Annotated in this window: 46 protein-coding genes and 2 tRNA genes (1 of these 48 only partly in view); 29 read left to right on the top strand and 19 right to left on the bottom strand. The window is 72.4% G+C overall.

The genetic code is table 11. The annotated features are described in order from the left end of the window. The first annotated feature begins 180 nt into the window (after window positions 1-180). Both ACFYQQ_RS18610 and ACFYQQ_RS18605 read left to right on the top strand, forming a co-directional pair. Window positions 181-945: an SDR family NAD(P)-dependent oxidoreductase gene (locus tag ACFYQQ_RS18610; RefSeq protein WP_355784299.1), complete on the top strand. Its 765-nt coding sequence runs from the start codon at window positions 181-183 to the stop codon at window positions 943-945. A 142-nt stretch (window positions 946-1,087) separates the two neighbouring features. Further along, window positions 1,088-1,786: an SDR family oxidoreductase gene (locus ACFYQQ_RS18605; RefSeq protein ID WP_355784302.1), complete on the top strand. Its 699-nt coding sequence runs from the start codon at window positions 1,088-1,090 to the stop codon at window positions 1,784-1,786. A gap of 93 nt (window positions 1,787-1,879) precedes the next feature. On the opposite strand, the gene ACFYQQ_RS18600 is transcribed toward ACFYQQ_RS18605, so the two are convergent. From ACFYQQ_RS18600 to ACFYQQ_RS18585, 4 genes are all read right to left on the bottom strand, one after another. Next, the gene (locus ACFYQQ_RS18600; RefSeq protein ID WP_355784305.1) at window positions 1,880-2,401 is read right to left on the bottom strand and encodes a histone deacetylase; all 522 of its coding nucleotides are present in this window, start codon (window positions 2,399-2,401) and stop codon (window positions 1,880-1,882) included. A 324-nt stretch (window positions 2,402-2,725) separates the two neighbouring features. Further along, window positions 2,726-3,214: a hypothetical protein gene (locus tag ACFYQQ_RS18595; protein ID WP_355784307.1), complete on the bottom strand. Its 489-nt coding sequence runs from the start codon at window positions 3,212-3,214 to the stop codon at window positions 2,726-2,728. A gap of 134 nt (window positions 3,215-3,348) precedes the next feature. Beyond that, window positions 3,349-3,435: transfer RNA gene (locus ACFYQQ_RS18590), tRNA-Ser, on the bottom strand. A 100-nt stretch (window positions 3,436-3,535) separates the two neighbouring features. Then, on the bottom strand, window positions 3,536-5,101 hold the full coding sequence (locus tag ACFYQQ_RS18585) for a S1C family serine protease (protein WP_388904849.1): 1,566 nt from the start codon (window positions 5,099-5,101) through the stop codon (window positions 3,536-3,538). A gap of 257 nt (window positions 5,102-5,358) precedes the next feature. On the opposite strand from ACFYQQ_RS18585, the gene ACFYQQ_RS18580 reads away from it, so the two are divergent. The 3 genes from ACFYQQ_RS18580 to ACFYQQ_RS18570 all read left to right on the top strand — a co-directional run bounded on the left by ACFYQQ_RS18580 (window position 5,359) and on the right by ACFYQQ_RS18570 (window position 8,123). Next, window positions 5,359-6,168, top strand: coding sequence for a glycerophosphodiester phosphodiesterase (locus ACFYQQ_RS18580; protein ID WP_355786645.1), 810 nt, complete (start codon window positions 5,359-5,361; stop codon window positions 6,166-6,168). A 183-nt stretch (window positions 6,169-6,351) separates the two neighbouring features. Then, window positions 6,352-6,894: an ATP-binding protein gene (locus tag ACFYQQ_RS18575; RefSeq protein ID WP_388904848.1), complete on the top strand. Its 543-nt coding sequence runs from the start codon at window positions 6,352-6,354 to the stop codon at window positions 6,892-6,894. A 239-nt stretch (window positions 6,895-7,133) separates the two neighbouring features. Next, window positions 7,134-8,123, top strand: coding sequence for a DUF5926 family protein (locus ACFYQQ_RS18570; RefSeq protein WP_355786639.1), 990 nt, complete (start codon window positions 7,134-7,136; stop codon window positions 8,121-8,123). Between the two features lie 263 nt (window positions 8,124-8,386). On the opposite strand, the gene ACFYQQ_RS18565 is transcribed toward ACFYQQ_RS18570, so the two are convergent. Together ACFYQQ_RS18565 and ACFYQQ_RS18560 are read right to left on the bottom strand one after the other, a co-directional pair. After that, entirely contained in the window at window positions 8,387-8,947 is a 561-nt protein-coding gene (locus tag ACFYQQ_RS18565; RefSeq protein ID WP_356238116.1) for a hypothetical protein, read from the bottom strand. Between the two features lie 56 nt (window positions 8,948-9,003). Then, window positions 9,004-9,669: a bifunctional DNA primase/polymerase gene (locus tag ACFYQQ_RS18560; protein ID WP_355789502.1), complete on the bottom strand. Its 666-nt coding sequence runs from the start codon at window positions 9,667-9,669 to the stop codon at window positions 9,004-9,006. 472 nt (window positions 9,670-10,141) lie between these two features. Between ACFYQQ_RS18560 and ACFYQQ_RS18555 the strand changes: the two genes are divergently transcribed. From ACFYQQ_RS18555 to fxsT, 8 genes are all read left to right on the top strand, one after another. Beyond that, the gene (locus tag ACFYQQ_RS18555; protein ID WP_355789499.1) at window positions 10,142-11,653 is read left to right on the top strand and encodes a PP2C family protein-serine/threonine phosphatase; all 1,512 of its coding nucleotides are present in this window, start codon (window positions 10,142-10,144) and stop codon (window positions 11,651-11,653) included. Between the two features lie 138 nt (window positions 11,654-11,791). After that, window positions 11,792-13,279 carry an aminopeptidase P family protein gene (locus ACFYQQ_RS18550; RefSeq protein WP_388904847.1) on the top strand — a complete coding sequence of 496 codons (1,488 nt, stop codon included), beginning with the start codon at window positions 11,792-11,794 and terminating at the stop codon, window positions 13,277-13,279. A gap of 97 nt (window positions 13,280-13,376) precedes the next feature. Then, window positions 13,377-14,768: a PLP-dependent aminotransferase family protein gene (locus ACFYQQ_RS18545; RefSeq protein ID WP_356163646.1), complete on the top strand. Its 1,392-nt coding sequence runs from the start codon at window positions 13,377-13,379 to the stop codon at window positions 14,766-14,768. 87 nt (window positions 14,769-14,855) lie between these two features. After that, window positions 14,856-16,178 carry an MFS transporter gene (locus ACFYQQ_RS18540; protein WP_355790199.1) on the top strand — a complete coding sequence of 441 codons (1,323 nt, stop codon included), beginning with the start codon at window positions 14,856-14,858 and terminating at the stop codon, window positions 16,176-16,178. Window positions 16,179-16,955: 777 nt separating this feature from the next. Next, window positions 16,956-17,153 carry an FxSxx-COOH cyclophane-containing RiPP peptide gene (gene fxsA / locus ACFYQQ_RS18535; protein ID WP_355790202.1) on the top strand — a complete coding sequence of 66 codons (198 nt, stop codon included), beginning with the start codon at window positions 16,956-16,958 and terminating at the stop codon, window positions 17,151-17,153. A 23-nt stretch (window positions 17,154-17,176) separates the two neighbouring features. Next, window positions 17,177-19,573 carry an FxsB family cyclophane-forming radical SAM/SPASM peptide maturase gene (locus ACFYQQ_RS18530; protein ID WP_388904846.1) on the top strand — a complete coding sequence of 799 codons (2,397 nt, stop codon included), beginning with the start codon at window positions 17,177-17,179 and terminating at the stop codon, window positions 19,571-19,573. 179 nt (window positions 19,574-19,752) lie between these two features. Next, window positions 19,753-21,006 carry a TIR-like protein FxsC gene (locus ACFYQQ_RS18525; RefSeq protein WP_355787428.1) on the top strand — a complete coding sequence of 418 codons (1,254 nt, stop codon included), beginning with the start codon at window positions 19,753-19,755 and terminating at the stop codon, window positions 21,004-21,006. A 77-nt stretch (window positions 21,007-21,083) separates the two neighbouring features. Continuing rightward, on the top strand, window positions 21,084-25,052 hold the full coding sequence (gene fxsT / locus ACFYQQ_RS18520) for an FxSxx-COOH system tetratricopeptide repeat protein (RefSeq protein WP_388904845.1): 3,969 nt from the start codon (window positions 21,084-21,086) through the stop codon (window positions 25,050-25,052). Window positions 25,053-25,121: 69 nt separating this feature from the next. Here fxsT and ACFYQQ_RS18515 read toward each other — a convergent pair whose 3' ends face one another. Together ACFYQQ_RS18515 and ACFYQQ_RS18510 are read right to left on the bottom strand one after the other, a co-directional pair. Further along, window positions 25,122-25,982 (bottom strand): alpha/beta hydrolase, encoded by an 861-nt coding sequence (locus tag ACFYQQ_RS18515; RefSeq protein WP_355794375.1) that lies wholly within the window; start codon window positions 25,980-25,982, stop codon window positions 25,122-25,124. Between the two features lie 391 nt (window positions 25,983-26,373). Next, window positions 26,374-26,868: an ATP-binding protein gene (locus ACFYQQ_RS18510; protein WP_355794374.1), complete on the bottom strand. Its 495-nt coding sequence runs from the start codon at window positions 26,866-26,868 to the stop codon at window positions 26,374-26,376. A 248-nt stretch (window positions 26,869-27,116) separates the two neighbouring features. Here ACFYQQ_RS18510 and ACFYQQ_RS18505 point away from each other — a divergent pair, with 248 nt between their 5' ends. The 9 genes from ACFYQQ_RS18505 to ACFYQQ_RS18465 all read left to right on the top strand — a co-directional run bounded on the left by ACFYQQ_RS18505 (window position 27,117) and on the right by ACFYQQ_RS18465 (window position 37,455). Next, on the top strand, window positions 27,117-27,980 hold the full coding sequence (locus ACFYQQ_RS18505) for a hypothetical protein (protein ID WP_356163648.1): 864 nt from the start codon (window positions 27,117-27,119) through the stop codon (window positions 27,978-27,980). A 228-nt stretch (window positions 27,981-28,208) separates the two neighbouring features. Further along, window positions 28,209-28,943, top strand: a complete 735-nt coding sequence (locus ACFYQQ_RS18500; RefSeq protein ID WP_355791059.1) for a YcnI family protein — start codon at window positions 28,209-28,211, stop codon at window positions 28,941-28,943. Between the two features lie 105 nt (window positions 28,944-29,048). Next, entirely contained in the window at window positions 29,049-29,699 is a 651-nt protein-coding gene (locus ACFYQQ_RS18495) for an SCO family protein (RefSeq protein WP_355791062.1), read from the top strand. 38 nt (window positions 29,700-29,737) lie between these two features. Continuing rightward, window positions 29,738-30,166 carry a copper chaperone PCu(A)C gene (locus ACFYQQ_RS18490; RefSeq protein WP_355791068.1) on the top strand — a complete coding sequence of 143 codons (429 nt, stop codon included), beginning with the start codon at window positions 29,738-29,740 and terminating at the stop codon, window positions 30,164-30,166. Window positions 30,167-30,180: 14 nt separating this feature from the next. After that, complete coding sequence (locus tag ACFYQQ_RS18485) at window positions 30,181-32,352, top strand: copper resistance CopC/CopD family protein (RefSeq protein WP_388904844.1); 2,172 nt, start codon at window positions 30,181-30,183, stop codon at window positions 32,350-32,352. A gap of 6 nt (window positions 32,353-32,358) precedes the next feature. Beyond that, window positions 32,359-33,693 (top strand): iron uptake transporter deferrochelatase/peroxidase subunit, encoded by a 1,335-nt coding sequence (gene efeB / locus ACFYQQ_RS18480; protein WP_388904843.1) that lies wholly within the window; start codon window positions 32,359-32,361, stop codon window positions 33,691-33,693. A 114-nt stretch (window positions 33,694-33,807) separates the two neighbouring features. Beyond that, complete coding sequence (gene pheA / locus ACFYQQ_RS18475; protein WP_355788761.1) at window positions 33,808-34,740, top strand: prephenate dehydratase; 933 nt, start codon at window positions 33,808-33,810, stop codon at window positions 34,738-34,740. Window positions 34,741-35,365: 625 nt separating this feature from the next. Next, the gene (gene serS, locus ACFYQQ_RS18470; protein WP_355788758.1) at window positions 35,366-36,643 is read left to right on the top strand and encodes a serine--tRNA ligase; all 1,278 of its coding nucleotides are present in this window, start codon (window positions 35,366-35,368) and stop codon (window positions 36,641-36,643) included. Further along, on the top strand, window positions 36,640-37,455 hold the full coding sequence (locus ACFYQQ_RS18465; protein WP_355788755.1) for an HAD family hydrolase: 816 nt from the start codon (window positions 36,640-36,642) through the stop codon (window positions 37,453-37,455). Before serS ends, ACFYQQ_RS18465 begins: the two co-directional genes overlap by 4 nt. Window positions 37,456-37,532: 77 nt before the next feature. Here ACFYQQ_RS18465 and ACFYQQ_RS18460 read toward each other — a convergent pair. The 6 genes from ACFYQQ_RS18460 to ACFYQQ_RS18435 all read right to left on the bottom strand — a co-directional run bounded on the left by ACFYQQ_RS18460 (window position 37,533) and on the right by ACFYQQ_RS18435 (window position 41,791). After that, window positions 37,533-37,618 (bottom strand) — tRNA-Ser (locus ACFYQQ_RS18460). A 310-nt stretch (window positions 37,619-37,928) separates the two neighbouring features. After that, entirely contained in the window at window positions 37,929-38,165 is a 237-nt protein-coding gene (locus tag ACFYQQ_RS18455) for a hypothetical protein (protein WP_356163651.1), read from the bottom strand. A gap of 107 nt (window positions 38,166-38,272) precedes the next feature. After that, complete coding sequence (locus tag ACFYQQ_RS18450) at window positions 38,273-38,992, bottom strand: ABC transporter permease (RefSeq protein ID WP_356163652.1); 720 nt, start codon at window positions 38,990-38,992, stop codon at window positions 38,273-38,275. A 9-nt stretch (window positions 38,993-39,001) separates the two neighbouring features. After that, complete coding sequence (locus ACFYQQ_RS18445; RefSeq protein ID WP_355781329.1) at window positions 39,002-39,913, bottom strand: ABC transporter ATP-binding protein; 912 nt, start codon at window positions 39,911-39,913, stop codon at window positions 39,002-39,004. After that, window positions 39,910-40,815, bottom strand: coding sequence for an ABC transporter permease (locus ACFYQQ_RS18440; protein ID WP_355781327.1), 906 nt, complete (start codon window positions 40,813-40,815; stop codon window positions 39,910-39,912). The genes ACFYQQ_RS18445 and ACFYQQ_RS18440 overlap by 4 nt, the downstream gene beginning before the upstream one ends. Then, window positions 40,805-41,791, bottom strand: a complete 987-nt coding sequence (locus tag ACFYQQ_RS18435; RefSeq protein ID WP_355781358.1) for an ABC transporter ATP-binding protein — start codon at window positions 41,789-41,791, stop codon at window positions 40,805-40,807. Before ACFYQQ_RS18435 ends, ACFYQQ_RS18440 begins: the two co-directional genes overlap by 11 nt. Window positions 41,792-42,056: 265 nt before the next feature. On the opposite strand from ACFYQQ_RS18435, the gene ACFYQQ_RS18430 reads away from it, so the two are divergent. The 7 genes from ACFYQQ_RS18430 to ACFYQQ_RS18400 all read left to right on the top strand — a co-directional run bounded on the left by ACFYQQ_RS18430 (window position 42,057) and on the right by ACFYQQ_RS18400 (window position 48,659). Next, entirely contained in the window at window positions 42,057-42,911 is an 855-nt protein-coding gene (locus tag ACFYQQ_RS18430; protein WP_355781324.1) for a M24 family metallopeptidase, read from the top strand. 26 nt (window positions 42,912-42,937) lie between these two features. Continuing rightward, a complete protein-coding gene (locus ACFYQQ_RS18425; protein ID WP_388904842.1) occupies window positions 42,938-44,701 on the top strand; it encodes an SDR family oxidoreductase in 1,764 nt (587 codons plus the stop codon). Next, window positions 44,698-44,928, top strand: a complete 231-nt coding sequence (locus ACFYQQ_RS18420) for a hypothetical protein (RefSeq protein WP_356163656.1) — start codon at window positions 44,698-44,700, stop codon at window positions 44,926-44,928. Before ACFYQQ_RS18425 ends, ACFYQQ_RS18420 begins: the two co-directional genes overlap by 4 nt. 69 nt (window positions 44,929-44,997) lie before the next feature. Further along, window positions 44,998-45,942: a MerR family transcriptional regulator gene (locus ACFYQQ_RS18415; protein ID WP_356238110.1), complete on the top strand. Its 945-nt coding sequence runs from the start codon at window positions 44,998-45,000 to the stop codon at window positions 45,940-45,942. 122 nt (window positions 45,943-46,064) lie between these two features. After that, window positions 46,065-46,625 (top strand): RNA 2'-phosphotransferase, encoded by a 561-nt coding sequence (locus ACFYQQ_RS18410; RefSeq protein ID WP_356238109.1) that lies wholly within the window; start codon window positions 46,065-46,067, stop codon window positions 46,623-46,625. 63 nt (window positions 46,626-46,688) lie between these two features. After that, on the top strand, window positions 46,689-47,600 hold the full coding sequence (locus ACFYQQ_RS18405; RefSeq protein WP_388904841.1) for an LLM class flavin-dependent oxidoreductase: 912 nt from the start codon (window positions 46,689-46,691) through the stop codon (window positions 47,598-47,600). A 171-nt stretch (window positions 47,601-47,771) separates the two neighbouring features. Beyond that, the gene (locus tag ACFYQQ_RS18400) at window positions 47,772-48,659 is read left to right on the top strand and encodes a Cof-type HAD-IIB family hydrolase (RefSeq protein ID WP_355779298.1); all 888 of its coding nucleotides are present in this window, start codon (window positions 47,772-47,774) and stop codon (window positions 48,657-48,659) included. A 76-nt stretch (window positions 48,660-48,735) separates the two neighbouring features. Here the strand turns inward: ACFYQQ_RS18400 and ACFYQQ_RS18395 are convergent, their stop codons facing one another. The 5 genes from ACFYQQ_RS18395 to ACFYQQ_RS18375 all read right to left on the bottom strand — a co-directional run. Next, on the bottom strand, window positions 48,736-49,782 hold the full coding sequence (locus ACFYQQ_RS18395) for a M23 family metallopeptidase (RefSeq protein ID WP_388904840.1): 1,047 nt from the start codon (window positions 49,780-49,782) through the stop codon (window positions 48,736-48,738). Between the two features lie 176 nt (window positions 49,783-49,958). Further along, on the bottom strand, window positions 49,959-51,677 hold the full coding sequence (locus tag ACFYQQ_RS18390; protein ID WP_355783646.1) for a GAF domain-containing protein: 1,719 nt from the start codon (window positions 51,675-51,677) through the stop codon (window positions 49,959-49,961). Window positions 51,678-51,768: 91 nt separating this feature from the next. Beyond that, window positions 51,769-55,491 (bottom strand): thiol reductant ABC exporter subunit CydD, encoded by a 3,723-nt coding sequence (gene cydD / locus ACFYQQ_RS18385; RefSeq protein ID WP_355783648.1) that lies wholly within the window; start codon window positions 55,489-55,491, stop codon window positions 51,769-51,771. A 101-nt stretch (window positions 55,492-55,592) separates the two neighbouring features. Next, window positions 55,593-56,597: a cytochrome d ubiquinol oxidase subunit II gene (gene cydB / locus ACFYQQ_RS18380; RefSeq protein ID WP_355783651.1), complete on the bottom strand. Its 1,005-nt coding sequence runs from the start codon at window positions 56,595-56,597 to the stop codon at window positions 55,593-55,595. A 20-nt stretch (window positions 56,598-56,617) separates the two neighbouring features. Further along, window positions 56,618-57,671: the 3' portion of a cytochrome ubiquinol oxidase subunit I gene (locus ACFYQQ_RS18375; RefSeq protein ID WP_355783653.1), read on the bottom strand. It continues 452 nt past the right edge of the window; the window shows 1,054 of its 1,506 coding nt (coding positions 453-1,506); its start codon lies beyond the right edge, outside the window; the stop codon is at window positions 56,618-56,620.

Raw genomic sequence — 57,671 nt, 5'->3', positions numbered from 1 at the left:
CTTTCCTACCGGTTCCGACGGGTGAGCACGCTCACGCCGATATAGCTTGACGCTTGTCAGACGGCGTCGCATTCTTGACGCGTCAAGTAAATCCGGAGTCGACCCCGGTGGCGCCGGACCCTGTGCCGGGCGTCCACCACCGAGGCGGCCACCGGATCACTCACGGACGGGAGCAGTCCCATGGCAACACTCGACGAGAAGGTCGTGCTGATCACCGGTACCGGCGGGGGCATGGGCCGGGTCGCGGCGCAGATCTTCGCACGGGAGGGCGCACGCGTCGTAGGAGCCGACATCCACGCCCCCGCGAACGAGGAGACGGTCGGACTCGTACGGGGTGCGGGCGGGCAGATGACCGGCATCGCACCGGTCGACCTGACCGACCCGCAGCAGGTCGAACGGCTGGTGGAGGACGCCGTGGCCGCGTACGGCGGGCTCGACGTCGTCTACAACAACGCCGCCTCGCTGCGGTTCGGGCGCATGCCGGACTTCTCCGTCGAGGACTGGCGGGCGACCGTGACGGGCGAACTCGACATCCCCTTCCTCGTGTCGAAGTACGCGTGGCCGCACCTGGTCCGGCGCGGCGGCGGCGTCATTCTCAACGTCGCGTCCATGGCCGGGATGATCGCCGGGCACAACCCCCCGATGGTCGGCCACACCGCTGCGAACGCCGGTGTCATCGGCATGACGCGCCAGCTCGCGCTCGAAGGCGCGCCCCACGGCATCCGGTCGGTGGCGATCAGCCCCGGTCCCGTCCTGACCCCCGCCAGCGCGCGCGACCTCGGCGACGACCGGGCGGCCCGGGACGCGATCACCGCCAAGACGCTCCTCAAGCGCTTCGCCGAGCCGGAGGAGATCGTGGAGCTGGCCGCGTTCCTCGCCTCCGACCGGGCGGCGTACATCACGGGCGCGAACTACGCGGTCGACGGCGGCGCGAGTGCCTGGTGACCCCTCCGGGACGCGGCGCACCGCGCCCCGTCCCGCCGTCCGGCGCCCACGTGCCGACGTGCACGGGCGGCCATAGCCTGGTGGTCCGAGGGTGCCCGACGGCCCACGCCGGGCGCCCCCTTCCGCCCCGAGGAGGGTGATCATGGAGATCAAGGGTTCGGTGGCCCTGGTCACGGGAGCCAACCGCGGCATCGGGCTGGCGTTCGGCCGGGCGCTGCTCGCGCATGGTGCCGCCAAGGTCTACGGCGGTGTCCGGGACCCTGAGAGCCTCCGGGACTCGGGGCTGGTGCCGCTGCGGCTGGACGTCACCGACGAGGAACAGGTCGCGGAGGCCGCGCGCACCGCCGGCGACGTGAGCATCGTCGTCAACAACGCCGGGGTCACCGGTGGCCCGTCCCTCCTGGAGGGCTCGTTCGAGGGCGCGCGGCGCGAGATGGAGGTCAACTACTTCGGCACCTGGGCGGTAACGCGGGCGTTCGCTCCCGTACTGGCCGCGAACGGCGGCGGAGCGGTCGTCAACATGCTGTCCGTCGCGTCCTGGGTGGCCAACCGCCGCTTCCCGAGCTACGCGGCCTCCAAGTCCGCCCAGTGGTCCCTGACGAACGCCTTCCGGCTGGCGCTGCGGGAACAGGGCACGCTGGTGGTCGGGGTGCACGCGGGGTACGTCGACACCGACCTGGCGGCGGAGGTCGACTCGCCGAAGATCCTCGCGGAGGACGTGGCCGAGATGACGATGGAGGCGTTGCGCGCCGACGAGCCCGAGGTGCTGGTCGACGAGGTCACCCGCAACGTCCGCTCCGCCCTCTCAGGCGAACTGACAGTCCTGTACGCCAACCGCTGAGGGCCCCGGGTGCGGGGGCGGGCCGGCCTCACGCACGGGCTCCGAGGTCACCCACCGCCGAGGCCCCGATCACGCACCTTCACGGTGCCCGGGTCACGCGCCTGGAAGCGGTTCCTCGAAGCGGTTCGCCTCCAGCAGGTCCCTGACCGCGTCCACGGACCAGCGGCCCGACGCGCCGGAACACCCCGCGACGTACGCGGCGACGGTCTCCGCGTCCCAGGCCCGCGTCGCGAGCAGCCCGGTGGCCAGACAGCGCACGTAGCTCGCGGACGGCGGATGCGGCGCGACCTCGCCGAGCTTCCACGGTGCCGTGAAGGTCAGCAGGGGGAGCCCGTCGACGCTGCCGACACGCACGAGCGTCTCGTAGCGCCCGTCCCCGAGAGCCGCCCGGCCGTGGGCCAGCACCTCCGTGAGATCGACGTCCGCGCCGGGGGCCCGGTACATCTCCTGGGCGGCGATGTCGGAGAACTGCTCCACGGTGACGAGATGCGCCCGGGCGAGGACCCGGCCGCGCGCGAGCGGGTCGTAGAACGCCCGGCCGCCGCCCCACACGGGCGACGCGGTGGCGAAGTACACCGCGCCGGCGAGTTCCACGGCGACGGACCGCGCCGGCATCCTGCGGTCCCTGCACCCGGGGTACGTCCGGCTCGCCCCGGCAGGCCGCCCGCCACGGACGTAGCAGGCCAGCCGGCCGAGGTGCATGTTGGAGCCGTACGACGTGTACCAGACCCGGTCCGGCGGAAACCCGCCCGAACCGCCGCCGTACGGCAACCGCCGACTCCGTGAGATGACGCCTCCCGACCCCGAACACCAAGACCGATCACAACGCTCTTGACGTCGTTCCCCACCACCCCCCGGACGACACACTCACCGACGGTCGTCGGGTATGCGCGGGGGGCTACGGACCGAGCGGTGTCGCCCGGTATACGGCCGGACTGGTCAGACCAGCATCGACCACAACCGGTCGATGACACGCAGGACCTCGTCTCGGTTCTTGCCCTTCTTGACCCAGGTCGGCAGCCGCGCGACAAGCGTCAGCTTCTTGCCTGGCGCATCCCACGGGGCCCGCTCACGCAACGGAGCCTGGACGAAGTTCCGGATCACCGCCAGGTGTTCGGGGTTGTAGGCCCAGATCCGCCCGTGCCGCGTCTCCGTCTGCAACCACAAGGGCAGCCCGAAGTAGGGATCCGTCGCCTCACCCCGGCCACGAAAGAGTCGGAATCCTCCCCCGCCAACCTCGCGGGACAGCCCGCACGCCCTGCATACGAGACGGCGACGCGCGAACAGCGAGGGAACGGTGTGCATGGGCGCGGCTACAGCCGGGGTGACATGTGCGATCCCGGCGCACTTCGGACAGCGCACGAGCACATGCTCGACGAAGTCGTACTTCGTGTGCCGAGCATCCCGAAACCGCTGTGGCGAGAGCATGACGCCAGTGTCCACTGCCCGCACACACTGGCCAGAAGTGGGCACCGGCGAATCAGGGTGAGACAGGGCCACGCAGAAGGGGTGCCGCTCCAAAGAGTGGCACCCCTTCTGACCTGCAACCTTCTGAGCTGCTGCGGTGGGTGTGGGATTTGAACCCACGGTGACATCGCTGCCACGACGGTTTTCAAGACCGTTCCCTTAGGCCGCTCGGGCAACCCACCCCGCGCGGGCGGCGATCACCGGACGCGCGGGGACAAGACTAACGGGTCGCGTGGCGCCTCCGTGGCCCGGAGGCGCCGTGGGTCCGGGGCGCTCTGCCGGTCAGCTGTCGCCCTGGCGCGAGCCCAGAGTGACGTCCGCCGTGCGGGTCTTGCCGTCGCGCGTGTACGTGAGCTCGACGGTGTCGCCGGGCTTGTGGGTCCAGATCTCGCCGATCAGGGTCGGGCCGCTGTCGATCACCAGGTCGTCCAGCTTGGTGATGACGTCGCCGGGCTTCAGTCCCGCCTTGTCCGCGGGGCCGCCGGCCTCGACGGCGTCGGAGTTGCTGACGCCCTTCTCGGAGATCTTCGCGCCGTCCGTGCCCTCCTCCAGGGAGACGGAGGCGCCGATCTTCGCGTACACCGGCTTGCCGGTCTTGATCAGCTGCTGGGCGACGTACTTGGCCTGGTTGACCGGGATCGCGAAGCCCAGGCCGATCGAGCCGGACTGGCTCTGGCCGCCGAGGCCGCCGCCGCTCGTGGACTGGATCGCGGAGTTGATGCCGATGACCGAGCCCTTGGCGTCCAGCAGCGGGCCGCCGGAGTTGCCCGGGTTGATGGAGGCGTCGGTCTGCAGGGCGCTCATGTAGGAGGCCTTGCTGCTGGCGCTGCCGTCGCTGGAGGCCACCGGGCGGTTCTTGGCGCTGATGATGCCCGTCGTCACCGTGTTCGACAGGCCGAAGGGCGCGCCGATCGCGATGGTCGAGTCGCCGACGGCGACCTTGTCGGAGTCGCCGAGGGGCAGCGGCTTGAGGTCCGACGGCGCGTTCTTGAGCTTGATGACGGCGACGTCGTACCCCTGCGCGTGCCCGACCACCTCGGCGTTGTACTTCTTGCCGTTCGGGAAGGTGGCGCTCAGCTTGCCGCCGTCGACGGCCTCGGCCACGACGTGGTTGTTGGTCAGGATGTGGCCCTGCTTGTCGAAGACGAAGCCGGTGCCGGTGCCGCCCTCTCCGCTGCTGCTCTCCGCCTCGATGGTGACCGTGCTCGGCAGCGCGGCGGTGGCCACGCCCGCGACCGTCCCCGCGTCGCGCTTGAAGTCGCCGCCGCCGCCGGAGGCGGACACGGTCGTCGAGTCCGTGGCGCCGTCGTCGTCCTTGGCGAGCGAGTAGCCGAGGCCGCCGCCGACACCGCCCGCGAGCAGCGCGGCCACGAGCACCGCGGCGACCAGGCCGCCGCGTCCGGACTTGCGCCCCGGCGCGGCCTGCTGCTGATACGAGGAGCCCCAGCCGCCGGACCCCGAACCGCCGTCGGCATACGAGGGAGTGGCGGGCGGGGGCGGGGGCCAGCCGGCCTCGGCCGCGGACGGGGTGCCGGTCGCCCCCTGGCCCTGTCCGCCGAATCCCTGGTTCTGCCCGTGCTCGCCGTAGCCCTGCGCCGGCCCGGCGTGCCCCGCCCCGGAGGTCCCCGGAGCCCCGGCACCCGCGGAGGCGTACGGCGCGTTCGCCGCGGCGGCCGCCTGGCCGTGCTCCGACGCACCGGGCTGCCCGTGCGGCACCGGCGGGAGCGGAGTCGTCGGCGCGCCTCCCTCGGGCGCAGGGCTCTGCGCGGAAGCAGCGGGAGTGTCCACCGGCACAGGAGGTGCAGACGGGGCCGGGGGTACCGCAGTGCCCTCGTTCTCGGTGCTCACAGCTCTTCTCCTCGGTCCACGGCTGTTGTTCTCGGTCGCACTCGGTCACGCTCGCTCACGCTTGTAGACGACCCGGCGCGATTCAGCTGTGCATGTGCTTTTGTATGCCGTCAGCTTTTCCCACCGGCCGTCAGAGCACCATAAGCGGTGCCTGTGCGTCCGGGGCCATCCTTTATATCGGACGGTTAAGACAAAACGAATGTATTCCTGACGTCTCCGCCTGCACGTCCACCCCTCGGCGGTGGCACCATGACGCGGTGACCCTCGCACGACAGCACCCGATCCAGGTCGTCGCTCACCGGGGCGCCTCCGAAGAGGCACCCGAGCACACGCTGGCCGCGTACAGGAAGGCGATCGAGGACGGTGCCGACGCCCTCGAGTGCGACGTGCGGCTGACCGCGGACGGTCACCTCGTCTGCGTCCACGACCGCCGCGTGAACCGCACGTCCAACGGACGCGGCGCCGTCTCCGCGCTGGAGCTCGCCGACCTCGCGGCCCTGGACTTCGGCTCCTGGAAGAACGGCGACGAGGCCCCGGACTGGGAGCACGGCCCCGGCGACCCGGAGGCCACCTCCGTCCTCACCCTGGAGCGGCTGCTCGAACTCGTTGCCGACGCGGGCCGCCGGGTGGAACTGGCCATCGAGACCAAGCACCCCACCCGCTGGGCGGGACAGGTCGAGGAGCGCCTCCTCGTTCTCCTGAAGCGCTTCGGCCTCGACGCACCCGAGACCGCCGCCGAGTCCCCGGTGCGCGTCATGAGCTTCTCCGCGCGCTCCCTGCAACGCGTCCGGGCCGCCTCCCCGAACGTGCCGACGGTCTATCTGCTGCAGTTCGTCTCGCCCCGGCTGCGCGACGGACGGCTGCCCGCCGGTGTCCGGATCGCGGGCCCCTCGATGCGGATCGTGCGCGGCAACCCCGGCTACGTCGAGCGGCTGAAGAAGAACGGCCACCAGGTGCACGTGTGGACCGTGAACGAGGCCGAGGACGTCGACCTCTGCGCCGACCTGGGCGTCGACGCCATCATCACCAACCGTCCGCGCGCCGTCCTGGACCGGCTGGGCCGCTGACGAAACCGCCCGGCACCCCGGTTACCCGCCACCGACAACCAGCCATTCGTCACAGGGAGTGCACCGGCGCGTTCGTTCCGTATTCGATCGTTACGAGTGCGTCAGCAGACGTGTGTTGGCCGGTTTCCGGTCCAGTCCAAGAGGGCATTCACACCGTGGCGTGGGGCAAAGGAGGTCTCGGGGGTGGCGTTGGTGGTGGCACAGGAGGTGCCCACGTCGTCGAGCATGGCCGTACCCCATGGCCCTGCGGGCGTGGGACAAGCGAGACACCGGATGCGGGACCAGCTGCGGTCCGGTGGAGTGGCGGAACCGGTCATCGACGATGCCGTACTGATCCTTTCCGAACTACTGAGCAACGCGTGCCGTCACGGCCGTCCGCTGGGCGACGCCATGGCGGGTGACGGTGACGTCCGCGCGGCCTGGCGCGTCGATCCGGCGGGGCGGCTCACGGTCGAGGTCACGGACGGCGGTGGTCCGACCCGCCCGGTTCCGGCCACGCCCTCGGTCACCGCACGCGGCGGCCGCGGGCTGAACATCATCACGGCGCTCGCCAAGGACTGGGGCGTCCGCGACGACACCCGCGGAGAGGTCACCGTGTGGGTCGTCGTCCAGGACGACGTCCTGAGCGCGCACCGGCGTGACGATTTCGCTACGCGCGTCGCGTCACCGCACGTGTCGTGCGTCCCCGAACTCGACTTCGCGGACGTGTTCGACGACCTGGACTGAGGAACCGCCCCGGGGCCCGGAGCAGGACGCCGGGTCCCGCGGGAGACCGGGTCCGGCCGAGGCCGCGCCCCGGCCGGAAGTCGCGCTCCGGGCACGGGGCGCCCGTGGACCGGCACCCCGTGGACGACGCACCGGCTCCGTGCCGACCCGGTGCGTTGTCCACAGGGTCCCGTCCCTCGTCGTACGAACGGCTAGGCTCGCGCCCGTACGAGACGAGCCGTAACCGGGAGACACCCACGATGGCCAAGAAGCGACCCCAGACGAAGGCCAGGCAGCCGCAGCTGAAGGACGGGGCCCGCGCCGCAGGCGCTGAGGGATCCGTCCCGGTGGTCGGCGCGCGCGAGCCCTGCCCCTGCGGCAGCGGCCGGCGGTACAAGGCCTGTCACGGCCGGGCGGCCGCGCACGCGGTCACCGAGCTGGTGCAGCGCCCCTTCGAGGGCCTGCCCGGCGAGGGCGACTGGGTCGCGCTGCGCGAGCTGGTGCCGGCGGCGACCGTCGAGCTGACCCTCAAGGAGGGCCTGCCCGAGGGCGTCCCCTCGGTCACGCTCGCCACCGTGCTGCCGATGGCGTGGCCCGCGCTGCGCCGCGACGACGGCTCGGTCCTGCTCGGCCTTCAGAACGACACGGCCTCCGGCGACATCAGCCGCGACCTCGCCGACACCCTGCGGCGCGCCCTGACGGCTCCGCCCGGTACGCCGGTCGAGGGCCGCCGTGCCCCCGCCGACGGCCCGCGCCTGCAGGACGTGCTCGACCCCGAGGGCGCCTTCGAGCCGGTCGTGCACTCGGGCTTCGAGTTCTGGGTCCCGGACGCGGAGAACGCGACGCCGGAGGTGACCGCCTCCCTGGAGCGGGCCAACGCGGCCGCCATCCCGACCGTCAAGCTCTCCGGCGTCGACGCGGCGTACTGGTGCGAGACCCCGGACAAGAACCACCTGCGCTGGGTCATGCCGCACCCCGAGGAGCAACTTCTGGACGCGCTGGCGCGGCTGCACGCGGCGGGCGGATCGGGTCTCGGCGAGGGCACGCGTCTCGTCGGCTCCTTCCGGGCGCACGGCCTGACGGTGCCGGTCTGGGACCTGCCGAGCGAGGTCACGGCCGACGACATCGAGAAGCCCGCGGCCGAGTTCGCGGAGCGTCTGGCGGCCGCCCTGGCGACGGACGCGCCGCTCACCGCGGACGAGCGCCGGGCACGCGGCGGTCTCACCAACCGACAGGTCACGCTCAGCTGACACACCGCGGCACGCTGACCGACCGGTCAGCTCGTCAGGTCCGCCGGGAGGGGTGACTCCTGTCACAACTCCCGGTCCTGGCACGGAAATCGGTGTCTGAATAGCCGAGTTCGAATTTGCGAACCGCCGATCTCTTGTTACCGTTCCCGTAGCCCGGTTGCTGGTGCATCCCCCGTCGCCAGCAACCGGGTCTTTTCATGGCCCGGTTCCGGCATCCCGCGCCGGCCCGTCGGCGCCCCGCTCCGCACTTGTCGCCAACGGCCTTACGGCCGGGCCGAGTTGCTCCCGGAGCGCAGCAGCAGCGGCCCTCGTCCCGCACTCCTCGCGAACTCCGCCACCGCCGAGTACGACGCCGGCTCGTCCGCCGAGCGCTCCCTGGGCGTCTCACACGTCTCCGGCTCGTCCCCGGCGTCCACGGCGCAGTGGATCTGCACGGTGCGGCCACCGGGCGCGAGGAGGGTCAGGACGGCGCTCAGCGCCTCGCCGGTCGCGTTGCGGTAGTAGGTGCGCGCCCAGGTCTCCTGTCCCTGCCGCAGGACACAGGTCTGCGCCTCGATGCCGTCGGGGGAGGAGAGTTCCGGACCGCAGGAGGCCGCGGTGGCGAGACCGAGGCCGAGCAGCAGCGGCGAGCGCGAGGGTGCGGGGGCCGCCCGCTTCGCGTCGTCGCGGACGGGGGCGCGGACGGCCGCGGGACCGCCGTCACCGACGGGTCCCGCGGATGCCACGGCGAGCGGAAGGGCGATCACGGCCGCCACGAAGCCGACGAGTGCGAGCAGGCGGACTCTTCGGGTGTCCGGGGGCCGTCCGCCGGAGTGACGCAGCATACGAGGGAACATAACGGCCCGGAGGGGACGCCCGGTTCGCCGCGCGCCCGACACCCCTACAACTCGGGCGCGCTCACACCCGTACGAGTGAGAGCCTCCACGACCGCGTCCACGACGGCTTCCACGTCGGGTACCCAGGGCGCGGCCGAGCCCGGCAGCGGAGCCCGCTCCCAGCGCACCTTCCCCTGGCCGGTCTCGGAGGGCGGCAGCGCGATGTAGCCGCCGTCCCCGTGGAAGCGCAGGGAGCCCGGGACGTGGTCCTTGGCGTACAGCAGCTCGCCGAGCTGCTCCAGGGAGTACGGCGCGACGAGGATCGCCCAGCGCGAGGGGGAGGCGACGACCGGGCCGAGGCGCATGCCCATGAGGTCGAGTGCCGCGAGCGCGCGGGCGGCCGCCAGAGAGGGCAGGCTCACCGCGCAGGGGGCCGCGCCGCCGGTGGCCAGCACGATCGGTGCGGAGGGCCGGTTGCCCCACCACCAGCGCACCATGCGCGCGTCGGTGGTGGCCGCGAGGAGGCCGGGGTCGAAGGGATGGGCACCTGGCACCGTGCACTCCGGGTCGGGACATCCGCAGCCGGCCCGCCCCCGCGGGTCCGGTGCCACTCCCGGGAGTACGGGCCACTGCCATTCGGTCGCGAAGGTCAGGGCCGCGCTGAGCATCTCAGGGCTCCGGTTGTTCCGCCTGGACAGGAGCCTGCGTCGCCTTCCGAGGATCTCGCGCATGAGCGCTCGTTCCTTTCCGTTGCACGCCTGGCAACACCGAGGATCACATCACACCATGTGTCGATCTCTTCACTGTGCGTACCTGCTGGCGCATCACACCCCTGCGCGAGGCAAGGGGAACCCCTATGGGCCGAACGTTGGCTGCATCCACACCCATACCGCGTCTGGCAAAAGCATGGGCATGGCGTGGGGTGGCGGCGCCTGGCGTTTTACCGTCGCGCATATGTCCAGCCGCCTCCGCCACGGGAGGATGGGGCACGGTCGTCGGTGGTTAAGACGCCCGGGTCCGCTGCCAGGTTCCGAGTGGATCCGATCCACCCCTGACCTTCACCGAGTACGTACCCATCACGACCGCTGTGACGCTCCGTCGAGCAAGGCCAGTCGACCTCAATAACCCGTTACCCGATGCAGTTTTAAGCCAACTTCGCTTTTCCGCAAGTGTCTCACGGACACCAGGAATCCCAGCAGGACAATGCTGGACATCCCCTCACGAGTGCGTGTACATGTGGAGACACTGCTAGCGGCGCAGAATGACATGGGGGTTTGCGATGCTATCGAGCAAAACGCACCGGTCGGAAAGCCGGATGCCATGAACGCCCCTCACCTTCCGAAAGTGGCCGGAATCGATTCCACGGTTCCCGCGCCCGCACACACTGTCGCGCCCGCGCCCGCCCCCACGGAGGCCCCTCCCGTCCCGCCCCCCACCGGCCCAGGAGCCGTCCTCCAGGACCGCCTCGCCGGCTGGGTCTCCGACCTCACCACCCTGCACGAACTCACCGAGCGGCTCGCGCGCACCGCGTCGCTCGACGAAGCCCTCCAGGAACTCCTGCGCGCCGGGGCCACCCTCGTAGGCGCCCGCCGCGGCCTGGTCGTCCTCGAACCGCGCGACGGGCTCGGCCCGGACACCACCATCGGCCTCGGCCTGGCCCGCGCCGACCTCGGGCACATCGAGACCGTCCCGCGCAGCAGCATGGCGTACGGCAGGATCCTGGACGGACTGCCCGGCGGCGAGGGCGAGATCGCCCAGCCCGACCTCTTCGGCGAGGACGGGCTCGACCCGCGCCACCGCGAGGTCGCCGCCCGCCTCGGCTACGCCGCCAGCTACGCCCTGCCGCTGTCCACCGAGGCCGGTGAGCGGCTGGGCGCCGCCGTATGGCTCTACGACGAGCCCGCCGAACCGGTCGAGCGGCAGCGCCACCTCATCGGCCTGTACGCCCGCTACGCCACCGAGCACCTGGCCCGGCTGGTGGAACTGGAGCGCACACGCGCGTGCATGACGACGATCTCCGAGGAGCTGCTCCCGCCGCGGCTGCCCCGGGTCGCCGGGGTCCAGCTCGCCGCCCGCCACCGCACCGGACCGCGCGGCGGGGGCGACTGGTACGACGCCCTGCCCCTGCCGGACGCGGCGCTCGGCCTCGCCGTCGGCTCGGTCACCGGCGCGGGCCCCAGCGCGGTCGCCGCCATGGGGCGCCTGAGAGCCTCGCTGCGGGCCTACGCCGTGATGGAGGGCGAGGATCCCGTCGCCGTCCTGTCCGACCTGGAGCTGCTGCTGCGGCTCACCGAGCCCGCCCGCTCCGCCACCGCCCTCTTCGCCTACTGCGAGCCCGCGCTGCGCAAGATCACGCTGGCCGGGGCGGGGCACAGCCCGCCGCTGGTCATCGGCGACCGGCGCACGGAGTTCGTCGAGACGTCCGTGTCGGCGCCGCTCGGGATGCTCGCCTGCTGGGAGGCGCCGAGCGTCGAGATGTACGCCCGGCCAGGCGAGACGGTGCTCCTCTACACGGATGGCCTGCTGCACCGCACCGGCGACCCCATGGACCGCGCCTTCGCCCGGCTGCACGCCGCCGCCGCCGGCGTCCCGAGGGCGCTGCGCGGCGACCCGGGCGCGGTCGCCGACCACGTCCTGCGGACCGTGCTGCCGGACGGTCTCGACGAGGCCGACAGCGACGAGGACGTCGTCCTGCTGGCCGCCCGCTTCGAGTGAGCCTGCCGGGACCTCCGCGGACGGCACGCGCGCACCACCGTGCGTGACCCCGCGGGTAACAGGTCCTATGGCCCTGGGCCCCCTTCCGTACGACCGTACGATGGGGGGTGGTCCAGAGTCGTAACGAGGAGGCAGACCGTGTCGGAGGCGCTCACACCGGAGACCCCGGAAGCCGTGCTTGACGATGCCGCTGACGAAGCGGGCGAAGAAGAGCCGATCAAGCAGCGGAAGAACGGCCTGTACCCGGGCGTGTCCGACGAGCTCGCCGAGAACATGAAGTCCGGCTGGGCCGACACGGAGCTGCGCGGGCTGGAGCCGATCGCGCAGGCCGCGTACACGGCGGCCCGCCGTGCCGCGCTGTCGGCGCGCTTCCCGGGCGAGCGCCTGGTGGTGCCCGCGGGCAACCTGAAGACCCGCTCGAACGACACGGAGTACGCCTTCCGCGCCTCCACCGAGTACGCCTACCTCACCGGCAACCTGACCGAGGACGGCGTCCTGGTGATGGAGCCGGCCACGGACGGGCACCGGGCGACCCTCTACCTGCTGCCCCGCTCCGACCGCGAGAACGGCGAGTTCTGGCTCTCCGGCCAGGGCGAGCTGTGGGTCGGCCGGCGGCACTCGCTGACCGAGGCCGAGCAGCTGTACGGCATCCCGGCGTCCGACGTCCGCGAGCTGCCCGAGCGGCTCCGCGAGGCCACCGGACCGGTCCGGGTCGTCCGCGGCCACGACGCCGGCATCGAGGCGGCGCTGAGCGACAAGGTGACCGCCGAGCGCGACGAGGAGCTGCGGGTCTTCCTCTCCGAGGCCCGCCTGGTCAAGGACGAGTTCGAGGCCGGCGAGCTGCAGAAGGCCGTCGACTCGACGGTGCGCGGCTTCGAGGACGTCGTACGGGTCCTGGACAAGGCCGAGGCCACCAGCGAGCGGTACATCGAGGGCACCTTCTTCCTGCGCGCGCGGGTCGAGGGCAACGACATCGGCTACGGCTCCATCTGCGCCGCCGGCGCGCACGCCTGCACGCTGCACTGGGTGCGCAACGACGGCCCGGTGCGCTCCGGCGACCTGCTGCTGCTGGACGCGGGCGTCGAGACGCACACGCTCTACACCGCCGACGTCACGCGCACGCTGCCGGTCAGCGGCCGCTACAGCGAGATCCAGAAGAAGATCTACGACGCCGTGTACGAGGCGCAGGAGGCCGGTATCGCGGCCGTCCGCCCGGGTGCCAAGTACCGCGACTTCCACGACGCCTCGCAGCGCGTGCTGACCGAGAAGCTCGTCGAGTGGGGGCTCGTCGAGGGGCCGGTCGAGCGGGTCCTGGAGCTGGGCCTCCAGCGCCGCTGGACGCTGCACGGCACCGGTCACATGCTCGGCATGGACGTGCACGACTGCGCCGCGGCCCGCACCGAGACCTACGTGGACGGCACGCTGGAGCCGGGCATGTGCCTGACCGTCGAGCCGGGCCTGTACTTCCAGGCGGACGACCTCACCGTCCCCGAGGAGTACCGCGGCATCGGCGTGCGGATCGAGGACGACATCCTGGTCACCGAGGACGGCAACCGGAACCTGTCGGCCGCGCTGCCGCGCCGCTCCGACGAGGTCGAGGCGTGGATGGCGGCACTCAAGGCCTGAGCCAGGGGTTCGCACGGCCTGTACGGGAAGACGGCCGGGTACCGGGAAGGTGCCCGGCCGTTCGTATGTCTACGTGTGTCCAGGGGGGCGGCTTTTCGTGGAGGACTTCTGGTCCGGCGTCGGTGTGGACCTGCATCTGGAGCCGGACGCGGCGGGGGGACGCCGGGCCGGACTGGAGCGGGCGCTGCGGGATGCCGTGCGCGAGGGACGGCTCGCCCCCGGCACCCGGCTGCCCGCGACACGGCGGCTCGCCGCCGAGCTGGGCATGTCGCGCGGGACCGCCAAGGCCGCCTACGACCAGCTGGTCGCCGAGGGCTACCTGCGCGCCCGGCAGGGTTCGGGCACCGAGGTGGCGGCGCTGCCCACGGACGGCATGGCGCCCGCCGCGGACGACCCGCACACGCGTGCGCCCCGGTTCGACCTGCGGCCGGGCAGCCCCGACGTCGGCACGTTCCCGGCGGCGGCCTGGCTGCGGGCGCTGCGGCGGGCGATCGCGACGGCGCCCTCCATGGCGTACGACTACGGGGATCCGCGCGGCCGCATCGAGCTGCGCACGGCGCTCTCCGAGTACCTGGGCCGGGCCCGGGGCGTGATCGCGCCGCCCGAGCGGATCGTGATCACGTCCGGGTACGTGCAGGGGCTCGCGCTCCTGACGCGGGTCCTGGACGGCGGCGTGGTCGCCATGGAGGACCCGGGGCTGCCCTTCCACCGGGACGTGGTCCGGCGGGCCGGCGGGCGGGTCGTGCCGCTGCCGGTCGACGAACGGGGCCTCTGCGCGGCCGAGTTGGGCGACGAGGACGCCGTGGTCGTGACGCCCGCGCACCAGTACCCGACCGGCGTGACCCTGCATCCCGAGCGGCGGCGGGCGCTCACCGACTGGGCACGCGCGCACGGCCGGCTCGTCGTCGAGGACGACTACGACGGGGAGTTCCGCTACGACCGGCAGCCGGTGGGCGCGCTCCAGGGCATGGCGCCCGGGCATGTGGTGTACCTGGGCACGGCGTCCAAGACGCTCGGTCCCGCGCTGCGCCTGGGCTGGATGGTGCTGCCGCCGCACCTGGTCGACGCGGTGGCCGACGCCAAGCTGCACAGCGACCACCACACCGAGTCCATCGGGCAGTTGGCGCTCGCGGAGATGGTGACGGCTCACGCGTACGACCGGCATGTGCGGGCCTGCCGGCTGCGCTACCGGCGGCGCCGGGACCAGCTCGTCTCGCTGCTGGGGGCGCACCGGAGGGTGCGCGGGATCGCGGCCGGGCTGCACGCCCTGGTGGAGGTGCCGGACGAGGCGGAGGTCCTGGACCGCGCGGCCCGCGAAGGGCTCGCGGTCGGGCGTCTCGGGGACCACTGGCACACGCCGGGTGAGGGGCGGCCGCAGGGACTGGTCGTCGGCTACGGGACGCCCCGGGAGCGGGTCTACCCGGAGGCGCTGGAGGCGCTCGGGCGGGTGCTGGGCGGGCTGCGGCGCGGGCGCGCGTCCACGAGGTGAGGGAGAGCGGCGCCGCCTGATTGGACCAGTGACAGGGCGTCGGAATGGGCCTGTCGAGCGGTCCGGCGGGCCCATAGCGTCGAGACCATGACGAACTCCGCCGCCCGGTCCCCGCATCCGGCGCACGGCCCCGGCAAGGGCCGTCGCCTCGTCCCGCCGCCCGGCCCCCGGCGGGTGCTAGCCGCCGCGCAGTTGAGCAACTCGGTGGGGGACGGCGCTTATTACGTCACCTCGGCGCTGTACTTCACGCACGTCGTCGGACTGCCGGCCGGGCGGGTGGGCCTCGGGCTGACCGTCGCCTGGGGAGTGGGCTCGCTCGTCGGCGTCCCCCTGGGGCGGCTGGCCGACCGGCGCGGGGCGCGCGGCACGGCGGTGCTGCTGGCGCTCGCGACCGCGGCGGCGGTGGCGTCCTTCCTCGTCGTCCGGGGCTTCCTGCCCTTCCTCGTCGCGGCGTGCGTCTACACCTCCGCGCAGTCCGGGCTCGCCGCGGCGCGGCAGGCGCTGCTGGCCGGGCTGGTGCCCGCCGGGGAGCGGACCGGGCTGCTCGCCCACCTCCAGTCGACGCTGAACGCCGGTCTGGCGGTGGGCGCCGGTCTCGGCGGGCTCGCGCTGCACGCCGGGACCCGGGGCGCGTACCTCGCGGTCTTCGCCCTGGACGCGGTGAGCTTCCTGCTGTGCGCGGCGGTGCTGCTGCGGCTGCCGCCGGTGCCGCCCGCCGGTACCGGGCATGTGCGCGGCCCCGGGGTCCTGCGGGACCGCCCGTACGCGCTGGTCACCCTGCTCAACACCGTGCTCCTGCTGCGGATGCCGCTGCTCAGCCTCGGTGTCCCGCTGTGGATCACCGAGCGGACCGACGCGCCCGCCTGGCTGGTCTCCGCGCTGTTCGTGCTGAACACCGGGGCGGTGATGGTCTTCCAGGTCCGGATGTCCCGCGCGGTCACCGGCGTCGCGTCCGCCACCCGCGCGATCCGGCGCTCGGGGTTCGTGATGCTGGCGTCGTGCGCGGTGTTCGCCCTCTCCGCGGGGGCGGCGCCGTGGGTCGCGGCGGCGGTGCTGGTGGCGGGCGCGATCCTCCAAGTGGCCGCCGAGATGCAGCAGTCCGCGGGTTCCTGGCAGCTGGCCTTCGACCTGGCACCGGCCGGCCGCACGGGCGAGTACCAGGGGTTCTTCGGCACGGGCGTCACGGTGGCCCGCACCCTGGGCCCACTGGTCCTGACGGCACTGCTCGTGGGGTGGGGGACACCGGGCTGGCTACTGCTCGGCGGGGTGACGCTGGCGGCGTCGTACGCGATGGGGCCCGCTGCCCGGCGGGCGGAGGAGCGCCGGGTCCCCGGAGTCGGGTCGGTGCCGTCCGCGGGCGCCGGAAGCGGCGTCCGCCGGGGACAGGCGGCCGGGATGCGGGCGGGCTGAGGGGCCCGGGGCAGCCGGAACGGCACCGGCACGCGGGCGTCCGTGCGGCGGCCGTCCCGGAGCCGGGGGGCGGAAGCGCTGGAGACGGACGCGCGAACCGCTGGAGCCCGGCCGGAGCTTCGAGGTGCGAACCGCCGGAGCCCGGGACGGGAACCGCCGGAGTCCGGGGAACGGGAACCAAAGGGGCGTCGGGTACGTCCAGAACACCGGGTGCGCGGATCGGCTTCGTCACCCGGAGTGACGGATTCGGGGCGGAAATCGGCCAGGTCCTCAACGGCGCGTCCAGAGCCACTGGAGGCGTGCCGGGGACACCGGCGGTCACCGGGGGCGCGCTCGTGTGCGTCCACGCGGGGGCGGGGCGCCGTCATGCGCTCCCGGGCCCCGGACGTAGAAACAAACCGCCTTTTGCCGTACATGTCCGCAGCGGCCATTACCAAATCTCGGTAAAGTTTCACCGATTATCGCCGGGCGCGCACGGCCGGTTGGCGATCCTCATGACCTGCCAATTGACGGCGTACCCGCGCTCTGACCTCGGTGCCGCCAAAGACGTGTATCGCGGACACCCACCTGGAGTGTGAAGCGTGTCACGTTTGGCTGACTCCCCGCTTTGCTGGTAGTCGTCTGCTCGTGATCAGTGGCCGACGGGACACCTGAGACCGCCCGTCGGCCGTGATGCGTTCTGGCCCGATCTCAACAGGCGGTTTTCCCGTGGGCACGTTTAGTTAGACCTAAGGCTTCACCCCCGTCCGTGCTTACGCACAAGAACATGAGGTCCGCATGAACGCATCCCACGACTCCGCGGTCGAAGAGCCAGGGAAGACGGCCGCCGTCGGCCCGGAACGGATCTCACTGGTACGCCTGGCTGCGCAGAGTAACGGCGCCGCCTCTCCCGCTCTCACCCGTGTCGTGTCGAACGGCGTCGAGCGGCGCGGCCCCGGCCGGGTGGCGGTCGCGGCCTTCAACTCCTCCGTCTGAGCCCGAGGGCAGTCACCACACGTATGTCAGCCATGGGCCGACCACCGCTCCCCTTACGCCAGTTCGTGCTCAAGATGCACAGTCGCTGCGACCTCGCCTGCGATCACTGCTACGTCTTCGAGCACGCGGACCAGAGCTGGCAGGGTCGGCCCATGGTGGCGTCCGACGAGGTCCTGAAGGCCACGGCGGAACGTATCGCCGAACACGCCGCCGCCCACCGCCTGGACACCGTCCACGTGGTGCTCCACGGAGGCGAACCCCTGCTGGCCGGGCGGGCCAGGCTGCGCACCGCGGCCGAGGAGCTGACCCGGGCCCTGGACGGGGTGTGCGCCCTAGACCTGCGGATCCACACCAACGGCGTCACCCTCGACGAGCGGTTCTGCACACTGTTCGCGGAGTTCGGGATCAAGGTCGGCATCTCGCTGGACGGCGACAAGGCGGCGAACGACCTCCACCGCCGTTACCGCGACGGACGCAGCAGCCACGACAAGGTCGTGCGCGCCGTCTCCCTGCTCAACCGCCCCCGCTACCGCCACCTCTTCGCGGGCCTGCTGTGCACCGTGGACGTCCGCAACGAGCCGGTCGCCGTGTACGAGGCGCTCGCCGAACTCACCCCGCCCCGCGTGGACTTCCTCCTCCCGCACGCCACCTGGGACGAGCCGCCGCTCACCCCCGGCGGACCCGGCCTCGGTGAAACCCCTTACGCGGACTGGCTGCTGGCCGTCTACGACCGCTGGACCGCCGACGGCCGCCCCATGGACGTACGCCTCTTCGACTCCGTCCTCAGCACCCTGCACGGCGGCCTCAGCCTCACCGAGTCGCTCGGCCTCGCGCCCTCCGACCTCGCCGTGATCGAGACCGACGGCACGTTCGAACAGGCCGACTCGCTCAAGACCGCGTACGACGGGGCACCCGCCACCGGTCTCGACGTGCACACCCACACCCTCGACGAGGTGGCCGCCCATCCCGGGGTGGTGGCCCGCCAGCAGGGGCTGGAGGGGCTGTGCGACCAGTGCCGCGCCTGCCCGGTCGTGCGGTCCTGCGGCGGCGGGCTCTACGCCCACCGGTACCGGTCCGGCAGCGGGTTCATGAACCCCTCCGTCTACTGCGCCGACCTGCTGCGCCTCATCACCGACATCCGGGACCGGGACATGGACGAGCAACTACCGCTCAGCGACAGCCAGTTCACCGACCTCGCCGCGGGCTTCGGCACCGCCGGGACCGTCGATCTGCTGGCCCGTCACCAACTCGCCGTCAACCGCGAGCTGTTGGCGGCCGTCTGGCGACAGAGCCCGCACGACTCCCTCGGCGAGAGGGCCTGGGAGACGCTGGCCACGCTGGACACCGCGGCACAGGAGTCGGTGGACACGGTCCTCGCCCACCCCTACGTACGCCCCTGGGCCGTCGAGGTGCTGCGGGGCGACGCGGGCGACGGCGGCACCGCGGCCATGCGCGGCGTCGCGGAGATCGCCGCCGCCGCCGCGGTGCGCGCCGGACGCCCGGCCCGCGTCACCGTCCCCGTGCACGACGGCGTGCTGCGCCTGCCGACCCTGGGGACCCTGGCGGTCGAGGACGCCACCGAGGCGGGGGTGCGCGTGTCCGGCGACGGCTTCACCGTCACCGCCGCCGGACGGGACCTGGTCCTCCCCTCGAAGGGCACCGGACCCGAGGGCTGGCACGGCAGCCGGCGCCACGAGCTGGACGGCTGGGCGGTCACCGTCGAGGACACGGACCCGCTGCGGGACTGCCACGGCCACCCCGCGCGGACCCGGCTCACCGAGGACGAGGCGGAGGCCTGGCGCACCAACCTCCTCGACGCCTGGGACTGGATCCGCCGCGAACTGCCCGCCTACGCACCGGGGATCGCCTCCGGCCTGCGGGTGATCACGCCGCTGCGGCCCTCCCCCGACGGCTCCGACATCAGCTCCGCGGCGCGCGACGCCTTCGGCGCGGTGGCCATCGCCCTCCCCGCCGGACCGGAACGGCTGGCCCTGCTGCTCGTCCACGAGTTCCAGCACGTGAAGCTCGGGGCGCTGCTCGACCTGACGGACCTCTACGACCCGACCTGCGAGCGCCTGTTCTACGCGCCGTGGCGCCCCGACCCACGTCCGCTGGAGGGGCTGCTGCAGGGCACGTACGCCCATCTCGCGGTGATCGACTTCTGGCGCGCGCAGTGGCGGAGCACCACGGGCGAGCGGTCCCGGGCCGCGGAGACGCACTTCGCCCGGTGGCGGGACCAGACGGCGGAGGCCGTCGAGACACTGGCCGGCTCCGGTGCGCTCACCCCGCTGGGGGAGCGGTTCGTCGCCGGCATGCGGGAGACCGTACGGCGGCTGCTCGCGGACGAGATCGGCGAGGAGGCCCTGCTGGCGGCGCGCAGGGCGGCCGAGGAGCACCAAGCCGTGTGGGCGCCGCGCTAGAGGAGCACGCCGGGTCGCCCTCGGGTCCCTTCCCGGTCTCCCCCGGACGTCCCGCGGGCCGTGACGGAGGCCCGGGCGGAGGGGCCGGAGCGGAAAGCCGGACGTGTTTGTCCTGTTCCACACAGGACTTGTGACTTCCTACACTGGGGTTCCTGTCACGGGATGTCGGGGGGTCATACGTGCAAGCAGACACGGGGAGGGGTCGGGGCGGGAATCCGTTCTTCTTCCTCAGTTACGCGCACACCCCGAAGCACGGCACGGGTGACGCCGACCCCGACGCCTGGGTCAAGAAGCTGTACGACGGTCTGTGCGAGCACATACTCCAGCTGACCGACCTGCCGACGGGGGCCAAGGTCGGCTTCCTCGACCAGGGCATGGCGGTCGGCACCCGGTGGACCGACGAACTGTCGGAGAACCTCGCCCGCTGCAAGGTGTTCGTGCCGCTGTACTCGCCGCGCTACTTCATGAGCGAGCAGTGCGGCCGGGAGTGGTGGGCCTTCTGCCAGCGGCAGATCAGCCGGCGGGTGCGCGGGGCCCCCGCCCGGGAGAGCGCGATCATCCCCGCGTTATGGGTGCCCGTGGAACCCGCCCAGATGCCCCAGGTCGCCAGTGAACTGCAGTTCAACCACGGCGCCTTCGGCCAGGAGTACGCGGAGGAGGGGTTCTACGGGCTGACCAAACTCCGGTATCTCCAGGACGCGTACGAGCGGGCCGTGTACCGGATGGCGCAGCGCATCGTGAAGATGGCCAAGGAGACCGAACTGGAGGAGGGGCAGGTCTACAAGGACTACGAGTCGCTGCCCAGCGCGTTCGGGTCCCTGGGGCACCCGCCGCAGTTCGACATCTCGGTCCTCGCCTGCACCCGCTCCGACTTACCGCAGGGCTGCAAGCCCGACTACTACGGGGACCTCCCGCACGACTGGAACCCCTACCACCCCGAGTCCGCCCAGCCCCTCGGCGACCACGCGGCCGACCTCGTACGGGCCATGGACTACAAGGTCACCATCGGGAACTTCGAGTACGACGCCGAGCGCATGCTGAGCCCCGGACCGCCCAAGGTGCCCGGGCTGCTCCTGCTCGACCGGTGGGCGCTGCACTCCAGCCGGGGCAGGGAGCTCGCGGACCGGCTCACCGAGGACAGCCGTCCCTGGATCAGCGTGATGCTGCCGCAGAACAAGGACGACTCCGTCTCCGCCGAGAAGGAGAAGAAGCTCAAGTCGCTCACGGACCGGGTGCTGACCACGCGGCCGGGGGAGGACGCCGGGCACCGCTCGCTGAGCGCGGGCATCCGCACGCTGGACGCCTTCGGCAGCGAGCTGCAGACGGCCGTCAGACGGGCCGTGCACTACTACGAGGAGCATGCGACGACCTACCCACCTGCGGGACCGCCGACCCGGCCCCCACGGCTGAGGGGACCCAGCGACCTGGGCTAGGACCCCTCGCACCACCGGCACCACCGCACGACCGAAGGGCGACGGAAGAGCGAGCCGAGAAGGCGGAGGGCATGCGCATGACGGAGAATCGCAAGGGCACCGTGATCACGTTCTACTCGTACAAGGGCGGCACGGGCCGGACCATGGCGCTCGCGAACGTGGCGTGGATCCTTGCCGCGAACGGCCACCGGGTCCTGGCCGTCGACTGGGACCTGGAGGCGCCGGGTCTGCACAAGTTCTTCCACCCCTTCCTGAACCCCTCGTTACTGCGCGCCACCCCCGGCCTGGTCAACCTGATCGACGACTACCGCCGCGAGGCCCTGCGCGAGCTGCCCGACCGCTCGCCCGACTGGCACCGCAGCTACGCGCGCGTCAGGCCGCACGCGCTCTCCCTCGACTGGCCCTTTCCCGACAACGGCAGCCTGGACTTCCTGTCCGCCGGCAAGCGGCACCGCGACTACCCCATCGTCGGCAACATGGACTGGGACCACTTCTACGCCAGCTACGGCGGCGGCCAGTTCTTCGACGCGATGCGCGCCGACATGCAGCGCTACTACGACTACACCCTGATCGACAGCCGTACGGGTCTCAGCGACCTGGCGGACATCTGCACCGTGCAGATGCCGCACACCCTCGTCGTCTGCTACACGCTCAGCGACCAGAGCATCGAGGGCGCCGCCGCCGTGGCGCAGGACATCAAGGAGCGGTACGGCGACAAGGGCATCCGCATCCTGCCCGTCGCCATGCGCATCGACCTCGGCGAGAAGGACAAGTTGGACGCCGGGCGCGCGCTGGCCCGCGAGCGTTTCGCCGGGCTGCCCTCCGACCTCCAGGCGGACCAACTCGCCGACTACTGGGCTTCGATGGAGATCCTGTACCAGCCGTACTACGCCTACGAGGAGATCCTCGCCGCGTTCGGGGACCCGCCGAAGTCGGCCAACTCCATGCTGAGCGCCTGCGAGCGGCTCACCTCCGTCATCACGAAGGACCGGGTCAGCAAGCTGCCCGCGATCAGCGAGACGCGGCGGGCCCAGTACAAGGGCGCCTACACCCGGCGCCGTCCCGTGCCGCCCTCGCAGCTGATGCTCTACTACGTGTCCGAGGACCGGATGTGGGCGGACTGGCTGGAGTCGGTGCTGCGCGGCGCCGGCTTCGAGGTAGTGCCGAAGAACGTCCAGACGATGTCCACCGCCGAGATCGGCGCCGACGCCATGCCGGGCGCCACCCACCGGGTGCTCGCCGTGCTCTCGCCGAGCTTCGTCGACTCCCGCCGGGCCCGCGCGGCCTGGGAGGCGGCCGTGCACTCCGGCGGCTCGGAGAAGCGGCAGCAGGCGGTGGCCGTCCGCGTCGACGACGTCCAGCTGAGCATGCCGTACGCCAGCCGGGGCGTCATCGACCTGAAGGGCCTCGACGAGTCGCAGGCGTACGCGGCGCTGCTGACCGGACTCGACCGCGCCGACGCCGTCTCCGCGGTGTCGCCGAGCGCGCGCGGGCTGCGCTACCCGAGCGTGGGCCGGCGGATCTCCAACATCCCCACCCGCTACCGGTGGTTCACCGGCCGCTCCACGATCCTGGACCGGCTGCGCGAGCAACTGGCCACCGGGCGGCCCGGACAGCGCCTGCCGCAGGTGCTGCACGGCCTCGGCGGCGTCGGCAAAACGCAGCTGGCCCGCGAGTACGCCCACCGCTTCATGGCGGACTACGACGTGGTGTGGTGGGTGGACGCCGAGCAGCCGGAGCTGGTGCCCGCCAAACTGGCCGCGCTGGCCCAGCAGTTGGGGGTGGGCGGCGGCGACGTGGGGGAGGCGGCCGAGGCGGCCGTCCAGGCGCTCAGGGAAGGCCAGCCGTACGACCGCTGGCTGCTGATATTCGACAACGTCGAGGACCTGGACAAGGCGCTGGACCTCTTCCCGGACCAGACCGCGCCCGTCCACGACACCGTCTACGGCCACCTGCTCGTCACCACCCGCGCCCGTCCCACCTCGACCCGGGTGCAGCCGATGGAGGTGGAGGTCTTCACCCGCGAGGAGAGCGTGGAGCACCTGTGCCGCCGGGTGCCCGGGCTCAACGAGCACGACGCGGGCCGGGTCGCCGACGCCGTGGGCGACCTGCCGCTGGCCATCGAGGTCGCGGCGGCCTGGCTGGAGGCGACGGCGACTCCCGTCGAGGACTACATCGAGCAGCTGCGCGAGCAGTCCACCCGCGTGCTGTCCGTGAAGGAGGCCGTCGAGGCGGTCGAGTACCCCTCGTCGGTCGGCGCCACCTGGAACATCTCCATCAACCGGCTGCGCGAGGAGTCGCCCGCCGCGGCCCGGCTGCTGGAGCTGTGCAGTTTCTTCGCGGCCGAGCCCATCGCGATGAGCCTGATCGGCAGCGACGCGATGATCAAGGCGCTGCTGCCGTACGACAAGCACCTGCGCGCCCGTTACATGCTCGGCCGGGTCACCCAGGCGCTGAACCGGTTCGCGCTGGCCAAGGTCGACTCGACCGACAACTCCATCCAGGTGCACCGGCTGGTGCAGGCCGCGGTGCGCGAGAGCCTCAGCGACGAGCAGTTCGACGACACCATCCACGAGGTGCACCGCATCCTCGCCGTGGCGAGGCCGCCCGAGGGAGCCGTGGACGACCCCTCGCAGTGGCCCGGGTTCGAGGTCATCTGGCCACACCTGACGCCCTCGAACATCCGTGAGTGCGCGGAGGAGGAGCCGCGCCAGCTGATGGTCGACCGCGTCCGCTACCTGTGGAAGCGCGGCGAACTGCACGCGGCCCGGACGCTGGCCGCGCAGCTCGACGAGTTCTGGACCACCGAGTTCCCCGACGCCAACGACGAGCAGATCCTCAACCTCCGCTTCGAGCGCGCCAACGTGCTGCGCTCCCAGGGCCAGCACCAGGCCGCCCGCGACCTGGACGAGAAGACGCTCGCCAGCCAGCGCCGGCTGCTCGGCGACGACCACCCCAGCATCCTCATCACCTCCGGCAGCCTCGCCGCCGACCTGCGGGCGCTCGGGCACTTCAAGGAGGCCCTGGAGCTGGACGAGCGGATCTACCGGGGCTTCCGCGAGATCTTCGGCGAGGACCACCCCCGCACCCTCTCCGCCGCCAACAACCTCGGGATCGACTACCGGCTCGCCGGCGACGTCGAGGCCGCCCGCCGGCTCGACGACGACACCCTCCGCCGCCGCACCGCGCTGCTGGGCCCGCTGCACCCCTACACCCTGATCACCAAGGGCCACCACGCCCGCGACCTGCGCGAGCTGGGCGACTTCAAGGGCTCGGCGGAGATCCTGCGCGAGGTGCGCAAGAGCTTCGAGCAGGTGCTCAACCCGGACGTGCCCGAGGTGCTGCGCGCCGACAAGAGCCTCGCGGTCTCGCTGCGCAAGGCCGGTCACATCGGCGAGGCGTTGCGGATCACGGAGGAGGCATGGCAGACGTACGCCCGCTACCGCGACCGCTACGGCAGCACCATCCCGGAGGCGCTGGCGTGCGGGCTCAACCTCGCCGCGGACTACTTCGCCACCGATCCGGCGGGCGGCGCGGGGCGGGCCGTACAGCTGGTCAACGAGGTGCTGGAGGGATACCAGAACTCGTTCGGCGCCGACCACCCGTTCACGATGCAGTGCTTCAACAACCTGTCCATCTACCACCGGGCGCTCGACGAGCCCGAGACGGCGGCCGGACTCGCCGAGCGGGCGCGCTCGACCCTGGCCGCGCGCCTCGGCGACGACCACCCCGCCGTCCTGTGCGCCGGGCTCAACCTGGCGAACGCGCAGGCCGACCTCGGCCTCCACGACCGGGCCGAGCACTGGGAGCGGCTGGCGCTGGAGGGCCTGCGCCGCCGGTTCGGCCCGGAGCACCCCGACGTGCTGGTCACCAAGGGCAATCTGGCGGTGTCGCTGCGCGGACTGGGCCGGGACGAGGAGGCCATGCGGCTCCAGCAGGAGGCGGAGAACGCGCTCGCCCTGCTGCTGGGCGACGTGCACCCGGTGACCGAGTCGGTGCGCGAGTGGCAGCGGGTGGGCCGGGACCTGGAGCCGCAGCAGATCTGACGCGCGGCGGACGGCGGCGCCGGTCCCGCGGACCGGCGCCCCGCCCCGGCCCGCGGGCCGGGTGCGCTCCTACGGGGTGCTGACGGCCCAGCTCAGGATGCGGGTCATCACCCGCAGCGCACCGAAGTGAGCCGCGCCCCGCTCCACCTCGGCGCTCGCCCCGGGAATGTTCCTCGCCAGCCACAGCGTGTGCTGCACCGGCGCGAAGATGTCGTCCTCGCCGTGCCACAGCAGCACCGGCGAGGCGATCCGCGCCAGATCGAAGCCCCAGCCGGTGCTGAACGCCATCACGTCGTCCACCCAGCCGTCCGCCGAGTCCCGCAGCCCCTCGGCGAAGTTGCGCTCCAGCATGTCCTGGATCCCGGCGTCCGCGACGATCCAGCGGTCGGACTCCGGCAGCTTGCTGCGCATCTCCGTGATGGAGCCCGCCGGGTCGGCGACGATCGACAGCGACCGGCGGCCCAGCGTCGTGGTCACCCGGCGCCGGCTGATCCCCGCGTTGACGTACTCGCGCACGTTCGACTCGGTCATGCCCTCGAACCAGTCCAGGCCCCGGGCGTCCCGCGGGGCGAGGCTCACCAGGGCCCCCGTCCGCGTCGTGCGGTCCGGCAGCAGCGAGGCGCAGGCCAGCGCGTGCGGTGCGCCCCCGGAGCGGCCGACCACCGCGAAGCGGTCGATCCCGAGGGCGTCGGCGATGTCCGCCACGTCGGCGGCGACCGCGCTGACCGTACGGCCCGGCTTGCGGTCGGAGTCCCCGTACCCCGGGCGGTCGAAGGTGATCAGACGGATTCCCATCCGGTAGAGCACCGACGGGCGCGGCGCGGGGCCCAGCCGGCTACCGGGCGTGCCGTGCAGCAGGAACACCGGCCTGCCGCCGGGATCGCCGCGCTGTTCCACCGACAGTCGCCGGCCGTCCCCGGCACGCACCATTCGCAGCACTGGCACTCCCCCTGACGCTCTCGGCCGACGGGTCCCGCTCCGGCCAGGATCACCCCCGCGTCCCGTGTCCGGCCGGCCGGACCCGCGGGCCGTGCGATGTGCCCCCCGGACACCTCGGCCCGGGCGGCGCGCCCGGGGCATCCCTCGCGGACGGCGTGCGGGGCCTCGGCAGCGTGCAGCCGGTTCGGCGGCGGCCGTTCCCAGTCCCCGCCCGTGGCCGGCCGCATGGCGCGCCGACTCCCGCATCAGGCCAGTATGCAGACGGACCCCCACCGCGCCCAGACCGCGTTCAGCCGCTGTTTTCAAGGCAGTTGGCCGGTGCACCGAACCATCCCCGGGCGCCGCGGGGACCCCGCGGGACCCCGGGCCTGCGCGGGAGCGGTCAGACCGTCACCAGCGGGGTGCCCTCGCGCCACTTGAGGATCTTGTCGAAGCTCACCACGGCGCCGCCCCGGCCCGGCTTGTTGCCGATGTGCACGTGGTCGGCCAGTTCCTGGATGAGACACAGCCCCCGGCCGTTCTCGTCGTCGCTGCGGGCGGCGCGGACCGCGGGACGCGGGGCGTACGCGCCGGTGCGGCCCGCGTCGGCGCCCTCCACCGGGGCGGACGGGAACCCGGGGCCCGAGTCGGCCACCTCGATGCGGCACGTCTCGCCGTCCAGGTAGGCGGTGACCTGGTACGCCTCGGAGGGGCCGCCGGACGCGGTGCCCCCGCCGTGCTCGACGGCGTTGGCGCACGCCTCGCTGAGCGCGAGGGAGAGGTCGTAGGAGACGTCCGGGTCGACGCCCGCCGTCTCCATCGTGCCGAGCAGCAGGCGCCGGGCGAGCGGGACGCTCGCGGCTTCGCGCCGCAAGTGGAGTGACCACCAGATGCTCATGCTCCAGCCTCCAGGCCGCGGCTCGACATACCGTTACGTATTGCCGCCGGGAACGGTGTGCAATCGCCCACACCCCGTGATGCCGCCCATACGGCGGATGCGTACACGCCCAGATCGGTGTATGTGGGGACACCGGGAATCCGCATATGCGCCGGCGACTCCCCCCGAAGCGGGCCCAATCCGGTCGTACGTCATCTTGCGGACCTGCCGTCAACGGGGTGGGGTGCCAGTGCGATGATGAGCCCGCCATGACTGCCCCCCACCAGCGCACGGCGCGCTCCGGACGCGACGTCCGGCTTCTGCGGGCCGCGGTGTTCGCCGCGGTCTGCGTCGCGCTGGCCGCGGCGGGCCATGGCATCGCCTCCTGCGCCACGGTGCCGTGGTGGAGCGTGGGCGCCGGTTTCCTCACCGTCTTCGCCGTCGCCGCCCCGCTCGCCGGGCGCGAGCGGGCGCTGCCGGGCATCGCCGCGGTGCTCGCGGTCGGCCAGAGCGCGCTGCACGTGCTCTTCGGTCTCGGCCAGGGCACGGCGATGACCACGACGTCCGGCGGTCCGCCCGCCACGGGCGGTTCCATGGCGTCCATGGCGTCGGGCATGTCGGACGCCTCCCTCGTGGCGCGTGCGGCGCGGGTGGTGTGCGGCGCGTCCGCGGCGGCGATCAGCCCCGCGCAGGCGCAGCGGATCCTCGGCGACGCCCGGATCGACCCGCACGCGGCGCACTCCGCCCCGGCGCAGTCCATGCACCACTCGGCGGACGCCGTGTCGGCCGCGGCCGGCTCGTCGATGTCCGTCCTGCCGTCCCTGCCCATGCTGCTCGTCCACGTGCTCGCGGCCGTCGCCGCCGGCTGGGTGCTGCGACGCGGGGACCTCGCGGTCCTGCGCCTCATGCGGCTGTCCGCGCACGGCGTGGCGGAGACGGCCCTGGTCCGTTCCCTGCGGGCGGCGCTCGCGCTGGTCCGTGCCCTGCGGGCCGGCCTGCCGGGCGTTCTCGGGACTCCACGGGTGGTGCGGACCGCGCCGCCCCCGCCGCCCGCGCCCCACACCACCGCGCTCCAGCACTCGGTGATCAGGCGCGGCCCGCCCCGGGCCACGGTGCTCTTCCTCGCCGCCTGACACGGCGCACCACTCGTCCCGGAGAACCACTCCGTCCCGAGGCGTGCCGCCGTGCGGCACGCGCGCGTGCCCGCCCACGGGCGGGACCGACCCGGGAGGACTGCCTCCGGGCCGGCCCAGGGAGCGGTTCTCCGGCTCCTTCCGCAACGGGTCCGGCCCCGGGCGCCTCTTCGTACGCGCGTCTTTCGACCTCATCGGACCATCACGCACAGTGGAGTGTTCTCTGCCATGAAGGCTTCCCGTATCGCCGCCTCCGGCGTTCTCGCCGCCTCGGCCGTCGTCGTCCTGTCCGCCCCCGCCTTCGCGCACGTCAGCGTGCAGCCGGAGGGCGTCGCCGCCAAGGGCGGTTACGCGACGATCGACTTCAAGGTCCCGAACGAGCGGGACGACGCCTCGACCACCAGGCTCGAGGTCAACTTCCCGACCGACCACCCGCTCGCCTCGGTGATGCCCCAGCCCCTCGACGGCTGGGACGTGAAGGTCACCCGGGCCAAGCTGGACAAGCCGATCGAGCTGCACGGCAAGAAGATCGACGAGGCCGTCTCGAAGGTCACCTGGACGGCCACCGGCAAGGGCATCCAGGCCGGCTTCTTCCAGAAGTTCCCGCTCTCCGTGGGCCAGCTGCCCGAGGACACCGACGAGCTCGTCTTCAAGGCGATCCAGACGTACGACAACAAGGAGGTCGTGCGCTGGATCGAGCCGCAGGAGGACGGCGCCGAGGAGCCGGAGAACCCGGCGCCGGTGCTCGCGCTGGCCGCGGCGTCCGAGGAGGGCCACCACGGCTCGGCGGGCGCCGAGAAGGCCTCCGAAGAGGAGAAGGCGGAGCACGGCGAGACCGAGGCCGCCTCCTCCTCCGACAGCAGCGACACCCTCGCGCGCGTGCTCGGCGCCCTGGGCATCCTCGTCGGCGTGGCGGGCGTGGCGTTCGGCGTGCTGGCCGGCCGCCGGCGCACCGAGGCCTGAGGTCCACCCCTCTCGGTGCGCACCGGGGAGCCGTACGACGTCGCCGTCCCGGGCGGCGTACGACCCCGGTGCGCACCGGCGCACTCACATCTGGGACATTTTTCTATGCGCAAGAAGACGTACACCGTGGCCGCCCTGTTCGCCGCGGCCGCTCTGACCCTGACCGCCTGCGGTACCGACGACGGTGACAAGCCGGTGGCCGAGGTGTCTGCCGAGGCCGGCTCGGACAAGGCCGCGACGGTCCTCGACAAGCCGTTCGAGAAGCCGGACCTCGTCCTCACCGACACCCACGGCGAGAAGTACGACCTGCGCGAGGAGACCAAGGGCAGGCCGACGCTGGTCTACTTCGGCTACACCCACTGCCCCGACGTCTGCCCGCTCACCATGAACAACCTCGCCGTCGCCAAGAAGCAGCTGCCGAAGGCCGAGCAGGACAAGCTGCGCATCGTGTTCGTCACCACGGACCCGGAGCGCGACACCCCGGCCGCGCTCGGCACCTGGCTCAAGGGGATCGACCCCGCCGCGGTCGGCCTCACCGGCGACTTCGACACGATCCAGGCCGGCGCCCGCACCCTCGGCATCTCCGTCGAGCCGTCGAAGAAGGACAAGGACGGCAAGGTCGTCTCGGTGCACGGCACGCAGGTCATCGCGTTCTCGCCGAAGACCGACGCCGGCTATGTCCTCTACGGCGAGGACGCCACCGTGGACGACTACACCAAGGACCTCCCGAAGCTCATCAAGGGGGAGACCCCGTGAGGCGCCCCGCCCGCCCCGTCGCCGCGGCCGTCGCGGCGATGACGGCGGCGCTGGCGCTCGCGGGCTGCGGCGGGTCCGACGACGCGTCCCCGGCCGGACCCGAACTGAAGGTGACCGGCGCCTACATGCCCGCTCCGTCCATGGCGGACATGGCGGCCGGCTTCTTCACCGTCACCAACTCCGGCGGCGCCGACACCCTGACCTCGGTCACCAGCGACCTCTCGGACGACGTCACGCTGCACGCCACCGAGGGCGGCGCGATGGAGGAGCGGAAGTCCTTCACGGTGCCCGCCCACGGTGAGCTCGACTTCGCCAGCGGAGGCAACCACGTGATGTTCGAGAAGCTCGCCCGCAAGCCCGCCGAGGGCGAGAAGGTGGCGGTCGAACTGCACTTCGCCAAGTCCGGCACGGTGAAGGTGTCCATGCCGGTGAAGCCCGCGACGTACACCCCGAAGACCGGGCACTGAGGGAGGGATCCACCGTGACACAGGCCATCGCTCCCCGTCCCGTCCGCGGCTCGGCCGTGCGGCCGTGGACGCTGCTGTTGCTGCTCCTGGCGGTCGCCGGCGCCCTGCTGGCGGGCGCCGGGCCGGTGTCCGCGCACGCCGCGCTGACCGGCAGCGACCCGAGGCAGGGAGCGGTGGTCGACCGGGCGCCCACGCAGATCACGCTCAGCTTCTCCGAGAAGGTCGCGCTGTCCGGCGACTCGGTGCGCGTCCTCGACCCCGAGGGCAAGCGCGTCGACACGGGCGACCCCGCCGACCTGGGCGGCGCCATGTACGCCGTGAGACTGCACGCGGGCCTGCCCGACGGCACGTTCACCGTCACCTACCAGGTGGTGTCGGCGGACAGCCACCCCGTCGCGGGCGCCTTCACCTTCTCCATCGGCGCGCCGTCGCAGACCTCCGTCTCCGTCTCCGACCGGACGGCGGGCGGCGGAGTCGTCGGCGGCCTCTACGGGTTCGCGCGCTACCTCTCGTACGCGGGCTTCGTCCTGCTGGTCGGCGGGGCGGCCTTCGTGCTGGCCTGCTGGCAGCGGGGCGCGGGCGTGCGGCCGGTGCAGCGGCTCGTGGTCGGCGGGTGGCTCACGCTCACCGGGGCCACCCTCGCGCTCCTGCTGCTGCGCGGCGCGTACACCGGCTCGGGCAAGTTCGCCGACGTGTTCGACCTGGGCCTGCTCGGCCAGGTGCTCCAGACCAAGACGGGCGCGGCGCTGGTCTCCCGGCTGCTGCTCCTCGCGGCCGGCGCGCTCTTCATCGCGGTCCTCTTCGGGGCGTACGTGAAGCAGGACGAGGCGGATTCCCCCGAGCCCGGGGACGAGGCGGACGCCGACGCCGAGGGGCCGGCGGACACCGACGCGGACGCGGAGGCCGACGCCGCCGCGCAGCGGCGTGACCTCACCTTCGGGCTCGGGATCGGCGGCGGTGTCGTCGCGGCGGGCCTGGCCGCGTCCTGGGCCATGTCGGAGCACGCGTCGACAGGCGTCCAGCCGGGCATCGCGATGCCCGTCGACGTCCTGCACCTGCTCGCCGTCGCCGTCTGGCTGGGCGGCCTGGCGACGCTGCTCGTCGCTCTCCACCGGGCGCCCTCCGACGCCCCGATCGAGGCGGGCGCCGTCCGCCGCTTCTCCCGCGTCGCCTTCGGCAGCGTCGTCGTACTGGCCGCGACCGGGATCTACCAGTCGTGGCGCCAGGTCGGCTCCTGGCGGGCGCTCACCGACACCGGGTACGGGCAGCTGCTGCTCGTCAAGATCGGCCTGGTCGCCGTCCTGGTCGGCATCGCGTGGATCTCCCGGCGCTGGACCGCGCGGCTGCCCGAGGCCGCCTCGGCACCCACCGGCGCCTCGGTGCGCGTCCCGGCGGCGAGCCGTCCGTCGGACCGCCCGACGGAGAAGGAGCCCGCGCGGGTGCCCGCCGGCTCCGGCTCGGAGACGGAAGCCGAGTCCGGAGCCGGGGCCGAAGCCGGGGTCGTGTCCGGGTCCGGACCCGAGACCGGGGCCGGGGCCGACTCGCGGTCCGGGGCCGGGGTCGAGTCCGAGACCGGGGCGGGGGCCGAGGCCGACTCGGGGGCCGGGGCCGCGGACTCCGTGCGGGCGGCTCAGCTCGCCCGGCAGCGTGCCGCGGTGGCCACCGCGCGCGAGAAGCGTGCCCGGGACGCCGACCCGCACCGCTCGGGACTGCGCCGCTCGGTACTGGCCGAGGCCGCCGTCGCCGTGGCGCTGCTCGCCGTCACCACCGTGCTGACGTCCACCGAACCCGGCCGCACGGAGGAGCAGGCCAGGGCGGCCACCGCGGCCGCCGTGCAGCGGACCGGGCCGCTGACCGTCACGGTCCCGTTCGACACCGGCGGCCAGGACGGCCGGGGCAGCGTGCGGCTGACCCTCGACCCGGCCCGCGTGGGTGGCAACGACCTGCACCTGTTCGTGGAGCGCCTGAACGGCAAGGTGTTCGACGTGCCCGAGGTCAAGCTCGCCTTCACCCTCGGCGCGAAGGACATCGGCCCGCTGCCGGTGGTCCCCGACCGCATCGCCACCGGACACTGGACGGCGACCGGGGTGCAGATCCCCATGGCGGGAGACTGGGAGATCGCGGTGACCGTACGGACCTCCGACATCGACCAGACGACCGTCAAGAAGAACGCGAAGATCGGCTGAACCACCATGCCTGACCAGTCCACTCCGGAGGCCCCCGCCACGGAGGCCACTCCCGGGGAGACGCCTGCCGTGAACGGCACCCCCGGGAGGCCGGAGAACTCCCCGCACGGCTCCCGCCCGGGCGCCTTCTCGCGGCGGCGGCTGCTCGGCACGGCCGGCGCCACCGGCCTCGCGCTGGGTGCCGCGGGCGGCGCCGCCGGGTACGCGGCGGCCTCCGGGAGCGAGCGGTCCACGCCGCTGACCTCGCTCGGCGCGGACACGGTGATGTTTCACGGGAAACATCAGCCCGGCATCACCACGCCCCTCCAGGCACGCGGTCACCTCGTCGCCTTCGACCTGGCCGCCGGCGCGGGCCGCAAGGAGGCCGCCGCTCTGCTGCGCCGCTGGTCGCGCACGGCCCGGCGGCTGATGGCCGGGGAGGCCGCAGCCCACGACGACACCGACGTCGCCCGTGACTCGGGTCCCGCCTCCCTGACGGTCACCTTCGGCTTCGGGCACGGCTTCTTCGCCCGGACGGGCCTGGAGAAGCAGCGCCCGGTCGCTCTCGACCCCCTGCCGGACTTCTCCTCCGACCGGCTCGACAAGGCACGCAGCAACGGCGACCTGTGGGTGCAGATCGGCGCGAACGACTCCCTGGTGGCCTTCCACGCCCTGCGGACGCTCCAGAAGGACGCGGCCGGCGCGGCACGGGTCCGCTGGCAGATGAACGGCTTCAACCGCACCCCGGGCGCCACCGCCCAGCAGGGGCTCACCGCGCGCAACCTGATGGGCCAGGTCGACGGCACCCGCAACCCGAAGCCGTCCGAGCCCGACTTCGACCGGCGGATCTTCGTGCCCGCCTCGGGCGACCCGGCGTGGATGGCGAACGGCTCCTACGCCGTCGTCCGCCGGATCCGGATGCTGCTCGACGACTGGGAGCGGCTGTCGGGCAAGGCGCAGGAGGACGTCATCGGGCGCCGCAAGTCGGACGGGGCGCCGCTGACCGGCGGCACCGAGACGACCGAGCCGGAGCTGGAGCGCACCGGCGCGGACGGCAAGCTCGTCATCCCCCTGAACGCGCACGCCCGCATCACCCGGCCCGACCAGAACGGGGGCGCGGCGATGCTGCGCCGGCCCTTCTCCTTCCACGACGGTTTCGACGCGGACGGGGTGCCCGACGCGGGCCTGCTCTTCATCTGCTGGCAGGCCGACCCGCTGCGCGGCTTCGTCCCCGTGCAGCGCAAGCTCGACCGGGGCGACGCGCTGTCGGCGTTCATCCGGCACGAGTCGAGCGGACTGTTCGCCGTGCCCGGCGGGGCCGCCGAGGGGGAGTACGTGGGGCAGCGGCTGCTGGAGGGCTGAGGGTCCGCGGTACGGGTGCCGCGTCCGGCGCCGGGCGGGCTACGGCGGTGTCCTCGGGCTCTCCCCGCGGCCGTGGGCCGGGCCGGGCCGGGCCAGGCCCATTAGGGTGAGGTCATGCCAGCCAGCTACGCGTATCTCGGCCCCGAGGGCACCTTCACCGAAGTGGCACTGCGCACGCTTCCGGAGGCGGCCACCCGGGAGCTCGTCCCGATGGTCTCGGTCCCGGCGGCGCTGGACGCCGTGCGCAACGGCGAGGCGGAGGCCGCGTTCGTGCCCATCGAGAACTCGGTGGAGGGCGGCATCACCACGACCCTGGACGAGCTGGTCGCGGGCACCCCGCTGATGATCTACCGCGAGGTGCTCCTCTCGATCACCTTCGCGCTGCTGGTCAGGCCGGGTACGACCCTGTCCGCGATCAAGACGGTGACGGCGCACCCCGCCGCGCAGCCGCAGGTGCGCAACTGGATGAAGGCCAACCTGCCGGACGTGCTCTGGGAGTCCGCCGCCTCGAACGCCGACGGTGCGCGCCTCGTCCAGGAGGGGCGGTACGACGCGGCGTTCGCGGGCGAGTTCGCGGCGGCCACGTACGGCCTGGAGGCGCTGGAGACCGGGATCCACGACGCGGAGAACGCGCAGACGCGGTTCGTCCTGGTGGGCAGGCCCGCCCGCCCCGCCGCGCCGACCGGCGCGGACAAGACGTCGGTGGTCATCTGGCAGCGCGACGACCACCCCGGTGCCCTGCTGGAGCTGCTCCAGGAGTTCTCGGTGCGCGGCGTCAACCTGATGCTCCTGCAGTCCCGGCCCACCGGTGAGGGCATCGGCAACTACTGCTTCGCCATCGACGCCGAGGGCCATGTCTCGGACAGCCGGGTCGGCGAGGCGCTCATGGGGCTCAAGCGGGTCTGCCCGCAGATCCGGTTCCTCGGCTCGTACCCGCGTGCGGAAGTCGACCCCGTGGACGTGCGCGCGCCCCGCCCCGGCACGTCCGACAGCGAGTTCACCGCCGCGTCCGACTGGCTGGCGCGCTGCCAGGACGGCCGTTTCTAGGCCCGGCCGTCCGCATCGGAGGCCGCTCCGCGCTGGTCCTACCAGCAGATTTGCTCCGTCCACAAAAGTTATCCACAGGTTCCCTTCTCGACCTGGGGACAAGTCGACAACGAAGCGTGACGCAGTCGACAAATCGCCCTACAGGCCCCAAGAGCATCCACAGCCCCGCAGGTCACCCTTCGTCCACCCGTTTCCATCGATCAATCCCTTAGGGCGAACCATTTCCACTCGAAAGTGGGTGTGGAGACGGTTTGACTTGGGAATTCTCCGCCCGGCATGCGGCTTTCGGAACGATCACTCCCGAAGTCCACAGATCTTTCGCACAGCCTGTGGATAACTTTTCGCGATCGGAAATCCTGTGGACAACCCAGCCCTCAAGCCCCTGTCAGCGCAAAGGAATCCGGTCAACCGCCCGGCGGCCCCGTGCCCCCTTTCAGGGAGTACGACCACTTTTATTGACGGCCATCGAAGATCAATTCCGATCGCCCCGAAGGTCATTAGGGGTCACTCCGGAGATCATTTCCCGGTCTCGCGCATTCGCCGAACGAATCGCCCAAACCGCCCATAACCGGCGTGCCGGAATATCGAGTCGTGACCCTTGAGCGCACACCGGTAGCCTTGAGGGGTGATTGACCTTCGCCTGCTCCGTGAGGACCCCGACCGTGTGCGTGCGTCGCAGCGCGCCCGTGGAGAGGACGTCGCACTCGTCGATGCCCTCCTCTCCGCCGACGAGCGGCGCAGGTCCTCCGGCCTCCGCTTCGACGAGCTGCGTTCCGAGCAGAAGGCGCTCGGCAAGCTGATCCCCAAGGCCTCGGGTGACGAGAAGGCCGAGCTGCTGAAGAAGGCCGGCCAGCTGGCCGCCGACGTCAAGAGCGCCGACGCCGAGCAGCACGAGGCGGACGAGGAGACGAAGGCCCTGCTGCTCCGGCTGGGCAACCTCGTCCACCCGGACGTGCCCGTCGGCGGCGAGGAGGACTTCGTCGTCCTGGAGACGCACGGCACCATCCGCGACTTCGGCGCCGAGGGCTTCGAGCCCAAGGACCACCTGGAGCTCGGCGAGGCGCTCGGCGCCATCGACGTCGAGCGGGGCGCCAAGGTGTCCGGCTCGCGCTTCTACTACCTGACGGGTGTCGGCGCGCTGCTGGAGCTCGCCCTCGTCAACGCGGCGATCGCCCAGGCCACCGAGGCCGGTTTCGTCCCGATGCTGACCCCGGCGCTGGTCCGCCCCCGCGCCATGGAGGGCACCGGCTTCCTCGGCCAGGCCGCGGAGAACGTGTACCACCTGGAGAAGGACGACTACTACCTGGTCGGCACCTCCGAGGTCCCGCTCGCCGCGTACCACATGGACGAGATCCTCGACGTCGACAAGCTGCCCCTGCGGTACGCCGGCTTCTCGCCGTGCTTCCGCCGCGAGGCCGGCACCTACGGCAAGGACACCCGCGGCATCTTCCGCGTGCACCAGTTCGACAAGGTCGAGATGTTCTCCTACGTCCACCCCGAGGACGCGGAGAGCGAGCACCGGCGGCTCCTGGAGTGGGAGAAGCAGTGGCTCACCGGCCTCGAACTGCCCTTCCAGGTGATCGACGTCGCCTCCGGGGACCTCGGCTCCTCGGCCTCGCGCAAGTTCGACTGCGAGGCGTGGATCCCGACCCAGGGCAAGTACCGCGAGCTGACCTCGGCGTCGAACTGCGACGGTTTCCAGGCCCGCCGCCTGTCCGTGCGCATGCGCGACGGCAAGAAGGTCCAGCCGCTGGCCACGCTGAACGGCACCCTGTGCGCCGTACCGCGCACGATCGTGGCGATCCTGGAGAACCACCAGCTGGCCGACGGCTCCGTGCGGGTGCCCGAGGTGCTGCGCCCGTACCTGGGCGGCCGTGAGGTCCTGGAGCCGATCTCCAAGTGAGCGACGCCAGCGGGCCGTTCCCCTACAAGCTCGTCGCCACCGACCTCGACGGGACGCTGCTGCGGCCCGACGACACGGTCTCGGCGCGCACGCGCGAGGCGCTCGCCGCGATCACCGCGGCGGGCGCGGCGCACATCGTCGTCACCGGCCGGGCGGTGCCCTGGACGCGGCACATCCTCGACGAGCTGGGCTACGACGGGCTGGCGGTGTGCGGGCAGGGCGCGCAGGTCTACCACGCCGGGGAGCACCGGCTGCTGACCTCGGTGACGCTGGACCGGCAGCTGGCCGGACTGGCCCTCGCCAAGATCGAGGCCGAGGTCGGCCCGCTGCTTCTCGCGGCGAGCCGTGACGGTCTGGACGGCGAGGTGCTGGTCGGCCCCGGTTACCGGGTGCACGAGGGCCCGCTGCCGTACGTGCCGATCAAGGACGCCGACGACCTCTGGTCGGCACCGCTGAACAAGGTGTACGTCCAGCACCCGACGCTCTCCGACGACGAGCTGGCCGAGGTGGCCTCCCGGGTCGCCGGCGGTCTGGTCGGGGTGACCATGGCGGGCGCGGGCATCGTGGAGCTGCTCCCGCTCGGCCTGTCCAAGGCCACGGGGCTGTCGCTGGCGGCCCGCCGGCTGCGCATGAAGGCGGCGGACACGATCGCCTTCGGCGACATGCCGAACGACGTCCCCATGTTCGCCTGGGCGTCGTACGGGGTGGCCATGGCCAACGCGCACGCCGAGCTCAAGGCCGTGGCCGACGAGGTGACGTCCTCGAACGAGGAGGACGGGATCGCCGTGGTGCTGGAGCGGTTGCTCGGCTAGGCCCTGTCGCGTCCTCGGCCCGGTGGCCGAGGACCGTGTGCGGGTGTGCGGCGTGCGGGTGGTGCGGCGTGCGTGTGCGGAGGATGCGCGGATCGAACGCGCGCGGGGGACGACCCCGACCACGGCTTAGCAAGCCGGTGCCTTGCCTCTCGGCCAATCCTCCGGGTGGGCGGCCCGCGCGGAGATCACGCGCTCGAAGCGGCCGCCCCGGGCAGCTCACGTGCGGAGCGGACTCGACGGAGGTGACTACTCCGGAGACCGCCGCGGGCTGCCCTGCGGGGAACTCGACGTACTGCCCCTGAATGGCATGGTCGCGCTCCTCTCCCAGGACCCGGCGCCGGCCCGAACCGGCTGCGTGGACACCGACCACTGTGCCCCGGCGCCGACTTGGGCGCCACCGATTAACGGGCGGGGCGGACACCCGCGCGCGGGCACCGCGTCGCGGGCCGGTCGGCGGCGGCCGGACACGCGTCTCAGCGGCGGCGCCACCTGCGCCGGCGGCCCTTGCTGAAGAACCAGCCCGCGGGCGGCTCGTCGGACCGCCAGGGCTGGGGGTCGGGCGCCCCGTCACGCCAGCGGGCGGCGAGCATCCGCGCCCGCGCGGACGGCTCCTCCGTCGGTGCCGAGCGTATGAAGTCCTCGTCGAGCACGAGGTCGTCGAAGACGTCCCCGGCCTCCTCGCGACCGCCGCCGTGCGTTTCCTCCGCCATCCCCGTCCTCCTGGCCGAGCGTGCTCCCGCCCAGTGTGCCCGGGCCCGTGTGAAGCCGGTGTCAAAGCGGAAAGGGGGCCCCACGCGCGTGCGTGGAGCCCCCTTTCTCACTCTTCCCCGGCCAGTTTCAGCGTCCGCAGCTTCTGGCCCGCGTACCAGGTGGCGAGCACCGTGACCGCGACCAGCAGCACCGTCGCGGTCGGCAGTCCCACGTCGGAGGTGACGAGGTCCCCGCCGGTGACCTTGTGCGCCACGGCGAGCGACCACTGCTGGACGCTCAGGGTGCGCGCCCCGGCGACGAGCGTCCCGAACAGCGCCTCCCAGACGAGCGCGTAGACCAGCCCGAAGACCACCGCGTGCCGGGTCACCGTCCCGAGGAGCAGGAAGAGCGCGGCGTACGCGATGGAGGCGACGAGCGCGGCCACCGTGTAGGCGACGGCGATCTGCTGGCCGTTGCCGTTCAGGATCAGGCCCGCGACGAAGGTCGGGACCGCGGAGAACGCCATGGTGACGGCGACGGCGACGATCAGCTTGGTGAAGATGATCGTCGGCCGCTTGACCGGCTTCGCCAGCAGATAGACCACGGAACCGTCGTCGATCTCGGGACCGATCGCGCCCGTGCCGGCGATCACGCCGATGATCGGCACCATCGTGGCGAGGGCGAAGCCGCCGAGGACGTCGGCCGCCACCTGGTCGTCGGCGCCGGTCAGCGCCCGCACCACGGTGGCGATCACGATCAGCAGGACGGGCAGGGCGGCCAGGATGAGCGCCCGGCGGCGGCCGAGCAGGGCCCGGTACGTGAGCCGGGCGACTGTGGGGTCGTACATCTTGGCCTCCTACGCCGCGACGAGATACGAGAAGACGGATTCGAGGGACTCGTCGGACGGCGAGACCGTGAGCAGCCGGATGCCGTGCGCGCGGGCGACCTTGGGCAGCAGCACGGTGAACCGGGCGAAGTCGACGGCCTGGATGCGCAGCGCGCCCTCCGCGAGGTCCACCTCGATGCCGGACGTCGACGGGTCGGCGATCAGCGCGGCGGCCAGGGCCCGGTCGTCGCTGGAGCGCACCAGGTAGCGGTGCGGGCGGTCGGTCATCAGTCGGCGGATGCGGCGGAAGTCGCCGCTCGCGGCGTGCCGTCCGGCGACGATCACCTCGATGTGCGCGGCGAGCTGCTCGACCTCTTCGAGGATGTGGGACGAGAACAGCACCGTGCGGCCCTCGTCGCCCATGCGCCGCAGCAGGTCCATGAGCTGCATGCGCTGGCGCGGGTCCATGCCGTTGAAGGGCTCGTCGAGCAGCAGCAGGGACGGGTCGTGGACGAGCGCGGACGCCATCTTCACCCGCTGCCGCATGCCCTTGGAGTACGTGGAGATCTTCCGGTCCTGCGCGTACTCCATCTCGACCGTGGCGAGGGCCCGTTCGGCGGCCTTCTTGCCGAGGCCGTGCAACTCGGCGTTGGCGACGACGAATTCGCGGCCGGTGAGGAAGTCGTACATCGCCTCCCGCTCGGGGACGATGCCGATGTGCCGGTAGATGTCCTCGTTGCGCCAGACCGGCTGCCCGTCGAGGGTGACGCTTCCGGTGGAGGGGGCGAGGAAGCCGCCCATCATGTTGATGAGGGTGGACTTCCCGGCGCCGTTGGGGCCGAGGAGGCCGGTGACGCCGGGGCCGATCGTCATCGTGATGTCGTTGACCGCCACCACGTTGCCGAACCAGCGCGAGACGTGGTCGATGTTCAGCGTGGTCACAGTCCGACCTTTCGGTAGCGGCGCATCAGCAGGCCGTAGCAGCCGGCGATGAGGCCCAGGACGACGACGAGGAAGACGACGCCCTGCCCGGACGTGGGTCCCTCGCCGCCGGGGAAGGAGGAGCTCGCGCCGAGGAAGGCGGTCTGGACGCCGTCGATGAGGGTGACGGGCGAGAAGAGGCCGATCCAGGGCACGGCCGAGGTGCTGGACTGCGAGTCCGCGATGGCCTGGAGGGTGGAGACGGCGCCGTAGGAGATGGTCAGTACGGCGATCACGGCCGCGATGCCGAACCCGCGGCGGGGGGTGACGGCCGAGACGACCAGGCCGATGCCGGCGAACAGCAGGGAGAGCAGTGCCACGGATACCAGCCCCTGGGCGAATCCCGTCGTCTGGTCGGCGAAGTCGAGCTTGGCGAGCAACGCTCCGACGTAGAGCACCAGCAGCGGCGCGGCGGTGAGCACGAACATCGCCGAGGCGAGGGCCGCGTACTTGGCGCGTACGTAGTCGGCGGTCTCGATGGGCCGCGAGAAGTACAGCGGAACGGTCTTGAAGCGCAGGTCCCGCGAGACGGACTGCGGTGCCTGGGAGGCGACGTAGAGGCCGATGACGGCCTGCATCACTATGGCGTAGCGCGTGTAGTCGAGGGGCAGGTCCTTCGCCTTGGTGGCGACGGCGACCGCGACCATGATGAGCGCGGGCACGCACATCACCACGAAGAGCAGCATCGGCAGGACCTTGGACTTGACCGAGCGGCCGAGGCCGTAGGCGCCGCGCAGGGACTGCGAGTACAGCGAGCGGCGGGCGTAGGCGCGGCCGAGGCGCGGGCCGTCGTAGTTGCGGTAGCCGATGTTGTGGATCCGGGTCTGCTCGCCCTGCTGGGCGAGGGGCTGCTCAACCGCCATGGCCGACCGCCGCCTTCCGCGCGTCCTGTGCGCCGTCGCGCGCCTGCGTCTGCTCGTCGTGGAAGACCTCGGCGATGTGGTGCCTGCGCTGTTCCATGCGGACCAGCCCGAGGCCGAGGTCGGCGACGACGTCCCGCACCAGGTCGTACGTCTCCTCGCCCTCGGCGGTGAGCAGCAGCACGTGGCCGGCGCCGGGCAGTCCGCTGCCCTCGTGGGTGTCCACCCCGCGCGCGTGGAGCGCGTCCCGCAGGGTGCGGGTGCCGTCCGGGTGCTCGTCGGTGTCGGTGACCTCGACGGCGAGGGTGGTGGTGATCTGGGTGAAGTCGGTGGTCGAGCTGGACCGCAGGAGCTTGCCGCCGTCGACCACGACCACGTGGTCGCAGGTGCGCTCCAGCTCGCCCAGCAGATGCGAGGTGACCAGCACGGAGATGCCGAAGTCGGTGTGGATGCGGCGGATCAGGCCGAGCATCTCGTCGCGGCCGACCGGGTCGAGTCCGTTGGTCGGCTCGTCCAGGAAGACCAGCTGCGGGTCGTGGACGAGGGCCTGCGCGAGCTTCACACGCTGCTTCATGCCGGTCGAGTAGCCGCCGATGGGGCGGTAGCGCTCTTCGTAGAGGCCGACGTGGCGCAGCGTGTCCGCGGTGCGCTCACGGGCGGCGGTGGGCGGCAGGCCGGACATGCGCGCCATGTGCACGACGAACTCGGTGGCCGAGACGTCGGGCGGCAGGCAGTCGTGCTCGGGCATGTACCCGACCCGCTCGCGGATCTCGGCGCCCTTGCTGACGACATCGAGTCCGAGCACCTCGGCTCGGCCCTCGGTGGCGGGGGACAGACCCAGCAGGATCTTGATCAGTGTGGACTTGCCGGCTCCATTGGCTCCGACGAGTCCGGTCACACCGGGCCCGACGTCCACGGAGAGCCGGTCAAGCGCGGTCACCCGGGGGAACCGCTTGCTCAGGCTTTCGGTCACGATCACAGTCACGTGTCCGACGGTAGTGGCGCACACCACACTGGTCGTCAGACCACGGAGCTGGATCGGCGTCAGTCTCCAGTCGTACGGGCCACTAGGGGTCCCCCTGAGGTCGAACACGTCCACCGTCCGGGGGTGGGCGTTGTCCACAACCGGCCGCTCGTCCACAGGCCGGTGCCCGCCTATTGACGCAGCCTCCAACAATTGTCACATTCATCAGTGTCAAGTTACGGGCAGGTAGCGCACAGCCGGACACGGGACGGACGGTGGCATGAGCTCTGCAGTGGCCTCATCGGGGGCGGCCGAACTCACCGCGGAACTGCGGGGGTTCAGAGAGGTGCAGCGTCTGGCGTGCGCGTGCGCCGAGGCGGTCGCGGCGCAGCTGAAGCCCGGCGTGACGGAGCGCGAGGCGGCGCGCATGCAGCGCGAGTGGCTGCGCGAGCGCGGGGTGCGGGACTGGTTCCACCTCCCCTTCGCCTGGTTCGGCGACCGCACGGCCTTCGTGGACTTCAGGATCCCGCTCCAGTTCTTCCCCACCGGCCGCCGGCTGGAGGCGGGCATGCCGTTCATCCTCGACATGGCCCCGGTGTTCAAGGGCTACACGGCGGACATCGGCTACTCGGGCTCCCTCGGGCTGAACCCGGTGCAGGACAAGCTGCTCGCCGACCTGCGGGCGCACCGGGAGCTGATCCTGCGCGAGGTGCGCGAGCGGCGCCCGCTGCGCGAGATCTACGAGGACGTGGACCGGCTCATGGTCCGCCAGGGCTATGCCAACCGTCACCGCGCCTACCCCTTCGGCGTGATCGCGCACAAGGTGGACCGGGTGCGCCAGCGCCGCTGGTCACCGCATCTGTTCGGGTTCGGGACGCAGTCCCTGAAGGGGCTGGCGGGCGACGCGCTGCGCGGCCACCGCGACGGCTGGTCACCGCTGTGGTCGCCGTACCGCTTCTCCGACCACCCGCCGCGGCCCGGGCTGTGGGCGGTCGAGCCGCACCTCGGTTTCCGGGGCACGGGCGCGAAGTTCGAGGAGATCCTGGTCGTCACCGACTCCCGGGACCCCGAGGAGAGCGCGTTCTGGCTGGACGACGACCTGCCGCACGTGCGGCGCTGGGCGGAGGGCGTGTGATGAGCGCGCCGGACAGGGAGCTTTCGATGACGGGGCTGGACGGCGCGCGCGTGCGCCGGGTGCGGACGGGCGGGGTCGAGCTGTGCGTCGCCGAGCTGGGTGACGAGACCCGGCCGACGGTGGTGCTGGTGCACGGCTATCCCGACTCCAAGGAGGTGTGGTCCGAGGTCGCGGCCCGCCTCGCGGAGCGTTTCCACGTGGTGCTCTACGACGTGCGCGGGCACGGCGCGTCGACGGCGCCGCAACCCCTGCGCGGCGGCTTCACGCTGGAGAAGCTGACGGACGACTTCCTGGCCGTCGTGGACGCGGTGAGCCCGGACAGGCCGGTGCACCTGGTGGGGCACGACTGGGGTTCCGTGCAGTCCTGGGGGTTCGTCACGGTCGCCCGCACCGAGGGCAGGATCGCGTCGTTCACCTCGATGTCCGGGCCCTCGCTCGACCACTTCGGCCACTGGATCAAGCAGCGCACGAAGCGGCCGACCCCCCGCCGGGTCGGCCAGCTCCTCGGCCAGGGCGCCAAGTCCTGGTACGTGTACCTGCTGCACACGCCGGTCCTGCCCGAGCTGGCCTGGCGCGGCCCCCTGGGTAAGCGGTGGCCGAAGATCCTCCAGCGCGTGGAGAAGGTGCCCGCCGACGGCTATCCGACCCCGTCGCTGCCCTCGGACGCGGCTCACGGGGCCTGGCTGTACCGGGACAACGTCCGGGCACGGCTCGGCCGCCCGCGCGAGGACGCCTACGCACACGCGCCCGTGCAGCTCATCACGCCGCTGGGGGACGCGTTCCTCTCCGAGCGGCTCTACGACGGACTGGAGCGGTGGGCACCGCAGCTGGTGCGCCGCACGCTCCCGGCCAAGCACTGGGTCCCGCGCACCCGCCCGGACCAGCTGGCCTCCTGGATCACGGACTTCGTCCAGGCCAACGAGGACGGCGTCCCGGCGCACGACAAGCCGGCCACCGGCCGGTACGCGCACCGCTTCGGCGGACAGCTCGTGCTCGTCACGGGCGCGGGCAGCGGCATCGGCCGGGCCACCGCGTACGCCTTCGCCGAGGCCGGCGCCCGCCTGGTGGCCGTCGACCGGGACGCCGAGGCGGCGGCCCGCACGGCGGAGATGGCCCGGCTGATCGGCTCCCCCGCGTCCTGGGCCGAGACCGTCGACGTCTCGGACGAGCAGGCCATGGAGAAGCTCGCCGAGAAGGTCGCCACCGAGTACGGCGTGGTCGACGTCCTGGTGAACAACGCGGGCATCGGGCTCTCCGGCTCCTTCTTCGACACGACCGCCGAGGACTGGAGGAAGGTCCTCGACGTCAACCTGTGGGGTGTGATCCACGGCTGCCGGCTCTTCGGGAAGCAGATGGCCGAGCGCGGGCAGGGCGGCCACATCGTCAACACCGCGTCGGCGGCGGCGTACCAGCCCTCGAAGGCGCTGCCCGCCTACAGCACCTCCAAGGCGGCGGTGCTGATGCTCAGCGAGTGCCTGCGCGCCGAGCTCGCGGGCCAGGGCATCGGCGTCTCGGCGATCTGCCCGGGCTTCGTCAACACGAACATCACCTCGACGGCCCGCTTCGCCGGGGTCGACGCCACCGAGGAGAAGCGCCGCCAGAAGCGGACGGCACGGCTGTACGGGCTGCGCAACTACCCGCCGGAGAAGGTCGCCGACGCGATCCTGCGGGCGGTCGTGCGCAACGAGGCGGTCGTGCCGGTCACGCCCGAGGCGCGCGGCGCCCATCTCATGTCGCGCTTCGCTCCGCGGGCGCTGCGCGCGATCGCCCGGCTGGAGCCGCCGCTGTGAGCGCCTCCGGGACCCTGGCCGGCCGCCTGCGGTACTCGCTCGCCGCTCACGACAGGGCCGTACGCGAGGGGCTGCTCCCCACCTGGCGGCAGCTCGGCACCGCCGTACCCCGCTATCTGCGGCGGTCGTACCATCCCCCGCGGGAGTGCTCGCCGCGTGCGGAGGAGGAGCACCTGGCACGCTCACCCGCGGCGGCAAGGGCGATCGGGCGGGCGGCCCTCGCGTAGCGGCGGCACCGGGTGCACCAACGGCCGTGCACCAAGCGGTTGTTGCACGGAAAGGCAGGAAGCGTGAGCGTGAACGGTGAGCCGGCCGGCGGCGCCTACCGGATCGAGGACCTGGCGCACCGCAGTGGCGCCACGGTCCGCACGATCCGCGCCTACCAGGACCGGGGGCTGCTCCCCCGCCCCGAGCGGCGGGGCCGGGCGAACGTGTACTCGGACGCGCACCTGGCCCGGCTCCGGCAGATAGCCGACCTGCTGGACCGCGGCTACACGCTGGCCTCCATCAAGGAACTCCTGGAGGCCTGGGACGCGGGCCGGGGGCTCGGCGGGGTGCTCGGACTCGTCGCGGAGGTCGACGGACCGTGGACGGACGAGGAGGCGGTGCGTATCTCCCGGGCCGAGCTCGACGAGCGGTTCGGCGGGCACCCGGACGACGCGGCCGTCGCCGACGCGGTCGAGCTGGGCGTGCTGGAGCGCGTCCCGGGCGAGGACGAGACCTACCTCGTGCCGAGCCCCCAAGAGCTTTCCGTAGCAGTGGAGTTGTACGAGGCGGGCGTCCCGCTGTCCGCGATCGCCTCCCATCTGCGGGAGTTGAGGGGCCAGGTCGAGCACATCGCCTCCCGTTTCCTGGAGTTCACCACCGAGCACGTCTTCGCGCGCTATCTCGGCGAGCACCCGCCGACGGACACCGAAGCGACGGAAGCGGCATCGCTCGTACGCCGGCTGCGGCCGCTCGCCCAGCAGTCCGTGGATGCCGAACTGGCCCGTGCCATGCGCCTGTTCGCCACCCGTCACCTGCACCGGCACCTCGGGACCGGATCACCCCAGGAACACCCTGCGGAGACGCGTGACGTCGCGATACCCGCCGACACAATGCGTGCCGTGGAGCGCCTGGTTGGCGCGGGCAACGCGGCCGCCTTCATCACCGCGGCGGCCGAACGAGAGGTGCACGGCAGGACCTTGGACGCCCTTGCAGCAAGCCCGCCTGGGTGCAACGGCGTTGCTGAACAGCCGTAAATAACACAGTAGTTGTCCACAGAATCGCCAATTCCCCTGTGGATAACCGCACTTGCTTGTGGATCAAACCTCCGGACCAAAATCGATCGCGTGACGCGCGTCTCTCCAGGCACCCTGGCGGGATGAACGAACCGATCGACGACAGACGCACCGTGAAGGTGTCGAAGTACCTCTCGAAACACCTGCGGCACCAGCCCGAGCGGATCGGGCTCACGCTCGCGGAGGGCGGCTGGGTCGAGATCGAGGAACTGATCGCCGCCGCCACCGAGCACGGCTTCCCTTTCAGCCGCGCCGAACTCGACCACGTGATCGCCACGAACGACAAGCGGCGTTTCGCCGTCGAGGGCACCCGGATCCGCGCCAGCCAGGGCCACTCGGTCGAGGTCGATCTCGGACTGCCCCCGGCGACCCCACCCGCGTACCTCTACCACGGGACCGTGGCACGCAGCCTGGACGCGATCCGCGCCGAGGGGCTGCGGCCCATGAACCGCCACGACGTGCACCTCTCGGCCGACCGCGAGACCGCCACCCGCGTCGGCGCCCGCCGGGGCCGTCCGGTCGTCCTCTCCGTCGACGCCGCCGCCATGCACCGCGACGGTCACGTCTTCCACGTCAGTGAGAACGGGGTCTGGCTCACGGCCGCCGTACCCCCGCGCTACCTGCGCTTTCCCGCACCGCACTGACCGGACCCGCGCGAGGGCGGAGGGCGGCCACCGGCACTGCCCGGCTCCGCTTAGGCTCGACGCATGAGTCTGCGTCTGAGCACCGTGATCCTGCCGTACCTCCGCTGGCACGAGGGCGGCCGCGCGACCTGGCAGCGCGCGGAGCAGCTCGGCTTCCACACCGCGTTCACGTACGACCACCTGTCCTGGCGGACCTTCCGGGACGGTCCGTGGTTCGGTGCCGTGCCGACCCTGACCGCCGCGGCCGCCGTCACCGACCGCCTCCGCCTCGGCACGCTGGTGACCTCGCCGAACTTCCGGCACCCGGTCACCCTGGCCAAGGAACTGATCTCCCTCGACGACATCTCGAACGGCCGGATCACCCTCGGCGTCGGCGCGGGCGGCACCGGCTTCGACGCCACCGCGCTGGGCCAGGAGCCCTGGACCCCGCGCGAGCGCGCCGACCGCTTCGGCGAGTTCGTGCCGCTGCTCGACCGGCTGCTCACCGAGGACGGCAAGGACGGGGTCACCTACGACGGCACCTTCTACTCGGCCCACGAGGCCCGGAACATCCCGGGCTGCGTCCAGCGCCCCCGGCTGCCCTTCGCGGTGGCCGCGACCGGTCCGCGCGGGCTGAGGCTCGCCGCCCGGTACGGACAGGCGTGGGTGACGACGGGCGACCCGAAGCTGTACGAGACGGGCACCTCCGAACAGTCGATTCAAGCCATTCGCGGACAGGTCGAGAAGCTGGGTGCCGCCTGCGCGGAGGCCGGCCGTGACGTGGCCGGGCTCGACAAGCTGCTGCTGACCGGGTTCACCCCGGCCCGGGGGCGGCCGCTGGAGTCCCTCGACGCGTTCGTCGACTTCGCGGGCCGGCACATGGAGCTTGGATTCACCGACATCGCGATCCACTGGCCCATCCCCGACTCGGATTTCGCGGCCGACGAGAAGGTCTTCGAGCAGATCGCCGTCGAGGCCGTCGCGCAGCTGGGCTGACCCGCCGGGCGCCGGGACGAGGGCCCACCGGTGGTGGCGGCGCGGGTCCTCCCCGGCGGTGGTGGAGCGCGCAGGACCCGCGGCGCCCGTCCGGCGACAGCGGAAGGTGACGGCCCTGGTGGGGACGGTAATCACTCACATGTGCGGACCCCCGCACGAGCGTGCAGGCATATGCGGGAGAATGACGTGGTGACCTCAGCGACTCGACGGCCCGAGACCCCGGCCTCCACCGTTCCCACCCGGCTGATCGCCACGGACCTCGACGGCACCCTGCTGCGCGACGACAAGACGGTGTCCGAGCGCACGATCGCCGCCCTCGCCGCCGCCGAGGAGGCCGGCATCGAGGTCTTCTTCGTCACCGGGCGCCCCGCGCGCTGGATGGACGTCGTCAGCGACCACGTCCACGGCCACGGTCTCGCGATCTGCGGCAACGGCGCCGCCGTGGTCGACCTGCACGGCGGCCCCGGCGCCCACCGCTTCGTCAAGGTCCGCGAGCTCGAACCCCGCACCGCCCTCGACGTCGTCGAGCTGCTGCGCTCCGCGGCGCCGGGCACCGCGTGCGCCGTCGAGCGCACCTACGGACTCCACCTGGAACCGGCCTACCCCTCGCTGCACATGGAGCCCCCGGAGACCATCGCCCCGGCCGAGAAGCTCCTGGCGCCGGACGCCCCCGACGCCGACCAGCCGGTGCTCAAGGTCCTCGCCTACCACCCGGAGATCGCTCCGGACGACTTCCTCACCCTCGCCCGCCTGGCCATCGGCGACCGCGCCAACGTGACCCGCTCCAGCCCGAGCGCCCTGCTGGAGATCAGCGGGCCGGGTGTCTCCAAGGCGAGCACCCTCGCGCTGTGCTGTGCCGAGCGCGGCATCTCCCACGAGGAGGTCGTCGCCTTCGGTGACATGCCGAACGACGTCGAGATGCTGACCTGGGCGGGCCGGTCGTACGCGATGGGCAACGCCCACCCCGCCGCGATCGCCGCCGCCTCCGGACAGACGGTCGCCAACAACGAGGACGGCGTGGCGGTCGTGATCGAGCGGATCCTGGCGGACCGGGTCTAGGGTCCCCCGGGCGCCCGGCGCCGCCCTTGGTCTCCGGTGCCCGAACTGGGGCGAGGGCCCGGCGACCGTCGCGGGCCTACAGCTCCACCCCGTGCCCGGCCAGCCACGGCACGGGGTCGACGGCGGACCCCATGTCCGGCGTGATCCGCACCTCGAAGTGCAGATGCGGACCGGTCGAGTTGCCGGACGTGCCGGACTGCCCGACCCACTGCCCCGCCGCGACCCGCTCCCCCTGGTCGACGGTGACGGCGGCGAGGTGCGCGTACTGCGTGTAGTAGCCGCCCGGGTGCTCGACCACGACCTCGATGCCGAAGGGCCCGCCGCACGACACCCGCTCGACCCGCCCCGCGCCCACCGCCCGTACCGGCGTGCCGATGGGCACCGCGAAGTCCTGCCCGGTGTGCCGGGCCGCCCAGTGCTCGCCCCCGCTGCCGAAGGACGCGGACAGGTCGTAGGTCTCCACCGGGGTGAGCCACGGGGACTCCGGGCCGGTCTCCGGCTGGTCCAGCCGGACGGCACCTCGGCACGAACCCGCCGCGACCGACGCGTCCGCCTGGCTCTGCAGCGTCGAACGCGCCGCGTCCAGCTTCGCCTGGACGGTCCGCTTCACCTCGGCCAGCTGCCCGGTGAACTTCTCCAGCGCCTGCCACTCCGACGCCGCCTTCGCCTCGTCCGCGGCGAGTCTCGTCTCCGCCCGCCGGCTCTTGGACACCGCGTTGTTGACGGCGAGGTCCGCCTGCCAGACCGCCCGCTGGCCCCGCATCAGCTCCTCGGGGCTGTCCGCGAGCAGCAGCTGCGCCGTGTACGGGAGTCCGCCGCCCTGCCGGTACTGGGCTCGCGCGATCCTGCCGAGGTCCCCGTGCAGCGCTGCGATCCCCCGCCGCTCACGTACGAGGAGTTCGTCGGCCCGTCGCGCCCTGGCGCGCAGCGCATCGGCCTCGCGACGTCCCGTCTCGTAGCGCCGCGTCGCCACGGAGGCGTCCTCGTACAGGCGCGCCACCTGGGCGCTGACGTCCAGCTCCTCACCGGACTCGCCGTCGGACGCCGCGGGCCCTGCCGTGAGGACGGCGAGCGCGCACAGCAGGGCCGGCACGAGCAGCAGGGGGCGGCGAGGTGAGCGCATGCCAGCGATCGTGTCCCGCGCCGGGGCCCGCGGTCCTGTTCAAGTCGTACGCATGGGGGACCGGACGCCACGGACGGGCCATCCGGCTCGGCCGAACAGGGAACCGGCTTCGGCGTGTCGCGGCCGACGGCCCTCGGAGCTGCTACGGGCCCCTCCGCGGGCCCGCGGCCGCCGGTTCAGTGGGGCGCCTCCCACACCACCGTCGTGCCTCCACCGTTCCGCCCGATCCCGGGCCCGTACCAACTGTCGCCGCCCAGCGATTCGGCACGCCGCTTGAGGTTCAGCAGTCCACTGCGCCGGCCGCCCTCGGGGATGCCGACGCCGTCGTCGGCGACCGTGAGCCGTACACCCGGTTCACCGCCCGGTAGGACGGCCGCCGCGTCGACGGTGACGTCGATCCGGGAGGCCCCGGCGTGCCGGAAGGCGTTGGAGAGCGCCTCGCGCAGCGCGGCGATGAGGTTCTTGCCGGTGAGTTCGCCGACCACCGTGTCGACCGGGCCCACGAAGTGGTGGACGGGCTTGAAGCCGAGGGGGACGGCGGCCATGTTGATCTCGCGCAGGACCCGGGTCCGCAGCCCGGACGGTTCCTCGGCCGGTCCCCGTTGCAGCGCGAAGATGGCGGTGCGGATCTCCTGGATGGTGACGTCGAGTTCGTCGACCGCCTTGCCGACGCCCTGCCGCACCTCGGGCACGATGGAACGCCGTTGAGCGCTCTCCAGCATCATCCCGGTGGCGAACAGCCGTTGGATGACGAGGTCGTGCAGGTCACGGGCGATGCGGTCGCGGTCCTCGTACACGGCGAGCCGTTCCCGGTCGCGCTGTGCCTCGGCCATCATCAGGGCGAGCGCCGCCTGCGAGGCGAACTGCGCCGCCAGGGTGCGCTCGCTCTGCGTGAACGGCCGGGCGCCCCGTCCGCGCGGGGTGACCAGGGCGCCGAGGACGCGGCCGCCGCTCTGCAGGGGCAGCATCATGGCGGGCCCGTACTCGCGCGCCAGGTCGGTGAGCATCCGAGGGTCGGTGGCCGCGTCCTCGACGAACACGGGATCGCCCGCCAGGACTTCGGCGACGATCTCGCTCTGCGGCGGGACGACGACTCCGAGCGCCTCGGAGGGCCGGTCCGAGGCGACGGAGACGATCTCCAGGCCGCCCTCGTCCGCGGGCAGCAGCACGATCCCCGCCGCGGAGCCGGAGAGCCGCCGGGCCTGTTCGGCGACGACCTGGAGCGGGTCCTCGGTGTCGCCGCCCGAGAGCAGAGCGGTGGTGACGGCCACCGAGCCGTCGATCCAGCGCTCGCGCTGCTTGGCGGCCTCGTACAGCCGGGCGTTGCCGACGGCGATGCCCGCCTCCGTGGCCAGCACCCTCAGCATGTGGAGGTCGTCCTCACCGAACGGGCCGCCGCCGTGCTTCTCGGACACGTACAGGTTGCCGAAGATCTCACCCTGCACCCGGATGGGGACGCCGAGGAAGCTGCGCATCGGGGGATGGTGCTCCGGGAAGCCGCTGCACCGCGGATCGTCGGTCAGGTCGGCGAGGCGTACGGCTTCCGGTTCGTGGATCAGCGCGCCGAGCAGCCCCCGGTGCCCGTCGGGCGGCCGGCCGATGCGTCGGGCGACCTCCTCGTCGACCCCGTGGTAGACGAAGTCCGCGAGTCCCTCGCCGTCCTCGGAGACGACCCCGATGGCCGCGTAGCGCGCGTCGGCCAGTTCGGCCGCGGTCTCGCAGATCCGGTCCAGCGTGGAGTGCAGTTCGAGGCCGGAGCCGACGGACCGCATCGCCCGCAGGAGCTGCGGCACGCGCGCCGTCAGCTCCGCGGAGAGACCTCGAAGACTCCGGGACGTCCGGGGCACCGCGCCCGGGCCGGCCTGCGGTTCGGGCGAGGTGCGGGCTGCTGACATGCCTTGAGAGTAGTTAGTCCGATTTGCAAGGGAAAGTCGAGATGTGCCGAGCGCTCCGGCCCCGGCCGCCGCACACGGCCCGGACCGCCCCTCAGTGCTGTGCCGCACCCACGAGCGCCTCGCTCTCGGACTCCCGCCGCCGCATCTCCCGCAGGGGCCCGTCCACCGCCGCCAGCTCGGCGTACGGTCCCCGCTGCACCACACGCCCTTCCGCCAGCACGATCACCTCGTCCACCGCGTCGAGCCCGGCCAACCGGTGCGTGATCACCACGGTCGTACGGCCCTCGGTCGCGGCGAGCAGATCCGCGGTGAGCGCGTCCGCCGTCGGGAGGTCGAGGTGCTCGGCGGGCTCGTCGAGGACGAGGACGGGGAAGTCGGCCAGCAGGGCCCGTGCCAGCGCGAGCCGCTGCCGCTGCCCGCCGGACAGCCGGGCCCCGTGCTCGCCGATCAGCGTGTCGAGCCCGTCGGGCAGCGCGTCCACCCAGTCGAGGAGCCGGGCCCGCGCGAGTGCGTCCCGCAGTTCGCCCTCCGTGCCGTCCCTCTGGGCCAGCAGCAGGTTCTCGCGCACGGAACTGTCGAAGAGGTGCGCGTCCTGGGCGCACAGCCCGACGAGCCGCCGTACGTCGTCGCCGTCCATCGCGCGGGCGTCCACGCCACCGAGCGTGTACGTGCCCGCCGCCGGGTCCAGGAACCGCAGCAGCACCTGCGCCAGCGTCGTCTTTCCGGCGCCGGAGGTGCCGACCACGGCGACCCTGCGCCCCCGGTCGAGCGTGAGGTCGAGCCCGGCCAGCGCGTCCCGATGCTGTCCGGCGTGACGGGCGGTGAGCGACCGCACCCGCAGCGGGAACGGCGACGCGGGCGCGGGCTCCGGCAGCTCCGGCTCCTGTACGGGCTCGGGTGCGTCCAGGACCTCGTACACCCGCTCCGCGCTCCTGCGCACCCGCTGGCGGTACTGGACGGCGAGCGGCATCCCCAGCACGGCCTCGAAGGCGGCCAGCGGGGTGAGGACAACGACGGCCATCGTCACACCGCCGAGGCGCCCGTCGGCGACGGCCTGCGCGCCGACGAGTGCGGCGGCCGTCACCGTCAGGCCGGACACGAGGGCGGTGAGACCGTCCCCGAGCGCGGTCGCCGTGGCCGCGCGGGAGGCGATGCCGGTGAGCACGGTGTCGGCGTCGCGCGCCTGCGCGGTACGCGACGGGAGGGCACCGGCGACGGTCAGCTCGGCCGTCCCGGTGAGCAGGTCGGCCACCCGGGTCGCGAGCACTCCGCGGGCGGGCGCCAGCCTGCGCTCGGCGCGGCGGGCCACGGCGCCGGTCAGCAGGGGGACCCCGGCACCGGCGGTGAGCAGACCGAGGGCGAGGACGGCGCCGGCCTCGGGCAGCAGCCAGGCGGTGAAGCCGACGGAGGCGGCCGACACCACCAGGGCGGCACCGGCGGGCAGCAGCCACCGCAGCCAGTAGTCCTGGAGGGCGTCCACGTCGGCGACGAGCCGGGACAGCAGGTCGCCTCGCCGGGTGGAGCGCAGTCCGGCGGGCGCCAGCCTCTCCAGGCGCCGGAACACGGCGACCCGGGTGTCGGCCAGCATGCGCAGCACCGCTTCGTGGGACACGAGCCGCTCCGAGTACCGGAACACCGCACGCCCGATGCCGAACGTCCGCGTGGCCGTCACGGCCATCATCAGGTAGAGCACGGGCGGCTGCTGCGACGCCCTGGAGATGAGCCATCCCGAGGTCGCCATCAGCCCGACGGCGCTGCCGAGCGCGAGGCTGCCGAGCAGGAGAGCCAGGACGAGACGGCCGCGCCTGGCGTCCGCCATGGTCCGCACGCGCGCCAGCACTCCGCCGCGCTCGTGGCGGACGGGTGCCCCCGAGTGCTCCCGCCCCGTCGCCTCACCCGCGTCCACGAACACCGGACCGGTCGCGGCAGCGGCCGGCACGACAGCCACCAGACTGTCCCCCGCGACGGAGGACCCGACCTGGTCATTCGAAGAACGGGGTGCGGAGGCCGAGACCGACGTGCTCCGAGCGGAAGGCGCGACCGACGTACGGGGCGCGGAAGGCGCGACGCCGGGTGCCGGGACCGATGTCCGGGGCCCGGAGACGGTGGCGCCCGGTGCCGGGACCGTCGTCCGGAGCCCGGTGGCGGCGGGACCGGCGGCTTCCGGGAGGTGGAACTCCTGGGGCGTCGGCTCCAGCCGCACCACCCGGTCGGCCACACCCAGCAGCGCGGGCCGGTGGACGACGAGCAGCACCGTCCGCCCCACCGCGAGCCGCCGCACCGCCTCCACCACCTCTGCCTCCGTCGCCCCGTCCAGGGCGGCCGTCGGCTCGTCGAGGAGCAGCACCGGCCGGTCCGCCAGGAACGCCCGGGCTAGGGCGAGGCGCTGGCGCTGACCCGCGGAGAGCCCGGTGCCGTCCTCGCCGAGGACCGTGTCCACCCCGTCGGGCAGAGCCGCGACGAAGTCCAGCGCGCCCGCGTCGGCGAGCGCCCGCGTGAGTGCCGCGTCGTCGGCGTCGGGGCGTGCCAGCCGGACGTTCTCGGCGACGGACCCCGCGAACAGGTGAGGGCGCTGCGGCACCCACGCGATCCGCGAGCGCCATTCCGTCAGGTCGGCGGACGTGAGATCGACGTCCCCGGCCAGCACCCGTCCCGACGTCGGCCGTACGAAGCCGAGGAGCACGTTGAGGAGCGTCGACTTGCCCACGCCGCTCGGCCCGACGAGGGCCACCGTCTCGCCCCGCTCGACCGTGAACGACGCGTGGGACACCGCGTCGGCCGACCGCCCGGCGTACCGCACGGACACGTCCTCGAAAGTGATCCGTCCCTCCGGCGCTACGAGCGAACCGGACGCCGGCACGGGGGTCTCCAGCACCGCGAAGATCTCCTCGGCCGCGGCCAGCCCCTCGGCGGCGGCGTGGTACTGCGCGCCTACCTGCCGCAGCGGCAGGTAGGCCTCGGGCGCGAGGACGAGGATGACCAGCCCCACGTAGAGGTCCATGTCGCCGTGGACGAGCCGCATGCCGATGGTGACCGCGACGAGAGCGACCGAGATCGTGGCGAGCAGCTCCAGCACGAAGGACGACAGGAAGGCGATCCGCAGCGTCCGCATGGTCGCCTGCCGGTACTCACCGGTGATGCGCCGGATCGACTCGGCCTGCGCCTTCGCCCGGCCGAACACCTTCAGGGTCGGCAGTCCCGCGACCACGTCCAGGAAGTGGCCCGACAGCCGGGACAGCAGCTGCCACTGACGGTCCATCTGGGACCGGGTGACCCAGCCGATCAGCACCATGAACAGGGGGATCAACGGCAGGGTGCCGACGATGATCGCCGCCGAGACCCAGTCCTCCGTGACGATCCGCGCGAGCACGGCCACCGGCACGACCACCGCGAGCCCCAACTGGGGGAGGTAGCGGGAGAAGTAGTCGTCGAGGGCGTCGATTCCCCGTGTGGCGAGTGCGACGAGGGAACCGGTGCGCTGCCCGCCGAGCCATCCCGGTCCGAGCTGCGCGGCCCGCTCCAGCACCCGCCCACGCAACTCCGACTTCACCGCCGCACTCGCCCGGTGTGCCGCGAGTTCCGTCAGCCAGGAGACGAGGGCACGACCGATCGCGACGAGCGCCAGCAGGGCGAGCGGTGTGGCCAGTTCACCGGCCGAGCGGCCGTGCTGGAAGGCACCCACCACGATCTCGGCGATGAGCATGGCCTGAGCGATGACCAGTGCCGCCCCGGCCGTTCCCAGGCCGACGACCGCCACGAGGAAGAGGCGAGTGGCGCGGGCGTACCGGATCAGGCGCGGGTCGATCGGTTTCACGTGAAACACACTCTCGGTTCAGCGGGTGCGTTCCGAGCGGAAACGCACCCTTCGTTCCAGACGGCATGTTTCACGTGAAACATGCCCCTCGGCACGCGGGCTCAGTGAGCGACGTCCGCGATGTGCTGCGTACCGATCCGCTTGCGGAACACCCAGTAGGTCCACGACTGGTAGAGCAGGACCAGCGGCGTGGCGATCCCCGCGCACCAGGTCATGATCTTCAGCGTGTACGGACTCGACGAGGCGTTGGTGACCGTCAGGCTCCAGTCCGCGTCGAGCGAGGAAGGCATGACGTTCGGGAAGAGCGTCAGGAAGAGCATGGCGACGGCGGCCACGATGGTGAGCCCCGAGAGCGCGAACCCCCAGCCCTCACGCCCCGCCTTTACTGCGCCCAGGGCCGCGACCAGTGCGGCCACCGCCACCACCATGGCGACCAGGGACTTGCCGTCCCCGCTCTCCACCTGCGTCCAGAGCAGGAAGAGCAGCGCCAGCACGGCGGTCACCGCACCGACCTGGAGCGCCAGCTTCCGTGCCCGCTCACGGATGTCCCCCACGGTCTTGAGCCCGACGAACACCGTCCCGTGGAAGGTGAAGAGCGTCAACGTGACCAGGCCGCCCAGCAGGGCGTAGGGGTTGAGCAGGTCCCAGAGGGTGCCGACGTACTCCATGTCGGAGTCGATCTTCACCCCGCGCACGATGTTGCCGAAGGCCACGCCCCACAGGATCGCCGGGATCAGCGAGGTCCAGAAGATCGCGGTCTCCCAGTTGCGCTGCCAGCTCTCCTCGGCCCGCTTGACCCGGTACTCGAAGGCAACACCGCGCACGATCAGGCAGAGCAGGATCACCAGCAGCGGCAGGTAGAAGCCGGAGAAGAGGGTCGCGTACCACTCCGGGAAGGCGGCGAAGGTCGCACCGCCCGCGGTGAGCAGCCACACCTCGTTGCCGTCCCAGACGGGTCCGATCGTGTTGATGAGGACCCGCTTCTCGGCGCGGTCGCGGGCCAGCAGCCTGGTGAGCACCCCGACCCCGAAGTCGAAGCCCTCCAGGAAGAAGTAGCCGGTCCACAGGACGGCGATGAGGACGAACCAGACGTCGTGAAGTTCCATGACTCAGCAGCTCCCTGGGCCTAGTAGGAGAAGGCCATCGGCTTGTCGGCGTCACGGGAGTCGCCGCCGATCCTGGTGGGCGGGTTGAGGTCGTTCTCGGTGAGCTCGGGCGGCCCGGCCTTGACGTACTTGACGAGCAGCCTGACCTCGATGACGGCGAGGACCGCGTACAGCGCCGTGAAGGCGATCATCGAGGTGACGACCTCGCCCTGCGAGACACCGGGGGAGACGGCGTCGCGGGTCTGCATCACGCCGTAGACGACCCAGGGCTGGCGTCCCATCTCCGTGAAGATCCAGCCCCACGAGTTGGCGATCAGCGGGAAGGCCATGGTCCACAGCGCCGCGAGCCAGTACAGCCGGGTGAGCCTCGATCCGAGCGGCTTCTTCAGCAGCACCAGGTGCGGCACCTCGTCGTCGCCGGTCCGGTGGGCGGCGGGCAGCAGGAACCTCTTGCGCGTGAGCCACAGGCCCAGCAGGCCGAGCGAGAAGGACGCCATGCCGAAGCCGATCATCCACCGGAAGCCCCAGTAGGCGACGGGGACGATGGGCTTGTAGTCACCGGGGCCGAACTGCTCCCGCAGTTCCTTGTTGGTGTCGTTGATCCCGGGCACGTAGGACTCGAAGTCGCTGTGGGCGAGGAACGAGAGCAGTCCGGGTATCTCCAGGGCGACCTTGTTGTGCCCCTTGTCGACGTCCCCGTAGGCGAACACGGAGAACGGCGCCGGCTTCTCGCCGTCCCACAGCGCCTCGGCGGCGGCCATCTTCATCGGCTGCTGCTCGTACATGACCTTGCCGAGGGTGTCGCCGCTGATCGCCGTGAGCAGTCCGCCGACCGCGAGCGTGACCAGGCCGAGCCGCAGCGAGGTGCGCATCACCGGGATGTGCTTCTTGCGCATGAGGTGGAAGGCGGCGATGCCCACCATGAAGGCACCACCGGTCAGGAAGGCCGCCGAGAAGCTGTGGAAGACCTGGTTGAGCGCGGTGTTCTGGGTCAGGACCCGCCAGAAGTCGGTGAGCTCGGCGCGGCCCTTCTCCTCGTTCATCCGGTAGCCGACGGGGTGCTGCATCCACGAG

The organism is Streptomyces sp. NPDC005496 (assembly GCF_042872045.1).
Classification (GTDB): domain Bacteria; phylum Actinomycetota; class Actinomycetes; order Streptomycetales; family Streptomycetaceae; genus Streptomyces.
This window is presented reverse-complemented; position numbering and strand designations above follow the sequence as displayed.

Excerpts from the sequence above, each read along its gene's own strand:
- ACFYQQ_RS18610 (WP_355784299.1), top strand. The coding sequence starts at position 181 with ATGGCAACACTCGACGAGAAGGTCGTGCTGATCACCGGTACCGGCGGG.
- ACFYQQ_RS18605 (WP_355784302.1), top strand. The coding sequence starts at position 1,088 with ATGGAGATCAAGGGTTCGGTGGCCCTGGTCACGGGAGCCAACCGCGGC.
- ACFYQQ_RS18600 (WP_355784305.1), bottom strand. The coding sequence starts at position 2,401 with ATGCCGGCGCGGTCCGTCGCCGTGGAACTCGCCGGCGCGGTGTACTTC.
- ACFYQQ_RS18595 (WP_355784307.1), bottom strand. The coding sequence starts at position 3,214 with ATGCTCTCGCCACAGCGGTTTCGGGATGCTCGGCACACGAAGTACGAC.
- ACFYQQ_RS18570 (WP_355786639.1), top strand. The coding sequence starts at position 7,134 with ATGGCCAAGAAGCGACCCCAGACGAAGGCCAGGCAGCCGCAGCTGAAG.
- ACFYQQ_RS18565 (WP_356238116.1), bottom strand. The coding sequence starts at position 8,947 with ATGCTGCGTCACTCCGGCGGACGGCCCCCGGACACCCGAAGAGTCCGC.
- ACFYQQ_RS18560 (WP_355789502.1), bottom strand. The coding sequence starts at position 9,669 with ATGCGCGAGATCCTCGGAAGGCGACGCAGGCTCCTGTCCAGGCGGAAC.
- ACFYQQ_RS18555 (WP_355789499.1), top strand. The coding sequence starts at position 10,142 with ATGCTGGACATCCCCTCACGAGTGCGTGTACATGTGGAGACACTGCTA.
- ACFYQQ_RS18540 (WP_355790199.1), top strand. The coding sequence starts at position 14,856 with ATGACGAACTCCGCCGCCCGGTCCCCGCATCCGGCGCACGGCCCCGGC.
- fxsA (WP_355790202.1), top strand. The coding sequence starts at position 16,956 with ATGAACGCATCCCACGACTCCGCGGTCGAAGAGCCAGGGAAGACGGCC.
- ACFYQQ_RS18530 (WP_388904846.1), top strand. The coding sequence starts at position 17,177 with ATGTCAGCCATGGGCCGACCACCGCTCCCCTTACGCCAGTTCGTGCTC.
- fxsT (WP_388904845.1), top strand. The coding sequence starts at position 21,084 with ATGACGGAGAATCGCAAGGGCACCGTGATCACGTTCTACTCGTACAAG.
- ACFYQQ_RS18515 (WP_355794375.1), bottom strand. The coding sequence starts at position 25,982 with ATGGTGCGTGCCGGGGACGGCCGGCGACTGTCGGTGGAACAGCGCGGC.
- ACFYQQ_RS18510 (WP_355794374.1), bottom strand. The coding sequence starts at position 26,868 with ATGAGCATCTGGTGGTCACTCCACTTGCGGCGCGAAGCCGCGAGCGTC.
- ACFYQQ_RS18505 (WP_356163648.1), top strand. The coding sequence starts at position 27,117 with ATGACTGCCCCCCACCAGCGCACGGCGCGCTCCGGACGCGACGTCCGG.
- ACFYQQ_RS18500 (WP_355791059.1), top strand. The coding sequence starts at position 28,209 with ATGAAGGCTTCCCGTATCGCCGCCTCCGGCGTTCTCGCCGCCTCGGCC.
- ACFYQQ_RS18495 (WP_355791062.1), top strand. The coding sequence starts at position 29,049 with ATGCGCAAGAAGACGTACACCGTGGCCGCCCTGTTCGCCGCGGCCGCT.
- ACFYQQ_RS18490 (WP_355791068.1), top strand. The coding sequence starts at position 29,738 with ATGACGGCGGCGCTGGCGCTCGCGGGCTGCGGCGGGTCCGACGACGCG.
- efeB (WP_388904843.1), top strand. The coding sequence starts at position 32,359 with ATGCCTGACCAGTCCACTCCGGAGGCCCCCGCCACGGAGGCCACTCCC.
- pheA (WP_355788761.1), top strand. The coding sequence starts at position 33,808 with ATGCCAGCCAGCTACGCGTATCTCGGCCCCGAGGGCACCTTCACCGAA.
- ACFYQQ_RS18455 (WP_356163651.1), bottom strand. The coding sequence starts at position 38,165 with ATGGCGGAGGAAACGCACGGCGGCGGTCGCGAGGAGGCCGGGGACGTC.
- ACFYQQ_RS18450 (WP_356163652.1), bottom strand. The coding sequence starts at position 38,992 with ATGTACGACCCCACAGTCGCCCGGCTCACGTACCGGGCCCTGCTCGGC.
- ACFYQQ_RS18440 (WP_355781327.1), bottom strand. The coding sequence starts at position 40,815 with ATGGCGGTTGAGCAGCCCCTCGCCCAGCAGGGCGAGCAGACCCGGATC.
- ACFYQQ_RS18430 (WP_355781324.1), top strand. The coding sequence starts at position 42,057 with ATGAGCTCTGCAGTGGCCTCATCGGGGGCGGCCGAACTCACCGCGGAA.
- ACFYQQ_RS18425 (WP_388904842.1), top strand. The coding sequence starts at position 42,938 with ATGACGGGGCTGGACGGCGCGCGCGTGCGCCGGGTGCGGACGGGCGGG.
- ACFYQQ_RS18410 (WP_356238109.1), top strand. The coding sequence starts at position 46,065 with ATGAACGAACCGATCGACGACAGACGCACCGTGAAGGTGTCGAAGTAC.
- ACFYQQ_RS18405 (WP_388904841.1), top strand. The coding sequence starts at position 46,689 with ATGAGTCTGCGTCTGAGCACCGTGATCCTGCCGTACCTCCGCTGGCAC.
- ACFYQQ_RS18400 (WP_355779298.1), top strand. The coding sequence starts at position 47,772 with ATGCGGGAGAATGACGTGGTGACCTCAGCGACTCGACGGCCCGAGACC.
- ACFYQQ_RS18395 (WP_388904840.1), bottom strand. The coding sequence starts at position 49,782 with ATGCGCTCACCTCGCCGCCCCCTGCTGCTCGTGCCGGCCCTGCTGTGC.
- ACFYQQ_RS18390 (WP_355783646.1), bottom strand. The coding sequence starts at position 51,677 with ATGTCAGCAGCCCGCACCTCGCCCGAACCGCAGGCCGGCCCGGGCGCG.
- cydB (WP_355783651.1), bottom strand. The coding sequence starts at position 56,597 with ATGGAACTTCACGACGTCTGGTTCGTCCTCATCGCCGTCCTGTGGACC.